The following is a 56370-nucleotide window of genomic DNA, read 5'->3' as shown; positions in this document are numbered from 1 at the left end:
CCTTGAAGCGCGACTCCATGTCGGGAACCTGCTTGATACAGACGAGAATGTTCATAGTTTACCTCCGGTTGAAATCTAACTACGGTTAAGGGTCAAATTCGTGTAACGCAGAGCCGCTGAGAGAGATGAGGTGGAGAGAAACCTTTTTATCTTTGGGCGCCTCAAGACACCAGGCCCGCCAAGTTAATCTCTTAGAATCTCGGCCTTTGTTTGAACCCCCTGGGCTCTTGGGTCGGCTTCTCCTGGTGCTCAATCGTCTTGGTGGCCGCCTTGACCTTTCTCTCTATCTCTCTTTTTCTCTGCGCCTCTCCGTTAAAACTAGTTACGCGACTCTCACCGCCAGCAAAACAACAGCCGGCCAACTGCAAAGAATATATTCAGGCCGCCTTGGCGAGAATTTATATCTTGTTTACGTAAAGGTCAAGTAAAAATATAACATGTTTTTACATGGGCAAAACTAATGCCGAAATAACTGATTTTATGAGCTATTTTATGATTTTCCTATTGACATAGACAGGACAATACTGCTAACAAATTGTCAATCTTACATTGACTGCGTAAAGGGAACACCCCATGGACAATCAAATCTACCCGGTCCAGATCGGCGAACTTGCCAAGAAACTCGGGATCACCACACGTACCATCCGCTACTATGAGGAAATCGGCCTGATGGGCGTTTCGGAACGTCTCGGCGGCGGCACTCGCACTTATCAGAGAGAGGACGTGCTGCGCCTCAAATTCATTCTCAAACTGAAGGAACTCGGCATCACCTTGCGCGAGATGCAGGAACTGGCCGACAACTTCGATACCGGCAACCAGGATTTCGGCAAGATCACCCCGCGCCTGCTCGAAATCCTCGACCGCCACATCGGCAAAGTTGACCAGAAGATCGCCAACCTCTCTTCCCTGCGACAGGAAATCGTTGCCTACCGGCAACGGATTCTCGACATCCTGCAGGGTGTCATTCAACCGGAAACCTGACAATGAGTACACTGCAAACCGAAATCGAAATCCGCTTTTCCGACCTGGATGCCTATGGACATGTCAACAATGCCACCTTCTTCACCTACCTGGAAACCGCCAGGGTCAAACTGTTTCAGGAGCGCTTCGCCGAGCTGATGCAGCGCGGCATCCTTTTCCTGGTCGTCGAAGCAAGTTGCCGCTATCAGCAACCGATCGGCCTCAACGACCGCCTGCTGATCGATGTTCGGACTGAAAAAATCGGTCGCAGCAGCTTCACCCTCGGCTATCGGATGCACAATGGAGCGGACACGACCTTTGCACAGGCGCAGACGGTCATGGTCTGCTTCGACCAGAACCGGCAGAAGCCAACCGAACTCCCGGAAGATTTTCGCCAGAACCTCAATTCCGCAACTGAGTCGTCTCCGGTGCCGGAATGACTGTTTAGACTTCCCGACATGCTCTACTTCGCCTACGGCTCCAACATGGCAACCGCCCGCCTGCGGCAGCGAATCCCTTCGGCACACCGGATTGGGGTCGCCCGACTTGACGGCTACCGGCTGGCCTTCCAGGTCGCCAGCACCAAGGATGGCTCGGGAAAATGCGATGCCTGCCCGGCAACAGCATCTGATCAACTGTTCGGCGTCCTGTTCCGTATCGACCCGGCCGCCAAAACAATCCTTGATCACTACGAAGGCGTCGGTATCGAATACCGCGACACCTGGCTGACGGTCGAACCCGAGCAGGGCAACCAGGTTAAAGCCCTGATCTACCTCGGCATCAATATTGACCGCAATCTCCGCCCCTATCCCTGGTACCGGGAACATGTCCTGCGCGGCGCCATCGAGAACCAGCTGCCGGAAGATTACATCGCCTCTATCCGGGCCGTTCCGACTATGGACGACCCCGACCCGGAACGGGCGACTCGGGAGCTGAGCATCTACCTCAATTGAGCCGAGCGTGACCCGGCAGAGCTACTTTCTCGTCACTATCTTTTTCACCTTCCTTTTGACCCCATCCACTACAAACGGCGCCAGACGCTTCTTCTCCCTGAGGATTTGCTTCATCAGGTCGCGCTTTCTGGCCGGGATAACCGGTTCAGCCGTCGCCACCATGCTCAGCGCCTGGTGCGAACACGCCGAGACACAGGCACCGCAACCAAGGCAGACCGAGCCCGCGATCTCCAGCTTGCGCTGCTTTTCCACTCCCGTGTTGACAATCTTGAGAGCGGCAACATTGCAGGCCCCGACGCAGAGGCCGCAACCGACGCAGCCTTGGGCGTCGACCGTCACCAGCAGACCGGTCTTGCCGATCCCGTCCCGGTAACCGGCCTGCACCCCGGCAAGCAGTTCGCAGCAACAGGAGCAACAGTTGCAGATAAAACTCGGCCGATGGCGGATATTGTCGGTGATGTGGGTCAGGTTGTACTCACGAGCCCTGTCAATCACCCCCAGCAGCTCCTCGACACTCTTCTCCTCGGCGAAACCGCGCCGGACCATGAAACGGGCAGCGTTGCCCAGCGAGATGCAGATACCTTCGACCGGAGCGCCCTTGCTGCAATGCTCGTCCAGGTGCTCTTTCTTGTGCCGGCAGTAGCACATCCCCACCGCCCCATAGCCGGCCTTGCGGATAATCTCACGCGCGCCTTCATAGCTGGTCACGGTTGAGCTGACCGGAACCGTCTCTTCGTAGGCCAGTGAACGGGTCAGGGGCGTCCTGCTGCCAAAGAATTCCCTCGCCTGGCCGTGCTGCGGATCCTCGAAGAGATAGTCACTCATCAGCCGGGCCAGCTCCGCCAGGGGCAGGTCGGCACGCTGTTTCATGAAGCTGAACTCGAAGAAACCGATCAAGCCGGGCAGCAGCAGGTAGTAGATTGTCCCCCGATGGGGCATGTCAAGCACCAGCCCCTTGTCCGCCATCCGGTCAAGAACCTTTTCCAGGTGCTCCGGTGGGCAACCGGTCAGTCTGGCCAGTTCCTCCAGCGTCGCCTCGTGCAGGGGAAAACGCGAGGCGACAAAGGCCTCTTCCTCACTGAAAAGAATGGCCAGAATCCGACGCAGCTTTTCATTATCCACCAGGCCGATCGGATACTTGTTCAGCCGGTCGATAAGGGGAACGATACTGCTTTTACTGGTGGTATGGTGACCCATGCTCACTCCTCGACTGAGACCTGCACCAATGAGCTCACTGATGCAGGTGAGAAAGAATTCATTTCCTGGCAAGGCCCGTCCGCTGTCTCACGAAAGGCACCAAGACCACTATTTAACCACTGAGACTCAGAAAACAGCTGAAAAGACAAGCCCGAGCCTCTCCTCACCTCACTGGGAATTCGGTCTCCCCGGTGTGCTCTGTAACTCCGTGGTCGACCTTTTCGACCAACTGCAAACAGGCCCGGATCAGATTGCGCTTGGAAAAATGATAACCGGTAACCAGACTGACCAACTCTTCACGACCGAGCAGGCGGCGAGAGATTTCCGCTGGGGGAAGGCCCTGACGGTACAGTTCCCGGCTGCTGTCGCAGAGGGATTCCAGATGCTGCAGCTTGGCAGAAATTGCCCGCTTGCCGTCTTTGACCACACCCCGGTGAGCACAAAAGAGGGTCTGAAAGTCGCAAGTGAGGATTTTTCTCAGGCTCTGCAGCAGCTCCCCCAGGCCCTCATCCTGACGCAGAAATCGGGTCCGGTCGCCGACAAACAGATCGCCACTGAACAGCCAGCCGTGTTCTGCTTCAAGATAGCAGACCATATCGTCGGCGTGTCCCGGAGTGCCGATCACCTGCAGGCGGTAGCCCCCCTCCAGTTCGACCAGGTCAGGGACAGGTTCGGCAATCAAGCGTTGCGGTCGGCCAAACAGCAGCTGCTGGTAGGGACGCAGCCGCCAGCCAGTGGCCAGTGGCTGCAGCGCCAGGCCGGAAGCCAGGACCCGGGCACCGGTCATTTGCTGAATGCGCGCGGCGTTGCCGCTATGGTCCTCGTGATGGTGGGTAAGCAGCACCTGTCGCAACAGCTGCTCGCGAACGAAGCTGCGCACTTGGGGCCAGCGGTTGGCGCAGCCGCTGTCGATCAGGGTGCTACCGAGCCGATAACAGGTGGCCGCGGTGTTGACCCCCCGATTGAAGCGTCCGGCTCGCAGACCTTCAACCGCCTGATAGCGGATGCGCTGGACAACTCCCATGACACTAGTCAGACATCCGGTAGCAGTCCTTGAGCTCCAGCACCTGTCGCCAGACCTTGTTGAAGCCCGCCTCGTCTCGCACCGGCCTTTTCAACATCTGACGGAACAGCGCTTCTTGAACTTCGCTGTTGCTATGCTCGGTAACCATCTGCAAGGCATAACCGGCAAAATCACGCACCAGCAAGGCAAAGATGACGTCGAGCAGTTCATCATCCAGCTGGTAGATGGCGGAATTTTCAAGAATCAGCTGGGCATAGGGGATCAGAGTAAACAGTTCCCCGGCGACGAGCATATAACCTGAATCGGCCTGCTGCTCCCGATTCGGAGGAGCATCAAGCAACAACTGGCGCAACAATTCGGCCTGCTCGACAAAAATGCGCACGTTCGGCAGATCGACAGCGGCGAAGGCCTTGCGCCAATCCGGAAAGTGAACCTCTTTGAGTTTGCCGGTCTGTTGCCGGAAAAGGTATCCATCATCTCCAGCCTGGTCTTGGCGTGGAACCTCGGGAAAATCGACCGGAGTGAAAAAATACTTCTGGATGAACTTGAGGATCAGCGCCATATTGACATGGGTGGTCCCTTCAAGCTTCGGCAGCATGCCGATGTCGCGGATGGCCATTTCGAACCAGGTCTGCTGCTCGAACCCCCTGGCGGCGATGACCTCGTGCAACAATCCAACGCAACGCTCCCCCTCGCCGGTGACCTTCATTTTCACAATGGGATTAAAGAGCAGGTAACGGCGATCCTCGATGGAGGCAACCCGCAGGTAGTCCGCGGCCCGCATGGCAAACAACTTCATGGCATGCAGCCGGGCGTACACTTCCACAAACAGCTGTTTGACATGCGGAAAATCGGTCACCGTCATGCCGTAGAGCTGACGGTTTCCGGCGTGATTGATCGCCTCATAGAGACAATGGGTGACGATGCCGATGGAGGCGCAGCCGAGCTCGTATTTGCCAATGTTGATCGTATTGAGCGCCGCATTCCAGGCCGCTTCTCCACGCAGCAGGATATCTTCCTCACGAATCGGATAATCATGCAGGGCGTACTCGGCGACATAAGCCTGGCGTACCCCCGAAGTGTCAATCTTCCGCACACATTCGTAGGCCGGATGGTCGCTTTCAACGACAAAGAAGACATACTCGCCGCTCCCCTCGATCTTGCCGAAGGTCGAAACCAGTGCCGCGCAGTTGCCGTTACCGATATAGTATTTGCGGCCGCGGGCCAGAAAGGTCCCATTGGCCTGCGGCACCAGAGTCATCTCGGAGCTGTAAAGATCGGCGCCGTGCTCCTGCTCCGACAGACCGAAGGCAAAGATCCCCCCATCCCGTAGCAATTTCGCGGCACGCCGCTTGACGGCCTCGTTCTCCCCCATCCAGATTGGCCCCAGGCCGAGAATGCTGACCTGCCAAGTGTACCAGTAGCAGAGTCCATAGAAAGCCAGCACTTCGTTGAAATGGCTGATCCGCCACATATCCCAACGACCATTCTCGCCAGCATACGCTTGCGGAGTAAGCAAATCGGCAAAGATCTCCTCTTCTTTGACGAATTCGAGAAAGTCCTCGTACCAGACCATCGCCTGGTCGTCTTCCTTGATCTTCTTCAAGCCTTTCTTTTCGAAGAAAGCAATGGCCTTCTCGACGATCTGCCGTGAGCGGGCATCGGCATGGTTACGATGGTCGTCGTGCGGATTAAACAGGAGCATTGGCTGTACCTTTCGAAATATAGCCAAAAGCAGCTGGCCACCGAGTGGCGGAGACATGGAAGAAGACTAAACGGAAGGTTTCATCACCCACCGTTGCATAAAAAGGATCTGCAATTATCTTCTGTGTCCCTGGGGCTCGTGACAAAACAGACTTGAATTCAGTAAAAAAGCGGGGGCCGAATCGGCCCCCATAACAAGGAGAGTAACGTACCGGAGACATGGACCTGAATCTATTAGCATTCAGGATGGAGAGAGGTCCGGAACGGTACCTGGGAGAATGGTCTTATCAATCCCGGCCGAGCATCCCGTCCTTCATATCGTCATCGGCCGGGTCTTTGCCGAGATAGATCAGCAGTACGCCGCGGGCAAGTTCGGGAGACATGACACTACCGAGGGGACGGCCGTTGTGACTGACGCTGACCGTACCATCGGCAGCGATGGCCAGATCCACCTGATCCCCTTCGATAAAATCGGCATCAAACCAATTGAGGAAGGCCTTGGCGGCTGCACTGTCCGCCATCTCGGGGCTGTTATTTTCAAACCCTTCGGCAAAGGCGTCGACAATTTTGTGTTTGGCCACCTTGCTGTAAAGAAAATCCATGCGGATCAGCTTGCCGCCCGGAGCCTTGACAGCCTGCTCGGCACTGGCCACCTTCTGCGCCGTATAGAGTGAACCGACGTAGATCTTGAAAAAGAATTTCTTGCGGATGCCATAGCCATTGAGATTGAGGGTTTCACCGGCAACCTGCACCTGCGGGGCGAGCTTGACACCGGCCACTTCAATCGCCTGGGCCATCCCTGCCCAACCCAGAAACAGAACCAGCATTACGACGAGCCTCTTCATCTCCACCTCCTGGCCCCCCTGGAGCCGGCTAGAATGTCGCCTGGCAGCGGATTCCACACGAAGCCAGACATAAATAAAAAGCAGCAAACAACAGGGTCAGTCGACCCTGGTTCGCACCTTGTCCCAGGACTTGATCTGCCAGGTAACCAGCGCGGTAGCGACCAGCCGCCCCTGCCGATCATGCACCTCGGTCGGCAACGTGGTCTGTATTTTATCCACATCCGCCAGTGGTTTAAGAACCCGTGCCTTCAACTCTTCGTCAGTCAAGCTGGTCGTCGCGACGATTGCCCCCTTGGCCTGGAAGTGGTAATCGATCTCCAGCTTGGCCATGATCAGCCGATAACGGTTCGGGTTGAGCCTGGAGAGAAACAGCAGACCCGAGGAGAACTCCGCCACCGTGGCAATACAGCAGGCGTGGATGCCACGCAGATGATTTTGATTACGTTTCCGGTAAGGTGCCGTGGTCTGCACCCGGTTTTCATCGAGAGACAGCACCCGGACACCATGCGGCCGGTTGAAAGGAATCATACGACCGAGCATCAGGTTCAGCAACCAGAGGCGGAATCGCGACCGGCGAGCCCCGGTGAGCAACCCGGGCAGCGATGCAAAGCCCTTCATGCGACCTCCCGCCCGGCCCGGTAACCCTGGTGGACGGCATCAAAAACCATCGCCGGCTTGTTCGCGTCACCGATCACCCGACAGGCAATGCCAAGATCCTCGCAGACCTGCTGCAACGGATTGTCAGCTCGGGTTCCAACCGCCATCACGACCGTATCGGCCGGCAGCAATTCCGGCCCTGTCTCTCCGGTCACCACCACCCCTTCTTCTGTGATCGCCTCGACCTTGGCACCGGTACGGCACTGGACTCCGTAACGTTTCAGGTCCTGCAGCATGGTCCAGCGGGTGGTTTTGCCGAAATTGCGCCCCAGCTTGTCAAGCATTTCAATCAGGGTGACCTGCTTGCTGCCGGAGGTCGCCAACCGATAAAGCTCTTCAGGGTCTTCGGCCCGATGCACCAGCAGGAATTTGAGAGTTTCAGCCGGCAGAGTCCCCTGCTCTGCAAGCAGCAGGGCCGACTCGACACCAACTGAGCCACCACCGATGATGACAACTCTGCCGCCGGTTGACACCTTCCCGCGGAGCAGATCCCAGGCCTGAATCACGTGCGGCAGGTCACAACCAGGAATCGGTGGCGCCTGCGGGCAACCACCGGTGGCAAGAACTACCCGGTCGGGGGCCTCCCGACGCAACAGTTCAGCGTCAACCCTACGACCGAGGACCACCTCAACTCCAGCCTCACCGACCTGCCGCGCCAGATCCCGGGCGAGAAGCGAAAATTCCTCCCGACCGGGAGGTGCCCCGGCCAGATCGAGTTGCCCCCCAAGCCTCGATTCTGCCTCGTAGAGAGTAACCCGGTGACCCTGGCGCGCCGCGGCGATGGCAGCTGTCATACCGCCGGCGCCTCCACCGACCACCAACACCCGCTGCGGCTGCATCGACTGTGGCGAGGCTTCCAGCTCGTGACCGGCGCGTGGATTGCAGAGGCACTCAACATGCTGAAAACGGAACAGGGCATCAAAGCACCCCTGCCCGCAGGCAACACAGTGGATAATCTCTTCCTCCCGCCCCCGCAGCGCCTTGTTCGGCAGCTGTGGATCGGCAATCAACGCCCGCCCCATGGCCACCGCGTCGCACCAACCCTGGTCAAGAAGTTCCCGGGCGTTGCCCGGATCATTAATCCGGTGTCCGGCGATGACCGGCACCGCGACCCGCTCGCGGATGCCGCGAGCCAGGTAGGCAAAAGCTCCGCGCGGAACCTTGGTCACGATCTGCGGCATCTGCGCCTCATGCCAGCCGACATTAATGCTCAGGGCATCGGCCCCGGCCTCAACCAGCGCGGCGGCGAACTGCTGCAGTGTTTCACGACCAATCCCCTGGGGCATGAAGTCGTTGCCGTTGAGGCGTACGATCAGCGGCAGTCCGCTGGCCAGCTTGACCCGCCGGACCACTTCGAGACCGAATCGCATCCGGTTCTCCCGCGTTCCGCCCCAGGCATCCTCGCGACGGTTGGTCAGGGGAGAAAGAAAGGAACTGATGATGTAACCGGTCCCGGCCAGGACTTCGACAGCATCGAACCCCGCTTCGGCCACCCGCCGGGCGGCTTCGGCAAAGGCGTTGATCAATTCTTCGATTTCATCGATACTCAGCTCGCGCGGCGTCTCGCCGGTCATCCTCGACGGTACCGCCGAGGGCGCGACCGGCTGTTTGCCACCGGTCAGCATGGAATGATTATAGCGCCCGGCATGATTGATCTGCAGTGCGGCCCGGGCTCCGCCGGCCTGGATGGTTTCGGCCAGCCGTTTCAGCCCGGGGATAAAAGCGTCGTCATGGGCGCCGATATGCCCTGGATGCGCCGCCAACACATCAACACTGGCATAACCACAACTGATCAGTCCCGCCCCTCCGGCAGCCCGCTCGGCATAAAAGGCCAGCAACTGCTCGGAAACCCGATAATCATCGGCCATGTTCAGATGCATGGCCGGCATGATGATACGGTTCTTCAACTGCAGAGAGCCGATGGTCAACGGTTGGAACAGGGGGTCGGTCATATCGAAATCCTTCAATTCAAATCTTTTGGCCGCCAAGGCGCCAAGGGCGCCAAGAAAACCTTTTTTTAACGGAGAGTCGCAGAGAGGGAGAGGACGCAGAGAAAACCAAAAACGATTTTGGTTTTAAACCCAAAAAATTTCCTCTCCTTCTCTGCTCCTCTCCGCCTCTCCGTTAAATGAGTTTTTGACCTTCTTGGCGCCCTTGGCGTCTTGGCGGCAAAACCAGGTTTTCACCTAACCACCCGCGCAAACGCATCTTCCAGCGGCGCAAACAAGCCAATTCCTTGCAAGGCGGCTTTCAGACGCCCGGGATCGGCCAGGAAATCCTGCATGAACGCCACTTCCGAGGCCTTCAGATAGAGGTGAAACGGGTTGCTCGCCATCTCACCGAACAACCGCTGGACAATTTCTGCCAGATTGCCTTCTCCCAACTGCGGGAGTACACGGGCAGTCCGTTCCAGCAATTTGCCGATGTAGAAGAGAATCACCCCGTCGACACTGGCCACTGTCCTGCGGTGACCGGGACAAATCCGACGACCACGCAACCGGCCGAGATTGGCCAGGGAGCAACAGTAGGCCTGATAGTTGTTGAACCGCTCTCCGGTTTCCAGATCGACATCAAACAACGGCGACTGAAATATTCCCTCCAGCAGCACATCCCCGGTAACCGCCCAGCTATCTGTGGCATAGATCAGGTCGGACTGGGAATGACCCGGGCAGGGAAGAACCTCAAAACCGAGCCGCTCCGGCAAATCAGACTCCTCGACCACCTCCATCCGCCGCGGAAATCGTGGAAAAACTGTTCCGTCCTCCATGATGCTGCGGTAGCTCTCAATGTAGTCACGGGAGAAGCCGCTCTGGTAGAGCAGTTCGCCGATGGCCGGCAACCGTTCGGCGTGGCGCTTGATTTTCAACGCATCCCGATAGGGTACATAAATGGTCGCCCCGTATTCCTCTTCCAGCCAGGCCGCCAGACCGTAATGATCGACATGGCAATGGGTGCAGAAAACCTGGCGCAACCGCGGAAGATCAAGCTGTTCCCTGAGCGCCGCCTTCACCTCCGGAAAGGGCGGGCCGGTATCAAACAGGGTCAACTCTCCGTTCAGTTCGGCACTGTAGCAGTGTACTTCGCCAACCGGGTACGGCGTATCGAAAGTATGCTGGACGATGGCGGTCATGTGATTACTGCAATATCCAATGCAGGCAGCAGGGGAAAGCCGTGAGGCAGCCGATAAGGGGGCAGGTGCCCCCTTATCGGCTGCCGGCTTAAAACAGATACTTCTCGTCTTCGATTGCTGCTGCCGCAAGGGCCCGTTTGGCCTGCAGCAAACCGCTGGCGTCATATTTGCTGAAGCGACGCACGCCGGAAAGGATCATGGTCAGGGTATCCCCTTCCTCGATATAATAAGCACCCCGCTTCGCGGCGCTGCCGGCGATTTCGGCGGCATTAAAACAGAAAACCTTGACTGCGGCCCTGAGCAGCTCACGTTTGCGTTCGGTCACCGCGGGGGAAATTTTCTCGGCACGCAACAGGGCACTTTCAATGGCGAAGATCTGAATCGCCAGGTCGGCCGCCGCCATCAGGATTTCCTGTTCGTCGACCAGTTTATTCATGTATTTCTGCACCCCGGCGCCGGAAAGAATCAGGAACAGGGTCTTGAGATTGGCCAGCAGCTGTTTCTCGGCGGCAAAGGGATCTGACTCGTCCAGCTCCTCGAAGCTCGGCGTCATCAGCGACTCGAAGGCCTTCATCGCCTCGGCCTGCAACGGCAGCTCCCCTTTCATCGCCTTGCGCAGGATCATCCCCGGAATCAGCATCCGATTGACCTCGTTGGTCCCCTCGAAAATCCGGTTGATCCGCTCATCACGGTAGAAGCGTTCGGCGGGGTACTCGGCAACATATCCGTAGCCGCCGTGGATCTGCACCACCTCATCCACGGTCCGGGCCAGCACTTCGGAACAGAAGACCTTGGCGATGGCACACTCGGGAGCGTACTCTTCAATCCCCTTCTGGTATTCCTCGTAATAGTTGTCGATCGACTTGTCGAGGGTGGCCAGCTTGGTGTCAAGCAGGCCGGCCAGGCGGTAAATCAGGGATTCAGAGGCGAAAATATCGGCGGTCAGGTCAGCGATCTTCTCCTGGATGGCGCCGAAGGAACTGATCGGCTGACCGAACTGCTTGCGTTCATTGGCATAGCGGATTGCCTCTACCAGGGCCATCTTGGCGGCTCCGGTCACCCCGGCCCCCAACTTGAAACGCCCGACATTGAGGACGTTAAAGGCAATCTTGTGACCTTTGCCGATCTCGCCAAGGACGTTCTCAACCGGAACCTTGCAATTGTCGAGGATGATCTGGGTAGTCGAGGAGCCCTTGATGCCGAGTTTCTTCTCCTCGGCGCCGACCACCAGACCCTCAAAATCCCGCTCAACCAGGAAGGCGGTGAAATGCTCCTTGTCAATCTTGGCAAAGACCGTGTAGAGCTTGGCGAAACCACCGTTGGTGATAAACTGCTTGGTGCCGTTGAGGATGTAGTGCTTGCCGTCCTCGGAAAGGGTCGCTGTCGCCTGGGCGCCGAGAGCGTCGGAACCGGAACCGGGCTCGGTCAGGCAGTAGGCGGCGCACCATTCTCCGGTAATGATCTTTTCGAGATATTTCTCTTTCTGCTCTGCAGTACCGTAATAGACCAGCGGCAGGGTACCGATACCGGTATGAGCGGCATAGGCAACCGAGAATGATCCCGCAGGGGCAATCTTCTCGCCGACCAGCATGCTGGTTGCCTTGTCAAGCTCCAGGCCGCCGTACTCCTCGGGAGCATCGATCATCAGCAGCCCGAGTTCACCGGCCTTGGCCATACCCTCGACCACCAGGTCAAAATTGCCGCCATCGATTTCCTCGATATGCGGGGCAATCTCATTGGCCACGAACTGCTCGGTGGTCTCGCCGATCTGGCGCTGTTCGTCGGTAAAATCCTCCGGGGTAAAAACATCTTCACACCCGGTCTCGGTAATCAGGTATTCACCGCCCTTGAGTATTTTGCGGTCCATTTTCATCCTCTTTTCTCCTGTTTCTTCGTTGATTTATAAAATCAGAAAATCTTTAGCCGCCCGTTCGCTTCGCTCACTCAAGACGCCAAGGACACCAAGAAAATCTTCAATCTGCTGGGTGTTAACTCCAAATAGTTTCTGGTTTTGCTTTTCCTTGGCGCCTTGGAGCCTTGGTGGCCCAAAAGTTTTTAAAGCTTCTCGAAGATCCCAGCACCGCCCATGCCGCCGCCGATACACATGGAAACCATGCCGTACTTGCCGCCGCGACGGCCGAGTTCATTGAGCAGGGTGGCGGTCAGCTTGGCACCGGTACAGCCGAGAGGATGACCGAGGGCGATGGCACCGCCATTGACGTTGACGATCTCCGGATCGAGCTTCAGTTCCCGCAATACTGCCAGGGACTGGGCCGCAAAGGCCTCGTTCAGTTCCAGCAGATCGATATCACCCTGCTTCAGACCCGCCATCTCCACAGCGGCAGGAATCGCTTCAACCGGACCGATGCCCATCAGTTCCGGCGCCACTCCACGGACGGCAAAGGCAACGAAACGGGCAACCGGATCCTTGCCGAGCTGCTTGAGGAACTTTTCCGAGACCACCAGCGTGGCGGCGGCACCATCGGTCATCTGCGAAGAATTGCCGGCGGTCACAGAACCTCCGAGACGGAAGGCGGGCTTCAGCTTCGCCAACCCTTCGAGACTGGTATCAACCCTGACACCATCATCGATGGCCACCGTCTCAAGCTGTTTCTGCAGCTTGTTGTCAACCATCGCAACATGCTCGACCTCGATCGGCAGAATCTCATCGGTAAAACGTCCCGCCTCAATGGCAGCCGCCGCCTTTTGGTGACTGGCGAGGGCAAACCGGTCCTGGTCCTCGCGGTCGATCCCGTACTTTTCCGCCACCAATTCGGCGGTGATACCCATGCTGGCATAGGATTCCGGCCAGCTACCGACCAGCCCGGGGTTGGCGCTGTACTTGCCTCCCCCCATGGGAATCATGGTCATCGACTCGGCGCCACCGGCGATAATGCAATCGGCGAAACCGGCCATGATCCGCTCAGCCGCCATGGCAATACTCTGCAGACCTGAAGAGCAGAAGCGGTTGATGGTCATACCAGGTACCGAACAGGGCAACCCGGCCCGGCTGGCGGCAACCTTGGCCATATTCATCCCCTGCTCCCCTTCCGGGAAGGCACAGCCGAGGATGACGTCATCAATCGTTCCCGAGTCAACCCCGGTCCGCTCAACCAGACCGCGAATCGCTTCGGCGGCAAGGTCATCGGGGCGCATGTCCTTGAATTTTCCCTTTTTCGCCCGACAACCGGGAGTCCGGTACGCTGCCAGAATGTATGCGGTGTTCATGTTGTCCTCCATAAAGGATAAACTTTTTAGTTCTGTTTTTAACGCAGAGACGCAGAGGACGGAGAGTCTGCAATGAACCTTATCGTGTCCCGTGCTTTGTGATGTTCTCTGCGCCCTCTTTTATCTCTGCGCCTCTCCGTTAAAGGCGCTCTAGTTCCGCAGCGGCTTACCCTTCTTCAGCATGTGCTGAATCCGTTCGGCGGTCTTCTTCTGGCCACAGAGCTTGAGGAACGCCTCGCGCTCGAGCTTGAGCAGGTAATCCTCGCTGATCGGCGTACCGGCCGGAACATCTCCGCCGCAGATAACATCGGCAATAACGCCGCCGAGTTGTTCTTCGTACTCGGTCACGAAACCGCCCAGGCGCATATTCCAGAGCTGGCTCTTGATACTGGCCGCCACCGAACGCCCCGGTGCCGGAATATTCTGGGCCGGACGCGGCGGACGATAATTGGCTGCCAGCGCCAGGGCCTTCTGCTTGGCATCGGCGATCTGCCGGCTCTTGTCCATGGTCACCGAATCACCGCGGCGCAGGTAGTTCATGTCGAACAGTTCCATAGCCCCCATGGCGACCTTGGCCATGCCGATCTGCTGGAAATGCTTGAACAGGAAGGGGGTGACATCAGTGCCGTTGCGGGTCGCCAGTTCGACCGCCCGCAGACACATCTCCTTGGTGCCGCCGCCGGCCGGAATCAGCCCGACCCCGATCTCGACCAGGCCCATGTAGGTCTCGGCATGGGCCACCACCGCGGCGGCGTGCAGAGTGTATTCGGCGCCGCCGCCCAGAGTCATGCCGAAGGGCGCGACCACGGTCGGCACCTTGGCGTATTTCAGGGCCATGGTCGCCTTCTGGAACTGGCGCACCATCAGGTCGATATCCTCGAAGGCGCCTTCGGCCAGAGCCACGGCGAGCAGCATCAGGTTGGCGCCGACCGAGAAATTGGGTCCCTCGTTGCCGACCACCAGGGCCACCCCCTCGCGTTCGGCGCGCTTGACCGCCTTCTGGGTCAGGGAGAGGATGTCGCCGCTGATGCTGTTCATCTTCGAATGAAACTCGAGGCAGAAGACCCCGTCGCCGAGATCGAGCAGGGAAGCACCGGCGTTCTTCTCCACCACGCCGCCGCTGCGGCGGATCACCTCGAGATCGACCTGGCCGGCGGGAATCTCGCGCACCAGGTAGCCGCGGCTGGCGAAATCGAAATATTCCCGCTCGCCGCGCTCGTTGAAGCGGTAGAAACACTCGATCCCTTCCAGGGACTCGGGAACTGCGACCCCGTCCTTCTTCGCCCGCGCGACAAAGGCCGGCACGCCGATGGCATCGAGCATCTCGAAGGGGCCGATCTCCCAGTTGAAGCCCCACTTCATGGCATTGTCGATATTGACCACGTCGTCGGCAATCTCGGGGATACGATTGACAGTGTAAATCAGAGTGTCGCGCAGGGTTCGCCAGGCGTACTCAGCACCCTGGTCCTTGCCATTCACCACCTCGCGCAGCCGCCGGGCCGGATCATCGACCTGCTTGACCGCCTCGACCGAAGGAAACTTCGGCCGCCTGGCCGGCTGGTACTCGCCGGTCCGCCAGTCGTAGGCGAGAATCACCCGCTTACCGTTCTCATCCTTGGTCTTCTTGTAGAAACCGCCCCTGGTCTTGTTGCCGAGCAGGTTCTTCTCGATCATCTGCTGCATGAACTCGGGAACCTTGAACACCTCGCGCTCTTCGTCGTCCGGCAGCAGCTCGTAAGAATTGTTGCCGACATGCACCAGGGTGTCGTTGCCGACCAGGTCGGCGGTCCGGAAGGCGGCCGACTTGGGTCGGGCGGTGGCCGGACCGGCAATCGCATCAACCTCCTCAATCCCCAGGTCCATCTCCATCATGTGCTGGATGCCCTTGTAGATGGCGTAGACCCCGATCCGGTTGGCAATGAAATTGGGGGTGTCCTTGGCATGGACAATCCCCTTGCCGAGCCGGCAGGAAAGAAACTCTGCCATCTCGGAAACAACCTGCGGATCCGCATCCCGACAACCGACAACCTCCAACAGGCGCATGTAACGTGGCGGGTTGAAAAAGTGGGTCACAATGAATCGCCGCCGCAATGTCTCAGGCAGGGCATCAGCCATGGCATTGATGGACAAGCCTGAAGTATTGCTGGAAAGAACCGCACTCTCCTTGATGAAGGGAGTGATCTTTTCCAGCAGCTGCAGTTTGATCGGCAGGTGCTCGATGACCACCTCCACCACCCAGTCACACTCCTTGAGACGATCAAGGTGATCCTCGAAGTTACCGGGCCGGATCTGGGCCGCGTAGTCTTTCAGATAGAAGGGCGCGGGCTTCATTTTCATCAGCCCCTTCAGTCCTGCCGTCGCAATCCGGTTGCGAACCTTTTCATCCGCCAGGGTAAGTCCCGCAGCCTTTTCGTTTTCTTCCAGCTCACGTGGAACGATGTCGAGCAATTCGACTTCCAGACCGGCATTGGCCAGGTGAGCGGCGATGGTCGCCCCCATGACACCGGCGCCAAGTACGGCAACCCGATTAATCTGCCTCATGCTGTTTCTCCTTGGTGGTTCTGATTTGCGGTCGTCCCGTTCTGATCGTAGAGGGATTCGATCCGCTCACGGTACTTTTCATAGATAACTTTGCGCTTCAGCTTCAGGGTCGGAGTGAGCTCGCCCCCTTCCACCGAAAAATCACGCGGCAAAAGCACGAATTTCTTGATCGTCTCGTAGGACGGCAGCTTTCCGTTGAACTGCTCAATGCGTTCGGCAAAAACCGCCCGCACCTTCTCGTTGGCAACCAATTCTTCAATGTCGAAATAATCCAGATTTTTCTCGTGGCCCAGCTCAATCAAACGCTCCAGATTGGGGGTGATCAGTGCCACCAGGTAGGGTTTGCGATCGCCGTAGACATAGGCCTGGGAAATGTACTTGTCGAGCTTCAATTCGTTTTCCAGCGGTTGCGGTGCGATATTCTTGCCGCCGGCGGTGACAATGATCTCCTTCTTGCGATCAACGATATAGACGTAGCCATCCTCGTCGATACGGGCGATATCACCGGTTTTGAACCAACCGTCTTCCATCGCCTCGGAGGTCGCCTTTTCATTACGGTAGTAGCCCCTCATCACCTGCGGCCCCCGAACCAGCAGTTCACCATCCTCGGCCAGCTTCACCTCGGTATGCTCCAACGGCCGACCGACCGAACCGAAGCGGTTCTGCTCAAGACTGCTGAGAGTAATCGCCGGACTGGTCTCGGTCAGGCCATATCCTTCGAAAGCCGGGATACCGATAATCCACAGAAACTCGTTGATGGTTTTGTCGAGCGGTGCCCCACCGCTGATAAAAAATTTCAGCTGACCGCCGAACTTCTGACGAATCTTGGCAAAGATCAGACGATCGTAAAAACGGTATTTGGCGCCGAGCAACCCGGTCGGTTTCCTCTCGATATAACGACGATAGACATACTGACGACCGACCTCGACCGCCTTGTGAAACAGCTTGCGCTTGGGCGGCGACATCAGGTGGACATTTTCGTAAATTCTCGAATAGATTTTTTCAAACAGGCGCGGCACACTGACCATCGCCGTCGGCTGCACCTCGACAATATTCTCCACCACCTTGTCGACACTCTCGGCAAAGGCGATCCGGCTGCCGCTCATCAGGGCGGCGTAATACCCGGCCGTCCGCTCCAGAACATGACTCAGGGGAAGAAAACTGAGAAATGTCTCCCGGCTGTTCCGGCCACCGAGACGATCGAGACCGATCCGGGCATCGATCAGAAAGTTGGCGTGGGTCAGCATGACCCCCTTGGGAACCCCGGTCGTTCCCGAAGTGTAGATCAGGGTCAACAGGTCGTCCGGCCCGATTTCCGCCATTTGCGTCTCGATCTGCTGTTGCTCGGCGACACTGATAGGATGAGAGATTTCGGAAAGCTGGTAGAGATGGAAGACCGGCAAACTTTTGTCGCCGATGAAGCGTTCAAAAGCGATCACCGTTTCCAACTCGGGCAGCTGATCACGGACCGCGAGTAATTTATCGTACTGCAGGCGATTGGAGACAAAGACGATACGCGCTCCGGAATGTTGCAGCACATAAGATACCTGGGCCGCGGTATTGGTAGCATAGATCGGCACGGTCACGGCCCGGGCACAGAGAATACCGAGATCGGCAATGATCCAGCCGGCCCTGTTTTCCGACAGGATTGCAACCTTCTCGCCCGGCTCAACTCCCAGCTTGCCGAGACCACGAGCCGCCATCAGCACCCGCTGGTAAAACTGGCCGTAACTGAGCGATTTCCATTGCCCATCCTTTTTGTAGCTGAGGGCATCACGGTCACGAAAACGCTCACCGCAATCACGCAACATGGCGGGCACGGAAGGAAACGGCAGGTTCAACGGCTCAGTCTTCATCATCGGCTCCATAGCTACTTTCTACCTTACCTTTACGTTCACGTCAAGCACAATTTAAAACACCTTTTGATACATTATCCCGAACACCGGACAAAGCAATCGGAACATGAAAATTTATGCCATTATTCAAAAGATTTAGCCGGTCAGGACGGTCCCCCGCAACACCCCGGCACAGCAACCCTGGACGCCGCTGTCAGAACGATACCAAGACACGGCTCTTCATGTCTCCGGCAGGACCGATCGGCCGCCCAACATTCGGGCGACCGATCGAACACTGGATCAGAACAAGTAAGTCAACTGCACACTGGCAATATCGACAGAACTCTCGTACTCGCCCGACAAAGTCCCCTTGAAGAAATCTTCTCCATTGAGAGGATCGACTCCGGCCTGACGATTGCTCCGGGCATTATCAACAAACAGGTGGGCGTAGCCGACATCAAGCTTGAAACTTGTCCAGGCATAACCGAGACCGGTCGCGACCCAGATACGGTTGTCGCCCGGAATCCTCGGCGTCCGATAGTCATCCGGAATCGGCGTCTCATCGTAAGCCAGGCCGAAGCGCAGGTCGAGTGCCTCGCTCGGGCTGTACGTCAGTCCGGCCGAATAGCGCCAGGAATCATTCCAGTTCTCGGTCGTAACGGCATCGGCGCGGCCATCGGCGAATTTCACCCGCAACTCGTCAAAGCTGCTCCATTCCGTCCAGGTGGCATCGGCCATCACCGCCCACTGATCGTTGAAACGGTGGTAGACACTTGCCGAGGCGGTTGCCGGCAGGTCCAGATCCGCCTTGGCGGCCACATCGCTGAAAGCGGCCTTAATTCCACCGTCAAGCAAAGGGTCACCACTGATCACGTTCGGCACCTCGTAGTCGGCATCACCCTCCGCCGTGTAACTGATCTCAGAACGATAAGCGATCCCGAAGCGGGTATTTTCATCCACCTCGATCAGGGCACCGAGATTGAACCCGTAAGCCCAGTCATCGGCTTCCAGGGTCACCTTGCCGTCCCGATTTTGCGGCAGCCCACTCAAAGCCGAGTTAAAGCCGGACGTGGCATAGGCAATGGACCCGAAATCGATTGCCTGAGACAATTCGGCATCGACATACTGGGCACTGACACCGACACCGACACTGAAATGATCATTGACCTTGTAAGCAACCGAAGGGTTGATATTCACCGTCAACACATCGGAACGCAGGGCGTGATAACGCCCCTGCCAGCCGTCACCCCATTCCGTGACCAGCCCATAGGGAGAGTTGATGCCGAGACCGGCCACCCAACCATTGTCAAAATTAATGCTGTAATACGCATTTGGCACCACGACCGCCTCACCACCGTTACCGCCATCACCTCCGGTCAGAGCGCCGCCGCCAAGCAGAGGCGAAACGGCCGAGGACCCGTCATCCTTGAAATCGCTCTGTGGAAAAATGACATGCATACCGGCTGTCGCCTGCTGACCTTTAAGACGAGTCATTCCCGCGGGATTGTAAAAGATCGTCGTCGGGTCTTCAGCCGACGCCGCAGCACCGGCGAAAGCATTACCGAGGCCCGACACACTCTGCTCAATAACCGCAAACCCGGCACCGAAGGAAGATGCCGCCACCCCGAGCACCAACAGAACTGCCGCTCCAACCACTGACAATTGTTTCATCCTGCCAACTCCTTTGCTATAAATCATCACCAACCGCCGGGCCCCTCCCGACGCGCATATTTCAACTTGTTCATCAGGCTTATATACGACCTTTACGTTCAGGTCAATATAAAATAAAACAGATTTATATTAATATACTTTAGCGCCATTTTTACCAAATTGCACAAACCCCCTCGGACCCCTTCGACAAAACCGATCCCATAGATAAACAATCTTAAAATACATTATTTTTATGCGTTTTGCTGTTTTCTTCGGCAATACACACACTGCTTGATTGAACAATTTTTTACTTGCAAACATTGTTTTTTAAAAATAGAGTTGCAGAAAAATATCAGATCTGGTCCCCTATTAATGATTGACGAGCACGTAAGAATACATCCCTTCCAGAAAATCGAGGAAGAGAGGCCCCCCCACCGGCCAACGTCATTCTTTTCTCCTGCGGCCATCTTCCCTCTGCTCGCCGGGGCACTGCCCGGCCTGACTTGGGCGATCTTGATGACAACCGCGCCGGCCATCGGCCCGGCCCTGATGACCATCTGCGGCACCCTGGCTGTCTTCGGCTGGCAGCGAAGACAGCTCCTCGGGCAATGGCAGCAGACACTCAGGGAAGAACTCGCGCAGCAGCAACAGCACCACCGGCAACAATTGGCCGAACTGCGCAGGCAGCAAATCGACCTCATCCATAGCTTCCACGCCGGCACACACCTCATGGGACAGTCTCTCGACCCTCGCGAAGTCATGCTACTGGCCGCCGAGAACCTGCACAAAGTCTTTGGCTTCGACCGGGTCAACCTGTTGCTGCTTAATGAGTGTGGAACCGAAACCGAACTGGCCGCCAGCCACGGCAGTCCGACCAAGGCCATCAACCGCCCGCTCCCCTTCGACCATCGGGCCGGGATCCTGAAGCAGTGTGCCGACCAACGCCGCGCGTTGCTGGTCGATGATATCGTCGCCCTGCCCGCAGAGCTCCATCTGAGGGCGCCCCTGGCCGAGTTGCCGCAACTGCGTTCGCGCAGTTTTATCGTCTGTCCGATCATTTCCCGGGGACAACCGGTGGCACTGTTCGGAGTTGACAACAAGCAACGACGCATCGCCCTCGACCAGGCAGATCTCGAAACGGTGCAATTATTCGCCAACCAGGTTTCAGCCCTGATCGACCGCCTCACACTGCTCGACCGAAGTGACCAGCTGGCCCGCGCCCTGCGGGACACCTTTTCCGAGCTGGCCCGTTTCCGTGATGAGTACTTGCAACTCAACCAGGCCCTGCATGAGGAAACCGACAACGCCGCCAATACTGCCGGCAAAGTCACGGCAGCAGCCCAGACGACCGGCGAGCGAGTCACCGAAACCTGTTCCGCCACCCAGGAGATATCGACCACCGCCGCCCAGCTCTCGGAAAACATGACCCTGCTTGCCGAGCACATGGAGCGGGTCGCCGGCATTTCTGCCGAAATGTCAGCCGCCTCCGGCGAGATCGATCGCCACGCAGACCAGTCCCGACACCTGAGCGAAACGGTACGACAGGAAGCCAACATCGGTGTTGCCGAAATCGAGAAAACTCTCGCCGGACTTCACAAGATCTCCGGCGCTCTCGATGCCGGTGAAATCACCATCGCACGACTGACGCAACTGGGTGACAAAATCGAACAGATGGTCACCAGCATTCACGACATCAACGATCGCACATCCCTGCTGGCACTGAATGCCGCCATTATTGCCGCGCAGGCGGGCGATCATGGCCGTCCCTTTGCGATCGTCGCCGACGAAATCCGTGCTCTGGCCGGGGAAACCAACATTTCCGCTGCCGGAATCGAAACCCTGGTCGGCCAGATCACCCGGGCAACGCGGGCCATGACCGACGACTTCCGCAAAACCCGTACCCTCGTCAACGAGGAGCTTCGTCTCGGTGAACAGACCAGCGGACGTCTCGACAGCATCCTGAATCAGGCCACCCTGGCCGGCGAGATGGCCGAAAAAATCCGCCATGCCACCTCCGAGCAGGCCGACGGCAGCCTCGCCCTGAACCAGACCATCTCCGAATTGAAGGACCTGAGCAGCCAGTGCCTGCTCGCCATCCGGGAACAGGCCCGCGGAACCCGGCGAATCGTTGTCGCCATGGATGAGGTCGAGTCCCAGACGGCAAACGTCACCATCGCCGCCGAATGCCAGCAACAGGGGACCCGACAGATCAGCCGCATGACCGGGCGGATCAACGCCATGGCCGGCAGGATCTTCGCCGCACTGAGAGACCGGGAGCAGGAAGGCCGGCTGCTGATCGAACAACTGGCGCAGATGCGCCGACAGGACTGACCCTCTCTCTATGCACAGCACCGAAAAACTGCGCCAGCAGAACGAACAGCTGACCAACCATCTCGACCGTTTGCGCGAGCTCTTTCAGCGACTTGAAAACGCGACCGCGCACCAACGCAAGATCCTCTCCAGGCAACCGCGGAAGACCGGCGCACCTGCCGATTGAGTCTGCTTGACAGCCCCGGAGGGCTGTGCTAAGCAGACCCCATCGGCTCACGCCGCACGGCAACAGCCAATCTCAATTCTCAGCCACCGCTCCCCGGAAAGGGTTCGTCATGACACAGCAGACATCATCCGCTCTCTTCAATCGTGCCAAGCAGGTCATCCCCGGCGGCGTCAACAGCCCGGTACGGGCCTTCAAGTCGGTTGATCGCGACCCCCTGTTCATCAGCCGCGCAGCGGGATCACGCATCTATGACGCCGACAGCAATGCCTACATTGACTATGTCGGCTCCTGGGGCCCGATGATCCTCGGGCACTGTCACCCCAAGGTGGTTGAAGCTATCCAGCAGGCCGCTGCTGCCGGCGCTTCTTTCGGCGCGCCGACTGAAAAGGAAATCATCCTTGCCGAAATGGTCCGTGACGCCTACCCGAACATGGAAAAGGTGCGCATGGTTTCTTCCGGCACCGAAGCGACCATGAGCGCGATCCGCCTGGCCCGTGGCTATACCGGCCGGGACAAGATTCTCAAGTTCGACGGCTGCTATCACGGCCATGCCGACTCCCTGCTGGTCAAAGCCGGCTCCGGCGCGGCAACCTTCGGCGTCCCGACCTCACCGGGAGTGCCGGCCGATTTTGCCAAACACACCCTGACCGCCACCTACAACGACCTCGCCGACGTCGAGCAGTTGGCCGCGGCCAACCAAAATCAGATCGCCTGCATCATTCTCGAGGCCGTTGCCGGCAACATGGGCTGTGTTCCGCCCGCACCGGGCTTTCTCGAGGGGTTGCGGAGCCTCTGCGACCGGGAAGGCATCATTCTCATCATTGATGAGGTGATGACCGGTTTCCGGGTCGCCTACGGCGGCGCTCAGGAACGCTTTGGCGTCCGCGGAGACCTGAGCTGTCTCGGCAAAATCATCGGTGGCGGCCTGCCGGTCGGCGCCTTCGGAGGCAAAAAGGAGATCATGGATCACCTTTCCCCAGACGGCGGAGTCTACCAGGCCGGCACCCTGTCGGGGAACCCGCTGGCCATGAGCGCCGGTATCGCCACCCTGAAGCTGTTGCAGCAGGATGGATTTTACGACATGATCGAAGAAAAAAGCGCCTACCTGGAAGCCGGGCTGCGCGCCGCGGCTGAAAAAACCGGGGTGCAAACCTGCTTCCAGCGGGTCGGTGGCATGTTCTGCACCTACTTCCAACCGGGGCCGGTATTTACCTTCGCCGATGCGGCAGAAAGCGACATCAGCCGCTTCAGTGCTTTCTTCAGTACCATGCTTGAAGCCGGGATCAACCTGGCACCATCTCAATTCGAGGCCGGATTCATGAGCGCCGCGCATAGCCGGGAAGACCTGGACACCACCATCGCCGCAGCCGAAAAAGCATTTTCGGCACTTTGATTCTCACCTCTTGAATAAAGGAGCCTGCGACTGCCGGAGACAGCGGTTTCAACACCTGTCGCCAGGGCGCAAAAACGATTGACACCCCTGCGACCCCTATGCTAATAAATACGGGTTTTCCGGCAGATTGTATGCTGTATACAATTTACTATGGGCGAAGACCGACGCCAACTTATTAGATCTCTGGGCTTTTTATCGAGTGTCGGCATTTCCCTGGTTGCTGCCTGCTTGATCGGCCTGGCACTCGGTTACTACCTTGACAAGTGGCTTGACACGACGCCATGGATGACTCTGACATGGCTCGGCATCGGTATCATTGCCGGCTTTCGCAATGTCTACATCCTGACTCAGCGTGAACTGCGCCGACAGAAACAGGAGGACGACCAGGACAACAATGAATCCTGACGAGGATCTGCTGCGCCGCATGGCTCGGCGCAACTGGGTGATTCTCGGGCTACTTGTACTGTTCAGTCTGCCCTGGCTGTCGGCAAAGATCAGTCTCGGTGTAGCGGCAGGAGGCCTGGTTGCCATCTGCGGACACCACTGGCGACACCGTACCCTGCGGCGCATGCTGGACTGGCCGGAGCAGGCTTCGGTTGGCGGCTTCCAGGTCGGATACATGATACGCCTGGCAACCCTCGGCGCCGCCGTCTACCTGTTGCTGGTACGTTTTGAACTGCATCCCCTGGCACTTGCGGTCGGCCTTTTGACCGTGCTGATAAATATTTTGATCACAACCCTGCAACGTTTGAGATAACCGGAGGAGCCCTCGGTACCATGACTCATCCCTTTCTTATTTTCGGCTGGCTTAAAGAAGAGCTTCACCTGCATGTAGGTGAACACGTCCTCTATACCTGGCTGGTCATGTTGATCCTGATCATCCTCGCCCTGCTGGCTTCCCGATCCATCAAGCAGGTCCCGAGTGGTCTGCAGAACCTGATGGAAGTTGTCGTCGAGGGCATTTCCAACCTTGCGGAAGAAACCATGGGCTCCAAGGGCAAGGCTTACTTCCCCCTGGTAGCCACCCTTGCCCTGTTCATCCTGGTCAGCAATCTGATCGCGCTGATTCCCGGCTTTGCCCCGCCGACCGCCAATCTCAACACCAACGCCGCCCTGGCGCTGACGGTCTTTGCCATGACCCATCTGGTCGGGCTCAAAGAACACGGGATCAAGTACCTGAAACATTTCATGGGGCCGATCTGGTGGCTTGCCCCGCTGATCTTCGTTATCGAAATTGTCGGCCACCTGGCACGTCCGTTGAGCCTCTCGCTGCGTCTTTTCGGCAACATGTACGGACATGAAATCGTGCTGATGATCTTCCTCAGCCTGGTTCCCTTCCTGCTGCCGGTACCGATGATGCTGATGGGAGTCCTGGTCGCCTTCATTCAGACCTTCGTCTTCACCCTGCTGGCGATGATCTACATCGCCGGGGCGCTTGAGGAAGCACACTGATATTAAATTCACCCGGCCCTAATCAGATCTAGGGACAATCAAACCTTTCACTAGAAGGAGTAAGACAATGGAATTTTTCGCATGGTGCATGTTGGCCGCCGGTATCGGCATGGGTCTCGGTTCTTTCGGTACCGGTATCGGTCAGGGACTCGCTATCAAGAGTGCCGTTGAGGGCGTTGCCCGCAATCCCGGCGCTTCCGGTAAAATCCTGACCACCATGATGATCGGCCTGGCAATGATCGAATCCCTGGCTATCTACGTTTTCGTCGTCGCCATGATCATTCTCTTCGCCAACCCGTTCACCGAGCAGGTCCTGCAGCTGGTCGGCGCCGCTCACTAAACCGGGAAAGACACAAAATGAGAAAGAGGGATGTGGCGACACATCCCTCTTTTTTTGCGCCGTCCCGCCTCTCGGCCCAGATGCCGGAAAGCACAACCGCGCGCAATTTCCTGACATCAGCCCGGACAGCTCGGCAATCATTTTTTTATTGCATCAAACCCCAGAATCAGGTAACTTTTGTGCGCTCTGACAATTGTATACTGTATCCAATAAAGCAGACTCCCAGAGAATCCTCTCTTGCTTTATAGATTCCACCCAACAAAGGATTGATACCATGGCCAGCCTGAAAAATCTTTTTGCCTGGTGCAAACGTCACTACCTGCTTGTCACATTCCTGGGTGTGCTGTTCATCGCCGCCTTCGGATTCGTCAACATCCAGATACTGCATATGACCTCTGAGCCCGAGTTCTGCCACATGTGTCATCCGGCGCAGGGTTTCGGCCCGCTGGCCGAAGTTGATTCCTGGGAGCATTCCGCACATGGCGAAGCCGGCGTTTCCTGCCTCGATTGCCATGGTCGACCCGGCGTCGTCGGGTACATCAAGGCAAAACTGGGTGGACTTAAGGACACCTACATGCAGCTGACCATCTCCAAGGAAGAAAAGCTCGAAATCCTTGAGAACCCGAAAAAAGATCTGGTCCCCGATCAGCAGTGCCTTTTCTGCCATTCGGACAAGGGCAACCAGGATTATCGGAAACGGGTCAAGTTGATGAAAATCGTTCGCATGCGCCTGCTGGACGACGTTAAAAATCCCGAGTTCAGAAAGCACAAGGGCCTCCCTGACATCCTCACCGATACCTTTGTCGGCGGAACCCATTTTGATCACTCCATGCATCTTGAAGCCTTTGACTTCAAATGCCGCGACTGCCACTTCGGCCTGGTCCACAATCCGTCCACCAAAACCGACCGCATGAATATGTGCGTTACCTGCCACAAGGAAAATGAAGGCAGCGGCGCGCCGCTGGTGACCGAATGCCAACGTTGCCATGAGGCCCAGTTCGACATGAACAAGGGTGTCGGCGCCAAGGACGTGGCAGGAGAACCGGGACTGATGTGGGGCAACGGGGTGGTTTGCCAGGACTGCCACACCGGCGTTTCCAAAGGTATCTACCGACCGACCAGCGAGACCTGCAACAACTGCCACGATGACAGCTACGGTGAAATTTTCAACGAATGGTCTTCCGAGACCAAGGCCGAGATTGCCGACCTGCGCGAAATGCGGATCAATGTTGAAGACGCGCTGAAAGAAGCCGACAAAAAGAAACGCGACACCAAGGCCTATTGGACTCTCTACGAAAAAGCCCTTTACAACTTCCGCCTGGTTCGCAATGACGGTACCAATGGCGTTCACAACCGGGACTATGCCCAGGCGATCCTGGCTTCGGTTAAAAAGGACTTCCAGACCGTGCTGAACGACCTCGATCAGACCTGGTAGCCGGAACCGCGGTTCCATCCATATCAGACAAAAAAGGCGTCGCAGAAATGCGACGCCTTTTTTGTCTCCGCCGGGAGACCTCTCACAACAACCATAAAATCTTCAACCGGCCGAAGCTTACTGAAGATCCCGCTGTCTCCCCTCGTCTATCAATCCCGGCACCAGGTCCCTGCGGGCTCCGTCCGCCTGAAAAAGGATTGAAGCAGAATTCAAACTTTCACCTCTTCCCCTTTTTCGGCAGTTTTTTCTCTCTCTCCGGCAAAAGCGTCGAGCTTCTGCCATCGGGCCAGAACAACCGACTCAACCGACGCGACAATACCGAAGGAGAGAACACTCAAAAGGAGAGGAATCCCCTTGGTGCTGAAAAGATCGATCATAAAAACCTTGAACGCCGCCACCAGGGTGACGAGAATCGCCACATTCTTCAACTCCCGACTGTTACGTTTCCAGGCCAGGACCATCAACACCGCGATCGCGCTGTTGATAAGAACTGACTGCAAACAGACGAAGGCTCCGAACTGGTTGCCGGACATCTGGTGCAGGCCCCAGTAAAGCAAACTCCTGGCTTGAAAGAATCCGGCCGACAAGCCGGAAAGCAACACCAGGGCGGCACTCCGGTCGCAGGTGTCAAAATGTCCGAAGACCCGGCCGATCTGTAACGGCGGATACCGACGAGACCAGACGTAATGATATATGCCACCGATCGCCGTCAAACCGGTTCCGGCCAGGGTAATGAGCAGATTCTGCCCATCCGGATGATTTCTCAGGGCAACCACCAGGCCGAACCCGGCAGCGATCTGCAGCAGATAGGAAACCCAGCGAACTCCGGAATTCCGCCATTTTTCACTCATCCAGGCCAACCAGACGGCCACCCCGGAATAAACAGCCGCCGCGACAACCAGATTATGCGTTGCCAAGGGCAGACAAAGAACCAGCAACAAACTGCCGGCCATGCTCAGAGTGGTCCCGCCCGGGGTGTGATCAATTTTACGCTGCGCCAACATATGGATGAGGAAATAGCAGAGCAGAGCCGCCAGAATACCGGCAACCCCGAGACCGAAAAAGCTTGAACCGCCCCGCTGTAACACATAATGGGATGACCAGACCACCCAGACCACGGTCAGGGTCGGAGCAACGTTGTCAAACAGGGCGATCGGGCCGTCTCCGGTACGCCAGACACCGAAAAAGGAGCTGAAGATGAAACCGATGCCGTAAATCGCGACCAGGGGAAAGAACCAGTTCTCGGCCAGGGGCTCGGGGGGAATCTGGTCAGCAAACAGGTACATGCCGAGGCGCATCGCCCAAACCTGAGCGATCAATACCGTCATGCCAAAAACAAACCAGCGCAGCCAAGAGGTGTTTTTCAAACGCGACGCATTAAATGCCAGCACATTGGCCAGCAACAGCAATGGAGCCAGATAGGAGAAAAGCGGGGTGGGATAATCAATGGCAGCACCCGCCAGACACATCCCCAGAGTGCCGATAATCACCGGACCGGGTTTCTGAAAGCGTTGACTCTGCGCCCCCAGAGTCGCTCCGAGCATCATCAGAATGAAATACGCCGGTACCGGCGTCAGGGTTTTGAAATGAGCCTGGGTTTCGACCACCATGGAACAGAGCAGGAAGGCTCCGGCTCCGGTAAAAACCGGGGCGTTATCCCCCTCGCGGTGATAAAGAAACCAGCCCACAAGCACCAGAATCGCGGCGTAACTCATGCCGAGAATGGTCCCGACCTGCTGGTTGATCAAATGGTTGTCGGTTGCCGTACGCAATGCCAGGGCCAGCACCATGATGAAGCAAACGGTGGCCACCCGGGGAAGCAGCGCGGCCTTGCCGGCCCAGGATGACAGCCCACCGCCCCCGGACAAAACCGCAGCCTTGCCCGAGTCTTCATCCTGAACATCCACGGACACGCCGTCGAGACCCGTTTCCAGAAGGGAAAGTCTTTTCTGCAACCCTTCCAGTTGATGTTCAAGATGCGCAACGCGCGCTTCAAGATCCTGCTCAACCATCATCCCTTCCTCCCTCAGAAAGCGCCCGGGCCGACCTTGGCCGCGCACGGTGTCAACCGTTGATCATGATTTCGACCAGGCGGGATTGCAACCAACCATCCATCGGGTAATCTTTACAGAAATAGAACCATGGACTCGATATCGAAAAGTCGTTCCGGCATCTATAACGCCTTTTTATTCTATCAACATACCCTCCCCCGTGCGTTAGCCATGTTTCATATTAAAGAGCTTGAACATAACACCATTATACAGCAATCACCTTAGATAACAAATTGTTTTCACGATTTTAAAGTTGACAGCCAAAATTGACGGTGCTAAAGGTAACAATGTTTTATTATCAACTCTAGACAGGGGGTAGTGACGTGAAAGGACATGTTTGGCGACCACTCTACGTGGTCATCGGTATTGTGGTCTTGCTCTTGCTGTTCAGGTTTTTCTATGTGCCTGATGATTTTGGCATCCAGAAACAAGGGTACACCTTCGGCTTCCATCGCCTCTCCAATGAACAGGAATGGAAGGACTTTCCGGCCAAGTACAAGGGCACGGAATACTGCAACGAGTGCCATGACGACAAGGTCGCCAGCATTTCGGCGTCCCAGCATGAAATGATCCCCTGCGAAGACTGTCACGGCCCCGCACGGAACCATCCGGAAGACCCGGAAAAACTGGTCGTCAACCGTAGCCGCGAACTGTGCATTCGCTGCCACAGCAAACTGTACATGCCCTCCAGCGGCCGCAGCGACATTCCCGGCATCGACCCCGGCACTCACAACACCGGCATGGAATGCGCCGAATGTCACAACCCGCACAACCCGAGCCTGGAGGATATGTAACCATGAAGAGACGCGATTTTCTCAAGAGCACGGCGGTTTTCGTCGCCGGGGCCTCAGTCTCCCTCTCGGCCCTGGAACTGGTTGACCCCAAAGAGGTCCTCGCTTCGCGACCCGAGTTGCGCTGGGGCTTCCTGGTCGACACCCATAAATGTGTCGGCTGCGGCATGTGTGTCAAAGCATGCAAACTTGAAAACGATATCCCCTACGATGCCAACGTCACCCGTACCTGGGTCGAACGCTACGCGATGATGAAAAACGGGGAGGTCATCAAAGACAGCCCCAAGGGCGCCCGCGACGGCTTCACCAGCAAGCTGGTCGATCAGGGCGAAGCGGGCACCAGGCTGTTGCGCGACAAGGATATCGCCCAGGCCTTTTTCGTTCCCAAGCTCTGCAATCACTGCACCCTGCCGGCCTGCGTCCAGGTCTGCCCGGTCGGTGCCACCTACAAGACCGCCGACGGCGTGGTGCTGGTCGACCGCAAGTGGTGCATCGGCTGCGGCTACTGCATCATGGGCTGCCCTTACGGCGTCCGCTTCTTCCATCCCGTTGTTCATACCGCCGACAAGTGCACCTTCTGCTACCACCGCATCAGCAAGGGCGGCAACACCGCCTGCGCCCAGGCCTGCCCATTCGGCGCCCGGACAATCGGCAACCTCCGCGACCCCAACGATCCGGTGGCCAAGGCGGTCCTCAATGAACGGGTCGGTATTCTGCGCGCTGAATACGGCACCAAACCGAATGTCTATTACATTGGTTTGAACAAGGAGGTGCATTAGCCATGGTTGAACAAGTTGCCCACATGATGGTCCACGGCGAAGCCTGGACGGTCAAAGAACTTTTCGTCCTGCCCAACGAATATGTCTACTGGTCGATCCAGATCGTCCTCTATCCGTACATGACCGGTCTGGTCGCCGGCGCCTTTGTCCTGTCCTCACTCTACCATGTCTTCGGAGTGGAGAAACTGAAGGAGATCGCGCGCTTCGCCCTGGTTTTCTCCTTCGCCCTGCTGCCGGTGGCGATGATGCCTTTGCTACTGCACCTACAGCAACCATTTCGCGGCATCCACGTCATGATGACACCACACTTCACATCGGCAATATCGGCTTTCGGTATTGTTTTCATGACCTACGCCTGTATCGTCGGTTCGGAAATCTGGTTCGTTTACCGCCAGTTCATTGTTGAAAGTATCAACCGGCTGGAAAAAAAGGAGCGCAGAGGGATTGAAAACATGCTGCTGCCGATCTACAAGGTCGTCTCTCTCGGCGCCCGAGATCTGAGTCCCGAAGCTCTGAAAGCCGACCACAAGGCGGTCAAGTTCCTCGCCGGGCTTGGTATCCCGGTCGCCTGTTTCCTGCATGGCTATGCCGGCTTTATCTTCGGCTCAGTCAAGGCCAACGCCCTGTGGATGACACCGTTGATGCCGGTTATTTTCATCATGTCAGCGGTGGTCTCCGGAATCGCCCTCTGTATCCTCTGTTACGCTATCTTCATGGGGCTGAGACGCTGGGCGCTGCCGCGGGGCAAAACCCATTTCCTCCCCGACCACTGGGCCGGTGCCACTGAATTGACCCCCGAAGGGCTGCACAGCATGCAGGACTACGAGACCAAGATGACCTCCAAGTACCTGCTGATCTTCATGACCCTGGCGATTACCCTGGAACTGCTGGATATCATTTTCCGCGGCTATACCGCGGTCAGATCCTGGGATATCGTGCGTGAAGTCATCTACCAACGCGATTTCTTCAAAATTTTTGTTCTGCAGTACGGCTTCGGCAACGCCCTGCCGTTTATCATGCTGCTGCTTCCGGGCCTGACCACCCGTCGTGCCTGCGTCGCCTGCGTCCTGGTCCTGTTCGGCGTGCTGATGATGCGCTGGAATGTTGTTATCGGCGGACAGGCCTTCTCGCTGACCTTTGACGGCTTCATGGAATATCACCTGCCGATCATTCCTTACGACATGGAAACCTTCAAAGAGGGATTGGGGGGAGCCCTGCTGGTGGCGGTGACACCATTCGTCATCTTCTACTTTATCAACATGATCTTCCCGGCCTTCATCACCGACGACAAAGCCCACTGACGCCGGGGGATACCATACCGTCAAGCAAAAGGGCCGTCCTTCCGGACGGCCCTTTTGCTTGCGGCAGAAAAAAAGAACTGCGAAACCTTCAGCCGGGAGGCAGACGGTCCAGGGCCGCGAGTGAACTCTGCAGATTCTCTCCAAGATCCATGCGCTTGGTCAACACCCCGGTCAACCGGACAGTGGGCAGGTCCTTGAGCTTCATCTCTATGGTCATCTGGTTCCCCAGAATGACTCCCGCGAAGACCAGCATTCCTTCGGTCGCGTAACCGAGAATTCCGATCGGGTCGCCACTGTAGTGCTGAAAGTGGAACTCGCCCTGCAGTTCATGCCCTTTTTTCTGGTAAGAACCGACATAGAAATATCCGGTATCGCCGCCATGAACAACACCATCGGCGAACAGAAAGGTGCCGGCACCGTGATTCTCGATATTCGTAATATTGGAACGCCATTCGCCAGTCCAAAGGCCTTCGGTCATGGGATTTCCTCATCCTTTCTTTATCCCTGAATCAGTGAATCCCTTGTCGGCGGACAGTACCAAGTCATTGACCTGCCTGAGCTTCCCAAAAATAACCAGCGAACCCATGAGTGCGCCTCAGCTTTTTGGAAATCCCATCCAGGCCAAGCACTTGCACTCTCCATCCAACAGGAACTCACTGATTCAGGTTATCCTCAGCACTGAACCGGACCCCATCCAGGGTTACGGTTATTTGGATTTTAACAGGTTCCCCTGCAACAGCCAGCAACTTGACCTCTTTCAGCTTCAGGCTATGCTGGAAAAACCATGAACCGGATTGAACTGGACATCACGATCGATCACGCAGAAATCGAACGACTCAAACAGGCGATCACAACCTTTGCCGATCGCATGGGCCTGAAAAGTGACACCCGTTTCGAACTGACCATGGCGCTGGAAGAAGCGGTCGTCAACATTATTGAACATGGAGAGCTGACGCCTGCCACAGGCCACATTCACCTGGTTCTGCACTGCCGGAAGAGGATCATCCATATTGAACTGCGCGACAACGGCCGACGCTTCGACCCTCTGCAGGAAAGATCTCCGGATTTCGAAATACCTTTCGACGAACGGAAGGTCGGAGGGCTGGGAATTTTCTATCTGCGACAGATGATGGACAACCTTGCCTATCGTTATGCCGATGGAGAAAATATCCTCACCATGCAGAAACGAATTTCCTGATATACTGAGGGAATTACACGGAGGACAACACTGATGAGCCTGACATTTGAAACTCGGGAAGAACTTACCGGAATCTTCATCATCAAACTGAACGGTTCTCTCGACACCAATACCGCCGGATCATTGGAAACCGAAACCAATCGCCTGCTGGGAACCACTCCAACAACGATAATTTTCGACTTTGAGAACCTCGACTATATCAGCAGTGCCGGCGTCAGGGTGGTGCTGAAGACCAAGAAGGGACTGAAGGAGGTCTCCGGCAATCTTATGATGATGAACCTGCAGCCGCAGATCAAGAAGGTCTTCGAGATCATCAATGCCCTGCCCTCGCAGCAGGTTTTTTCCAGCATCAGCGAACTTGACCGCTATCTCGACAAGATGCAGAGAAAGATTACCGGCTGATTCCGGTCCGTTTAACCAACCGCGCCGCGAGACTGAAGGCCTCGTCCTGCTCACCAGTTTTGAGGACCATTTCATCTCCGGCCAGAGTCCCGACCAGGCTGATCTGTCCCTCGTCCACCGGTCCGAGAAGCCCGCTCGGGGGCCCACTGTAATGAGAAATCAGCAGCGTGGCTCTCACCTGTTCGCCGGCAAGGTGATATTCACCGAAGAAATAATAACGGGCACTGCCGCCGTAAATGCGCCCATCCCGAAAGATGAATACTCCGGCCCCTTCCCCGGCCTGGCCGAGGACTGTCGAGTCCCATTCCCCCGTCCAAAGTCCTTCGATCATAACTTGACTCCTTTGCACCGCCAGTCCGGTCTGACCTGACATCAGGCCCTCGACCACTGACATCCTCTCGTCGGGTCAAAACGGTTTGCGTTCCTGCGATTTTTTCTGGAAAGATACTGCAGTATCTGCCGTCCGGTCAGCTTGACACTGGCCGGGCCACTGCGAATATAGAAATCTTCCTCCTTGCCCTGACGCAAAAAAGCCGGCTCCGAGGAGCGGTCAACCTGAACCACCGCCACCTGCCTGCCGTCATGCTCGACCAGATCGAAATGCAGACAGCGCGAAAATTCCAGGCCGATATGCTGGGCCACCAGGTTTTTGAAATGAAGTCGGCACTTGTCCTCGTTTTGAAAGCCGTCGGCTTCCAGGCCGACGATATCACCATCATCGTTAACACCGATCAACAGGATTCCGCCGGCCGTATTGAGAAAACCTACCACCCCTTTCAGCCAGGCGATTTCAATCTCCTTGCCGGCCCGCCCCGACTTAAGGTTCATGCGCATGGTCGACTTGAATTCGACCCGGACTGATCACCGCCTGCAGCCAGGCGGCATCCGGGCGGGTGACCGCCGGGACAAAATGCCTCCGGAAACGCCTGAGAACGAACAGCAGGGCGAGGATGCCGATCAGCAGAATAACAGCGGCAACCGCAAGAAACTGACGACGGACACCGCTTAAACCGGGATTGATTTCACTTTCAGGAACCAGGATACCAATCCTGACCCGGGCGTTATCCAGCGACACCTGCTCCTCCCCGGCATACCAGGTGGTCCCAAGGAGGCTAAAGGAGGTCACCGAATCTTCGGGACGACGCACCTTCCGATAGGCGGCAAGCAACTGCCGATTTTCACTGCTGGCGGGTCCCGAGGCAAGATCATTGAGAAGGCCGTCCCTGGAAACGGAAAAGACGACCCCTGATTCCCCCAGTTCCGGAACCCGCAGGGCCTTGACCAGATCATCAATCAACAGATCGATGGCGGCAACCTGGAAGCCCCGCTTTCCTTGCCAGGCGATAGAGGCACTCACTCCGAAACGCTTGAGAGTATGAAACCGGTAGAGGCCGCTCCAGACAACTGTGCCCGGCTGTTTGCGGGCCGGCTGATACCAGATACGCTGCCGCGGATCAAAACTTTCCGCGGCATCCCACTGCCGCTGCAATGTCCCGCCTTTCCAGAACTGCCAATGCTGTGGAGCGCCCGACCCTCGTGAATGGCGAACCAGCCAACCGCCCTGGTTCCTGGCAAGAAAAAAATCCCGTCCTTCATCATCCGCCAGGGAGAGCCCGGCTATCGCCGGAAAATTTTCCACCAGCGGCAGCAGTTTCCGGCGCAGGCCGTCGACGTCCTGAGCAACCAGCAACCCCTCACGCCCCCAGCCGCTGAGCGTTTCCAACAGTCGATGGCTGCCTTCGATCTGCCGCTGAAAGCGACGCGATGCCACGCTGGCGGCCTGACGCACCATACTGACGGTCATTTCGCTGCGGGCTCTCTGACCGAGAAAGCTGAAGACCCCGAGTAGCCCACCGACCAGCACCACCAACAGCAGACAGAGCCAGACAACCAGGCGGAATTCGACCTTCCCCCCACTCGAACTTGAAATCCCCCGACTAATAATCATCGGCCACTGTCTGCACCGGCGATGCGTCTGTCGACGGGTTGTTATCCGCCGGGACAGCGCGACCGCCGGTCAGAAGTATGAAATAACCGAACAGACCGGAAATCAACGATCCACTCAGGATTCCGAGACGATGACTGAGCATATAGGTTTCGGCGTCCCCACCGACATGCTCGAACGCCAGTCCCCCGATAAACAAACTCATGGTGAAACCGATTCCACAGAGAGCCGCGACCCCGAACAGGTGGCGATTGGTGGCACCTTCAGGCATCGCCGCCAACCCGGTCTTGACCGCCAGAATCGAACAGCCGTAGACCCCGGCCAGCTTGCCGACCACCAGGCCGACCATGATTCCAAGCGGAACCGAATGAAAGAGGTCGCCCAATCCCATACCGGAAAGGGGAATACCGGCATTGGCAAAGGCGAATATCGGCAGAATCAGAAAGCTGACCCAGGGGTGCAGATCATGCTCCAGCTTTCCGGCCGGAGAGAAACTTTCGTCCCGGTTGCTTTTCAGCGGGATGGCGAAGGCCAGGGCAACCCCGGCGAGAGTCGCGTGAACTCCCGACTTGAGCACGAAGATCCACAGGAAGACGCCGACGGTGATATAGGCCGCCATCCGTTCCACCTTGAAGATATTCAGCAGGAACAGGACCACCAGGCAGATAGCCGCCATCCACAACATACTGATGGACAGATCCCCGGAATAAAAGAGCGCGATGATGATGATCGCCCCGAGGTCATCCATGATCGCCAGGGCCAGCAGAAAGATTTTCAGCGAAGAAGGAACCCGCTTGCCGAGCAGCGCCAGGACTCCAAGAGCAAAGGCAATATCGGTGGCGGCGGGAATCGCCCAGCCATTGAGAGCGGCGGAGTCACCGGCATTGATCAGCACGTAGCAGAGGGCCGGGGCGACCATGCCGCCGAGGGCGGCGATACCCGGCAGAATGATCTGCGCGCGGCTGGAAAGCTGGCCGACCATCACCTCCCGCTTGACCTCCAGCCCGACCAGCAGAAAAAACACCGCCATCAGGCCGTCATTGACCAACAGCAGCAGCGGCTTGGCAATATGAATATACCGCCCGAGGCGAACCTCAAAGGGGGTGTTGAGAATGTACTCGTAAACCGACTGCAGCGAACTGTTGGCGCAGACCATCGCCAGCACCATTGCCACCATCAGCAGAATGCCGACGGACGACTCCTTATGCAGGAATTCCTCAAGTTTGGACGACATTAAAAACTCCTCGAAAAGGGCAAGCCGAATACAGACAGGCGCCGAGAACTATCAGGGGGTTGAAAAAGACATGTTCCCGGTCTGAGCAAAAATGTCCAGATGCAAGGTGTCCGCACACCCGCGGAATAAGGCGTACCGGGAGGTACGTCGTTGACGCGGGGGAAGGATAACGCAGCAGATGGGCGTTTTTCATCAGCCTGCTATTGACGAACCCGGGTCGTGCCTCGGGCATCCTTGATCACCCGCACCCGGTCGCCGACCCGGTAAGCGGCATCGGCCTCCTGAACAACCACGATCAGTTCGCCGCTGTCAAGTTCAACCTCAAGCTCCACCCCCTGTACGGTGGTGACATTTTTTTCGATCGTCGAACCGGCTGCCGCCCCGCCCAGGGCTCCGGCCACGGTGGCAAGATTGCGGCCCTTGCCACCCCCGACCGCATGGCCGAGGACACCGCCCAGGGCACCTCCGGCAATCGCCCCGACGGCCGAGGACTTGCCCTCGATGGTCACCGGGTCGGCCCGCAGAATGGTGCCGTAGTAGACGGAATGGCTGGTACGAGCCTGGTCGCGGGTATAGACATTCCCCGAAGTACTCGGCGCGCAACCGGCCAGCAGAACAAAACAGCTCAATGAAAGAAAGAGACTGCTCCGGACAACTATTGTTTTCATTGTCAGCTCCTGACGGTTAAATGAAAGCTCCCCAAAGTCAAAGGGTACCAGTCCTTTACCGTTAGGCAAGACCGAACAGATCAGAAGTCCCCGGAATCCTGAGCCAGCAGTCGACCGGCATGGCGGGCGAAACCGCTGCCGGCTTCGGCATAGAGATCAAAGGTCACGACACCGAGATTTTCCAGTTCATCGATCTGATCGGCGAAATGGGCGATGCTTGCCAACCGTCCCCGGTAACCCCTTCCCCGTATGGTCGCTGCCACGGAGAGGTTGGCCACGTGCTTCGGCATCGCCAGCAGGCAGAGCTTGATCCGGTTGTCATGCGGCGTCCGGGCCCAGAAATCAGGATCGGTCGGATCGCCGTAGATGACATGACGCCCCTCCCGACAATGCCGGGCAACCTTCTCCTTGTTGTAATCGACCCCAACCACTTTGTCGGCATATCGCTTATGGAAATAATCATAAACCGCGGTCCCGATACGCCCCATGCCGAATACCGCGATGGAAACCTCTCCCGGCTCAAGCGGCTGGTCACTCGGGTGCCGGGTTCTGGTTTCAAACCGCTTCAGAGTGTCCTGCCAACGCGCATAAAGAGTGGCAGCGGCACTGTTCAAGGGGGCGGCAAGGACAAAACTGAGCGACAGGGCGATGGCCACGGCGACCAGCCACTGACTGTCGAGCCAACCGGATGAAACCGCGATGGCCCCGACGATCAATCCGAATTCACTGTAGTTCGCCAAACTGAAAGAGGCCAGCAGAGCGGACCGGGCGCGCAGCCGAAACCGGGTCAACAGCAGGAAATAAAGGCCGGTCTTAAACGGCAGCAGAAAGACCAGCAGCAGGGCGGTGACCAGCGTGGCGCCGTCGGGAACGCCGGAAAGGCCGATACTGAGAAAAAACCCGACAAGCAGCAGATCCTTGAAACCGAGCAGCGACTTGGACAGTTCCGAAGCGCGCGGATGCCCGGACAACAGCACACCCATGATCAGCGCTCCCAAATCACCCTTGAGACCGACCAGCACAAAGCCGGAATAACCGGCCACCAGGGCAAGAAAAAATCCGCACAGCACCAGCAATTCACCATGACCACAGCGATTGAGCAGGCGATACAGCAGGGGACGCAGCAGCCAGAGCAGGAGAGGAATGGCCAGGGCCCAGGGGGAAGGAACCTTGCCGGCGGAAATGGTCAGAAAGAGAACCGCGAAGACATCCTGCATGATCAGAATGCCGATCGCCACCCGGCCGTGCATGGCCGCCATCTCCCCCTTTTGCTCCAACACCTTGACCGCGAAAACTGTGCTGGAAAAACTGAGGGCAAAGGCAACCAGCAACGCAACCTGGAAATCAAGTCCGGCGAACAGACCGACTCCCAAAGCTCCGCATGCAAGAATGAACAGCCCTGTCAACAGCATGCTGAGCAACAGGTGCAGGCTGCTCCCGGCCCAGATTTCCGCCCGCAACAGGCTGCGGAGATCGAGCTTGAGGCCGATGCTGAAAAGCAGCAGGGTGACACCGAGATCGGCCATGGTCTGCAGCAGATCCCCCCCCTGGATTCCAAGTCCGTTGAGGACGAAACCGGCGATCAGAAACCCGACCATCGGCGGCAATCCGACCTGGCGCAGCAGATAGCCGCAGCCGAAAGCAATGGTCAACCAGAGAGGGTCCATCATCAGTCTCCAGAATCCCGTTCAATGGAATTCAATCAGGTAAAAGAGATCGATACCGCTGTTGATGCCGAGTACCGACTCGACCTCCCAGCGCTTGGCCAGGCGATGGCGCAGCCGCAACCCGCCCTCCCCGGAAAAAAGTCCCTGAAGATCAATATTGGTCAGGCCGATCTTGGAGAAGAGGGATTCGCCGGGAGCCATCAGGGCTCCGGTTCCGAGCATCAGCATCCCTTCATCACCACCGCTTGAAGTCGCCCGGCGACCTGTGACAATCGCCAGCAGGATATCTTTTTCCGGCATCGCCGGACGTGAATGGAGGGTGATGCGCGGCCTCCTGGCCGTGCCGCCGATCTGCACGCCGGCCTGAAGCTGCCCCAGGTCGCGCATCGCCAGAATATCCAGGGACGGGTTATTCAGCGCCGCGGACCGATAGCGAAGTCGCCCGTGACGGATCTTCAGACGCACCCCGTAGGCCGCGAAATCACCTTCGACGATATGAATCTCGCCATCGGCACGGGGTACTCCGCCAGCCGCGAGTCTGATATCGACAGTCCCGCCAAGACGGGCGTTCACGCCCCCCGCCGCCACCGTCACCCGGTCACCGAGAACCACCTTCAACAGCACTTCCGGCTGCCATGCTGTCGCGTCGGCAGCGACCGGTGATTTCGTTTGCAGGACCACCACGTCAGGACTGGGAGGAACCTCGGGCGCCGCCCGGACCCCACGCAACTCAAGGCGCGGCACCAGCACCCGGCCCGTGACCTGCAGCCGCTCAGCGTCACCCGTAAATTCAATCTCGGGGGAAAGCTCGACGACCAGCTCAGGCAAATCGGCGGCCAGGAAATTATCCCCCTGAAGCTCCAACCGGTAGCGAAAGCCTCCCTCTCCCCCAATCTTCAACCAGCCTCGCCCCTGCAGGGCACTGGCCCCGGACACGATGCGCAACGTCTCGATTTCGGCCCGATCTCCACTCAGCCGCATGTCCAGTTCGATCGGCCGCAGGCTGATACCAAGCTGCGGCAGGTAGGCACCGGCCTGCCGCAAACCGACCCGACCCTGCAGCGCGGGACGGTGCAGGGTGCCGCCCAGGCCCAAGTCAAGGACCAGCCGGCCGCTCAACTCCTCGATCGGCATCGGTAACAGGGCTTCGAGCATGCCGGTTTCAGCCAGCTCCCCACTGACGGCACCCGTCAACGGGGCATCTCGATCGATAACGGGCGGCCAGGCGGCGGACAAGGGCAAAACCAGCTCACCATTCAATCCTCCCCCATCGTTCAGGACCAGTCGACACCCCAGTCGCAGGGTCCTCTCCTGCCACTGCCACTCCAGGCCGGCTTCCTTCAGCCGTGAATGAAGCACACCCCGACCGTCACGCCAGGACAACTCGGCGCCGCTGCCAGTTGCTGTTCCGTTCAAGCGGAAACGTCCGCCGCCAAGCCAACGCCCTTCTCCTTCAAGGGCGACATGACCCCGCACCGACAGCTCCGCCGGCAGCCGGCGGCGCAGGGCGGCAAGCCGCAACCCGGCCGCGGAAAAATGAAACTGGCCCTCCTCGGGGAAATCCAGGCCGAGTGGCTGCCGGGCGTCACCGGAAAATTCCAGATTACCGCCCTTGCTGCCGACGGCCCGGACACTGAAGATCAGCTGGCGCTGATGCCAATCGAGGTTGAGATGCAATTCCTGCAGCGCTTCGTCCCAGGATTGATGCCGCAACTCCCCGGCGGCATCGATCTTCAATGCGAGCTGGACAGGGCGACCGGCCTGCAGTTGCAGGCTGAAGGAACCGGAACTTTCCCCCCGCAGGATCTGTTCCGGCAGCAGCGACGCCAGGCGCTCCAGTCGCAGCTTGCGCCAGGAACCGGAAATATCGCCGGCACGCCGTTCAACCTGGTAGTGTCCAGCCAGCCGCAGACTCTCACCGGCAGCCCCGGTCACCAGCAGCGGGGCAACCGCCCAGCGCCGCGCACTCCAGCGTACGGCAGCCGGATGCTGGAGCATCAGCGCCGCGCCATCAAGCAGCCTGGAGGTGAAATGCTCCACGGTGCCGCGCCATTCCTCTCCGTCCCAACTGCCGACCGCCGTCAAAGCCAGGGATCCTTCCGGCCCCTCCAGTCGCAAGTCAAGCCGATGATCCTCCGTGAGACCGGCAACAACCGCGTTCAGGGTTGAGATCTGAAGCCCTCCCTGATCAATATCCGCAGCACTGATGTTGATATTCAGCGCGTCCTCCGCCCCGGGATGGGCGGCGTTCACCTGCAGATCGCCGATCCGCAGCCCACGCCACTGCAACTGCTGTCCCGACACCTTGCCGGTACCGGCCCATCCGCCGTCGTCAAACCGCAGCCAACCGCCCCCGGCGATCTCCCCGGCAGCGCCTTCGAGCCAACGGGAAAGATCGTCCACCTTGAGTTGGAAATCGAAACGCTCGGCCAGATCACCCGCGGCCCTCAGCACCAGCCCCTCGGAACGCAACTGCAGATCCTGAAAGGAAAGCTCATCCCCGACCAGGCGGATTCGGCCACGACCGGTGAGCGGATATCCCTGCAGCTGTCCGTGCAGGTTGTCGACGGCCGCCGCGATCACCAGCGGAGCGGTATCCGGAACCTGGAGACTGCCGCTGCCGGAAAAGGAAAGATCGCCGGCCCTGCCAAGGACGGTTTCGGCCGGGTTGAGGTGCCCGACCGTCACCCTCCAGTCCATGCGGAAATCCCGACGCCAGTCAAGATCGAGCCGTCCCTGTTCCAATTGCCCCTGCAGCCAGTTGCCCTGAAGGTTCCGCAACCAGACCCCGTCGAGATTGCCGAACACCTCCCCCGCCAGGCTGGTCGGACCGTTCCGCAACTGCAGGGTGCCGCGATAGACCCGCCAGTCACCCTGAACCTGAAGCCTCCCGGTCGCGGTCGCCGGCAACCCGACGCTCCCCAGAGATTCCCCGGACACCAGCTCTTCCGGCAGGACCACCTCGGCCCGGTAGTCAAGACGCATGGTCCGCAGATCCCAGCGCAGGTCACCGGAAAGCTCAACGTAGGGAGACATGTAAATAGCGGGAGAGATCTGCAGCAGCCGGTCACGCAACTGCAGTCGACCTTCGATACGGTCGGCAATCACCGTCACCCCGTCGACGGAATGATAATTGAAGCGGCTCAGCCGCAGCTGCCTGATCTCGCCATGCAGCCAGGCGGGCAGCGGCCAGGGAGCGGGCAGCTCAAGCCGGGCGGCCGTCAACGGCAGTAGTGTCGTCAGTGGTTCGGAATCCGTCGCGGTCGTATCGACCCACAGATCAAGATCCGTCACCCGCAGCTGCCCAATATCCACCCCGCCACCGAACAACGCCCACGGGTTCCAGCCGAACTGCAACTCCGAGAACGCCAGCCGGCCACCATCCCAGGCAACCTGCACCCCCTGCAGGTCAAGACCCGTCGCCAATTGCCCCTGCAGCGAACCGACCTCGATCCGGACACCGCCGAGGCCATCAATCCGCTGCAGCAGCCAGCAGGCCCCGGAAGAGCTGTAAAGCAACCAGCCGCCGGCAACGAGCACCAGCAGCAACAGCGTCAGGGCCGCGAACAGGCCTTTTAGCCGCCGCGTCACAGGTCAAACCCGACACTGAAGTGAATGCGCCAGCCCGGGTTTGGCTCATGAAGCTGGCGTGCCAGGTCGATCTTGATCGGACCGACCGGGGTATAGACTCGGGCACCGACACCGGCCCCCTGGATAAAACGCACCTGCTGAAAAGCCATGAAAGAACTTCCGACGTCATAGAAGAGGGCGGCCCCATAGCGTTTGCTGAAGGCATATTCCACCTCCAGGCTTCCTCCGGCCAGACCGTCACCACCGATCACCCGCCCGGTTTCATCGGTCGCCCCGCGGGACTTGTAGGCGTAGCCGCGCACACCATTGTCGCCACCGACGAAAAACCGCATCGAAACCGGCACATCATTGAAATCACCATCATGGGCCAGCAGTCCGAAATAACTGCGCAGCAACAGGGTCCAGTCCTCCCCCAACGGCTGCATCAGCGCCCCGCCCCCGGTAAAGCGCAACAGCGTGCTGTCGGAAAGCAACGCGTCGTGACTGCCGGTCAGCTCCAGGCGATACTGAAAACCCCGGTTCGGATTGACCGGGTCATCATAATGTCGGCGTTGATAACGGATTCCCGGCAGCAGCAAGGTCGAGATATCGGAACGCCGGCCGATGGTGTAATCCTCACGTTGCTGGCGAAGGGAAAACGAGATGACGGCATCACTGCCGAGACCGTAAACCCGCTCGCCTTCAAGATGAATAATCTCGGTTTCATAGACATCGATATCTTCCTTGGAGAGTCCGGCGTTGATCCCCCAGGAATTTTCCTTATGGCCCGGCAGGGGGATGGTATAGCGGATGATGAGCGCCTGGGTTTTCTGTGCCAGGCTGAAATCGGCCTCGAAACGGTGAGCGCGCTGCCAGAGATTCAGCTCCTGGTAATTGAGGGTCAGGCGCGCACCGGTATTGGTACCGTAACCGACCCCGGCCCGCAGCCGGCGCCGGGCGCCTTCCTTGAGGCGGATACGGATCGGCACCAGCTGCCGCCTGGCAAGCTCGATTTCAGGAATCAGCTGGATATCATCAAACCGGTCGGCCTTGAGGAAATTGATCCGGGTACGGCTCAATTGTTTATTGGAGAAGATATCACCGGCGGAGAATTCAAGATAGCGCCGTAAAAAATCGGGAGGGAACGAATCGCCCTCCTCAATACTGATCTCACCGAAATAAAATAATGGACCGGTCTCCAGCTCCAGATCAACTTCGGCGCGATAAGCTTCGACGTCAACCTCGACCCGGCTGCGCCGATATTTCGCCTTGAGATAACCAAGATCAACCGCGGCCACCCGCAGGGCCAGCTTGGCATCCTCGTAAGCCTTGTGATTGAGCTGATCCCCACTTTTCAGCGGAAAACCGACAACCATCCGTCGCAACGGCAACCGTTCGGCACCCGGGCCGGTCACCGCCACCCGCACCCGACCCAGGCGAACCGGCTCACCGGGGTCGACCTGCACCCGCAACTCCTCCCGCTCCCGCACCCTGACCCGTTCCGCTTTGACTTGAACATGATAATAGCCGAGCGGTTCCAGGGCCTTGCGGGCATCCGCCGGGGCCTTCTGCAGCAGGCGCTCCAGCCAGCGACGATTGGTCCGGCCGTCGTGGACCAGCCCGCTCGGCAACTGCAACGCCGCCTCAACATTCTTGCGCAACGCCCCCTTGACCCCGCTGACAACCAGTCGAACATCGGCCGCGACCGCGAATCCGGAAAAAAGAGCCGTCCACAAAAGAACCGGAACGAAAATGCGCCCCCAAAAGAACTTCAAAATCGAACCTTCTGCCTGTCAAGCTCAGGGACAGGTATCCTGAAACACTGACCCGTTTCAAATGAACTCGTTGATTCAATCTATCTTATTGAAAAAATAAAAGAAAAGCTGTCCTGGCATGTTTGACATTCTAGCCGGTTCCGGCATATTTTCAATGGAACGCCCCGCTTATTCCGCCGCAGCGGCCTCACACATCCTCTCTAAGAAGCAGGTCATGTCGCCGGCCAAAAGGCAACCGGCCCGAGTTGTTAGTCAACTCGGGCCGGTCTTTCACATGGAACAGGAATACGAAAGGATTTTCAGAACTGGTAGGCGGCCATGATGCCGACAATCAGCTGCGAATCGGAACCCTGCTGATCAACCAGCGGGCTGTCGGAGGCATCACCGAGCAGGGATTTGAAGCCGGCGCCACCGACCAGTTTCCAGTGCTGCCGGGGATGATAGTCGACCAGCAGCGCGGCGGTCACATCCTTGAGGCCGGAAGAGGCCTTGAAATTGGGCAGGGTGGACGTGCCGCGGTTACCGGCATTGACGCCGAAATAGGTCTGCATGTAATCACTGTCGGCATAGGTGGTCGACAGGGTCGGCATCAGGGTCAGGTCCCGGCTGGGCACGTAACGATAACCCCCGCTGAGAGTCACCAGGCTGCCGTCATGGGCATCGGAGACATCGACGACGTACTGAATACTGGCGATCCAGTTGTTCAGGGCGAACCCGCCGAAAACACCGGCCTCGATGGCGGTATCGACTTCCTTCATCCGGCTCACCTGATCGTCATCGACATCATTATCCCGCTTGGCCCGGTACTGCAGCACAGGGCCGAGATAATACTGCGCGTTCGGCAGCAGGTTGACCCGCAACCGATTGGCGAAAAGATCAACGAAACGACCGCTCTTGTAATGGGACTGAAAGAGCAGCAGCGGCGCCGCGGTGTAATCGTCCGATCCCTCGTAATCGGGAACCATGACGAGACCGGCGCCGGCGGACATCTGAGTCGCCCCCCGCACCCCTCCTTCACCGGTTTCACTGTCAACGAAGGCCAGTGCCGACCCGGCAACACTGACCAGAAAAACCATCGCCGCCAGGGCAATCAACATCTGTTTCATTTTTTTCTCCATCCGCATGACATACTCTTTTCAAAATGAACGTCCCCATTTCCTCACGAACACGAAGAAGCCTGAAATGTCCTGGTTAATGAATAACATCAAATGAATGGCAACTAAACTTATCCTTCAGTCAAGCTGACGGCTCGAAAAACATGCGAACCCGGGCATCCATCTCAATCCGACAGCTTCTTTTTCAACAGCTCGGCGGCCACGTCCCGACTGAACTGTCCGAGCAGTTCACTCTCAGCCTTCACCAGCGATTCATAACCAGGGCCATCCAACGGCAGCCGGTAGCGTTTTCCGAGAACCTTCTCCACCTTGCCCGCGGCCGTATCGAAAACCGTCCAGCGAACCTTCAGGACCGCCTCGACACCAGGGGTTCCATCGAAACGCTGAATATCATAAACCACCCGGTAGTCGGGCCTGGCCAGACGATCCCAGGGATAGGTCACCACCCTCTCACTGCCGAGCAGATCCGTAAGATTATCGACCATGACCGCGGCAATATCCTTTTCCAGCAGACCGGCCCAGCGGTGGAACTCTGCGATCTGCAGTCTGCTGTCACTCTCACGGGTTACGATCTGCGGTCTTTTGAGATAGTCGGGAATAGTAATCGGCCCGACGCCGACGCTGAAGTCATAATGCGGCACAGCCCCATCCAATTCACCCAGTTCAGCCAACGGAACCAACTTGTAAAATGAGGTTTTCGGTGAATGCCCGGCACAGCCGGCGAGACCGATAACCAGTCCAAACAAAAGGCACCCTGATATCTTGTTCATAAAAAACTTGATCATTTCTGCTCCCCTTTCTTGCCGAAAATCAGGGCTTCAGGATTGCGCTCCAGGTACTCGGTCAGGGCCCGGATCGAGCGCACCGCGCTGCCGAGTTCATCGAGGGCGGTACGGGCATTGTAATTCAGGGGCGAATCACTGCCGAGGGTCGCCTTGATGTCGGACAGGGTTTCATCCAGCTGTCGCAGAGTTGCGTTCAGATCGGGAACCGTCTGCTGATCGACCTTCTGCAGCACCGCGTTCACCCGCGGAACGGTGGTCCGATCGATCTTCCGCAGCGCACTGCGGGCCGCTGCCAGGGTCTGGTCGAGATTGTGGCCGATACTGTCAAAGGGAATTTTTTCAACCTTGGCCAGGATCCGCTCGAACTTGTCGGTGAGCTGCTCCAGCGAACCGGGGACAGTCGGAAAAACCGGGTAGAGACCATCGTAATAGATCTCGGCCGGTTTCGCCTCCGGATGAATGTCCAGGTCGACATAGAGCGCTCCGGTCAGCAGGCTGCCGGTCTTCAACTGTGCCCGCAGCCCCCGCCGGATCATCTCCTTCTGCTTGGCCTTGCTGATGGCATCCCGGCCTTTAAGCTGAGCGTAAGTAGGCTCGGCCGGCTCATTGTCGTGGCGGTATTCCATCCGCTCCGGCTCGATCATCACCAACACCGGGATTTTCGCTTTCAGCTCCTCGGCATTGATCACCAGACGGACATCAACCACCTCGCCGACCTTGATACCGCGGAATTCAACCGGCGCACCCGGCCTGAGACCACGCACCGACTGATCGAAGTACATCAGGTAGTAGTTCTTGATGGTGTATTCCCGTTCCTGAATGCTCTGCCGGTCGGGGTAAAGAACAAAGCGGGAGCCTTCCGGAGCCGGCTCTTTTGCCACCAGGCGTTTCGGTGTGGCAAAGGCAATTCCCCCCTGAAGAATGGAAACCAGTGACTGGGTGTTGATCCTTATTCCCTCGGCATTCAACGTCATGTCAACACCGCTGGCATTCCAGAAACGGGTCGCCCGGGTGACTCGCCGGTCATGCGGAGCATTGATGAAAACCTCGATATTGACCGCGTCGCCGACATCATTGAAAGCATAGTCGATGACTTGGCCGACCTTGATCTGGCGGAAGTAGACCGGCGAACCGATATCCAGAGAACCAAGATTTTCCGAACGAAGCATGAACTTGCGCCCGGGACGGTCGGTGGTGATCACCGGCGGCTTTTCAAGCCCCTCGAAAACCTTCGTCAGCTTCCCCTCCTTAGCCGGATCGACACCGATATAGGCCCCGGACAGGAGGGTGCCGAGGGCCGAGATCTCACCGGCGGCGATCCGCGCCCGGATCACGAAGAAACGGGTCTTGTCGGTCAGGTACGGTTTGGCACTGGGATTCATCCGCGCCTTGACCGCCACCCCGTCAAGTCCAGGTTCAAGGTCGATCTCCTCAACCTTGCCGACCTCGACATCCTTGTACCTGACCTTGGTCTTCCCGGCCTCCAGCCCTTCAGCGGTCTTGAAGTGTATGGTGATCAGCGGTCCCTGCTCCGAAACCGCCTTGAAAACCAGCCAGCCGCCGATCGCCAGGGCGACCAGCGGTACCAGCCAGACAATCGAGAACCCTTTGCGGGTACGCACCTCGGCCGTCCGGACAACCGGCTGCTCCTTTTTTTCCTCACTCATTCGTCATCCTCCATCACATCCCAGATCAGGCGCGGATCAAAACTCTCTGCGGCGAACATGGTAATGATCACCACGCCGGCAAAGTAGGGTGTCGCCGGTCCGGCATCGACCCGGGCAACGGCACCCAGTTTGACCAGGGCGACCAGAATGGTGACCACGTAGACATCGACCATCGACCATCGACCGACCAGTTCGGTCAGGCGATAGAGGCGGGTTCGGTCGACCAGCCTCCGGCGCGAACGGCGCTGCACCGAAATCAGCAGGTAAATCAGGATCAGCAGCTTCATCAACGGCACAAAGACACTGGCGATAAAAATCACCAGCGCGATCGGCACCATGCCACTGTGCAGAAAGTAGATAACGCCGCTGATGATGGTATCGGTCTGGGTGACGCCTATCGCACTGGTGATGGTAATCGGCAGCAGGTTGGCCGGCAGATAGAGGATCACGGCAGCGAAGACCAGCGCCCAGGTCCGCATCAGGCTGTTCGGCTTGCGACTGTGGAGCGTCGATCCGCAACGGGGGCAACAGGCAACCTGTTTCTCGACGGGAACAGGCGCATCGCACAACAGATGGCAGTTGTGGCAGCTGACCAGGTTCTGCCGGCGCGCGGTCATGCCGGCGGCCTTCATCGCAATGCCTCCAGCCGTTCCCAGACCTGGTGGGGGTCGAGTACCGCGGCCTGGGCGGCAAGAACGAAGATCAGCACAGCGAAGGCCCACAGGGAGATCCCCGGGATCACTTCCGCCAGGTGCCCCAGTTTGACCAGCGAGACGAGAATGCCGAGCATGAAGACCTCCATCATGCTCCAGGGCTGCAGGTGGCTGACCAGGCGGAAGACCACTTCCGCCCGCGGCAGTCGACGACCGAAGTGAAGCGGCAACAACACGTAGAGCAGACCGAGAATACCGGCGAGGGGAAAGAGGACGCAGGTCAGCAGCACCACCATGGCGAGCAGCACCATCTTCTGCTCCAGCAGCAGCCAGACCCCGGTCAGCAGGTTGCTGTGCTGTTCGAAACCACCCGCCTTCATGGCCAGAAAGGGAAAGCTGACCGCCGCGATGAAGAGAACCAGACCGGCAAAAGACAGCGCCAGGGTTTTTTCGATACTGTTCGGCCGATCACGCTGCAGCAGACAACCGCAACGCGGGCAATGGGCACACCCCCCCGGCGGCAGTTCGGGCAGCCGGGTCAGCAGATCGCATTCATGACAGGCAATCAACTCGGACAAGGACATTCCCCGTCAATCAAATTCAAAAGGGACAACCTTAAACCGCTGATAGCTGAACCTTTCGGCCCGAAGCAACAGACGGTCGCCGGGAGAGAGATTGGTATCCCCGAGATTCAGCAAAGAAACGCCGACAAAAATCGCCCGGCTCGCTCCAGAATAACAAATTATTCGCTACTTGCAGTAACCGGGGAATGTTGGCGGCCACCACCGCGCCGCCTGACTGCCGGGAGAAATAAGGTCGCCGACCTCAATAAACCGGTCGTGAAGCGTGAAAGGAAAGGGCTGTGGCCCCCGAAGGAAAGGATCGTATGAAAGGAAGGGCCGACCGGGAACCTGCGGGCGCTCAGCAACAGACAAAGCATCCCCGCCGGCCGACGCATCGAGCTATCGCCGTTGCGGCGGAAAGGATGAGAGCAGGGTCCGCACGACACCTGGGATCTTGCGCCGGGCCTCGCTTTCATCGGCAATCGGCTCGCGGCCGGTCGCAGACCAGACCGGTTGCCTGGTCTGCGGGTCGAGCAGGAAGATGGTCAGCACCCCTTCGCGCGAGGAGCGACGGAACCAGTTGCCGCTGTCGTTCTGTTCCCAGGCCACCTGCGAAGTAAAACCGGTCGCCTTCGGATTGGCGTAGACCGCCTTGAAAACGTTGCCCCGGTAACTGACCAGCAGGTCGGGGTTTTCCATCACCAGCCTGAGCCCCCGGGATTCCAGCTCGTGAGTCACGGCCTTGCGCACCAGGCGCTGCATCGGATCCTGGCCGAGGAGATTGTCGGCCAGCACCGATTTCTCGTCCGCCCAGTTCCAGGTTTTGAAACGGGAAAAATCGGTGGTTAAACTGAAATTCTGCGAATATTCCGGCTTCGGAGCACAGCCACCGAACAGCAACAGCACAAGAACCAGCGTCAGGCAGAAAAAGAACGGACGGAACATCATCACAACTCCTTGTATAAACCCACAGACCTGAATCAATCCGGCAATTCAGGAATCACTCATGAAAATTATCAGGTTGCCTTGACGATCACAAGAGTAATGTCGTCCTCCTGCGCCTCCCTGCCGAGAAAATCATGCACCGCGCCGATAATGATCCGGTAAATCTCCTCGGCTGGAGCAGAGACGTTATCCTGCAGCAGTTCCAGGAACCGATCCTCACCGAACTGCTCCCCAGCCGCATTGCGCGCTTCCCAGATACCGTCGGTGCCGATTGCCAGCACATCCCCCGGACGCAGGGGCTCGCGACAGCTTTCGGGATAGTCGGCATCGTTCATGATGCCGAGCGGCACGCCGACCACCGAAAGTTCCTCGATGCTCCGACAATCGGCACGGTAGTAATAAACCGGACCGTGGCCCGCCGAAATCCAGCAGAGAGACTGTCGGGCGAGATCGAAACGGGCATAGAAGAGGGTCATGAAACGAGTATCACCGACATCCTCGGAAAGAAAGCGATTGAGCCAGCCAAACAGCTCTTCGAGATTGTCGCTGCCGGAGGCAACTGAAGAACGCAACGCTCCACTGACCGAGGCCATCAGCAGGGCGGCGCCGACCCCGTGCCCGACCACATCGCCGACCACGACTCCGAGGTAATTTTCACCCGAATGGATAAAGTCATAGTAGTCGCCGCCGATTTCATCACAGTAGCTGATGCCGCCGGCAATCTGCAGCCCGGGGAAATCGGGAACCTTATCCGGCAGCAGCAGCTGCTGAATCTCCCGCGCCACCAGCAGCGACTGTTTCATCTGCTGTCGTTCCTGCAACTGTGGACCGACCCGGTTGAAGGCCGCGCCGAGTTCTTCGAATTCATCCCCGGTGCGGATTTCGACCCGCGCGTTGAAATCCCCCTCGGCCAGCTTCCCGGCGGCAGCGGCCAGGCTGGCCACCGGGCGGGTCACGGCCCGCGCCCGCAGAACTGCGGTTACCACCACCCAGGCAGCAACGCCCAGCAGCAGAATCCCGGCAACCCGCAATCCCCGCACCACCTGCTGCAGGACATAGCTCCCGGCCTTTTCCGCCTGAGCCGTGACCAGCTCATAGGGAACCACGACCAGTGCCACCGGCTCCCCCGGAGCCGCTGTCGCGTAGGCCCAGTAAGCCTGTTCTCCACGATAACTGAGTTTGCGCACCCCGCCCTGCCCGTTGGCCAGGTCATCACAGAGGGCTGCCATCTTCTCCCGGTCGGCGGAAACGAGATAGTTTTTCGGCTCGGCCCGCCGCCAGAGGTAGCGACGCATATCCTCCCTGCCGTGGAGCATGATCTCCAGTTTTTTGTCCGGGGCCGCGTCCGGGTGAAAACTGAGGACCATGGTATCGACCGCCTGGGCCCATGCGTCGGGTAGCCGCCAGTCACTGAGAGGTCGATCGGAAGCGATGTCGATCCCGGTTACACCGGCAAAACTGCCGTCCGGGTTGTGGACCGGAGCCGCCAGCACCAGCATCAGCCGATGGGTGGTCGCGTCCCCGAGCATCAACCGCACCGGCGCGTCGGTCTCCTTGGCCTGACGATACCAGGGACGGGTGCGGGGGTCGAAGTCGGCCGGGATGCCGCCATGACCGGGATAGCTGGTATGCAGGCCGCTCTGCAGAGACGTATACTGCCACTGAAACAGGTCGGGACGCAGCCGACGGAAAAAATTGTAGACCTCCGGCATGTCCCCCAGGCGTGCCAGGCCGGCAGCGGATGATGACCCGCCCGGCGCGACATGGTAGGACTGCGCGCTGAAACTGACCGGCATCGGCGTCAGCTCGCCGTCCCGCCCGAAATGGAGGTGTCGTTCAGAGGGGGCCAGATCGGCCGGACCCCGGCCGGCGTCAAAATCGGCGACACTGACACTGGCCTGAAGAGCCGGCATCGACGGCTCCTTCGCCGCCAGCCGCCGCTCCACCTCCCGGACCTGGGAGTTCAGGGCGGCGGTCAGGAAGGTCCGGTCCCGCTGCAGCAGCAGGTTGTAGTTGTCAACCATGCTCTGCAGATGTTCCAGGGCGCTGCGCTCCAGGTAGGTACGGGTTTCGGCGGCCAGCTGACGACCCAGCTGCCGCATCGACAAACCATGCAGCACCGAACTGAGAATCAGCGGGGCCAGGGCGATGACCAGCAGCAGAGTGAGCAGCTTGCCTCGGAACTTGAGGGCCATGGGAGAAAACCTCAGGCCGCTGCGACCGGCGCCAGGGGGAAGCTCACCGGCTGGTCGGGAATCAGGGTCAGGGCCTGCTGTTCATGGCGGATATCAAGCCCCTGTCCGTCACGCAGCAGATAGGTCACTTGTTGCTGGTTCATCTCGATATCCAGCAACTGCCCACGGATCGTCAGCGAGAAACGCAGCCTGCGGATCGCCGGCGACAGGTGCGGCCGAAAGCTGATCTCGCCGTTATCATCGCGCATGCCGGCAAAACCGTAGACCACCACCATCCAGGTGCCGCCCATCGAAGCGATATGGCAACCGTCACGGACGTTGCCGCCGACATCGGCCAGATCCATCAGCACCGCGTACCGCGCGTAGCGCAGGGCTTTTTCCATATCACCAATTTCGGCGGCGACAATGCTCTGGATACAGGCCGAGAGAGAGGAATCCCCCGTAGTCAGGGGATCGTAGTAATCAAAATTACGTTTCTTTTCCCCGGCGGAAAATTCGCTGCCGAGCAGAAACATGGCCAGCACGATATCCGCCTGCTTGATCACCTGGTGGCGATAGATGACCAGTGGATGGTAATAGAGCAGCAACGGAAATTTATCCCTCGGTGTCTTGGTCAGGTCCCAGATCTCCCGGTCGAGGAAATTATCATCCTGCGGATGGATGCCGATTTCCTCATCATAGGGAACATACATGCGCGCCGCCGCCTTGCCCCAGTCACAGACCTCCGATTCCCGCAGCCCGGTACGATGCCTCAGAGTGGCGTAGTAATCGGGAGCTTCCTGCCGCATGCGGGTCACGGTTTCGGCGGCGAACAGCAGGTTCATGCGTGCCATCAGGTTGGTGTAGGTGTTGTTGTTGACCACCGTTGTGTACTCGTCGGGCCCGGTGACGCCATGGATGCAGAACTGCCCCTGCTCGCGTGGATTGAAAAAGCCGAGATCGTACCAGAGGCGGGCGGTTTCCACCAGAATCTCGGCCCCCTCATTGTAGAGCAGGGAGATATCATCGCTCGCCTCGACATACTTCTTCAGCGCATAGACGATATCGGCATTGATATGGTACTGCGCGGTGCCGGCGGCATAATAAGCCGACGCTTCTTCACCGTTGATGGTCCTCCAGGGGAACAGTGCTCCCTCCTGGTTCACTTCCCGAGCCCTTTTGCGAGCCCGATCGAGCATTGAATGCCTGAATTTCAACAGGTTGCGCGCCACTCGCGGAGCGGTATAGGTCAGAAACGGCATCACGTAAATTTCGGTATCCCAGAAATAATGACCCTCGTAGGTCTGCCCGGTCAGGCCCTTGGCCGGAATACCCGCGCCCTCGGCACGCGCCGAGGCCTGCAGAATCTGAAACAGGTTCCATCGCAGGGCCTGCTGCATCTCTCCCGCGGGGCGCTTGTGCAGCGCGGGGTCACCCTCGATTTCGACATCGCTGCGCGCCCAGAAATCATCCAGGTAAGCCCGCTGACTCTTGACCAGGCTGTCGAACCCGCCGGCGAGAACACGGTCCAGAGTCCGGTCGGCCCGTTCACAGAGCTCGGCGGTCGGCGCGCTGCGTGAACTGTGGTAGCTGATGAACTTGTACAGCTGAATCGGCTGCCCCGGCCGAGCGGTGACCGAAAAAACCACCTTGCCGCCCTGCTCAAACCACTCCGAGTCGACCTGGTACCGGCAATCGGTCTGCAGCACGTGGTCAACCCCGCAGGCGAGCGTCATGCCGCTGTTGGCCGCCCGGTGGGCCAGCATCAGGCGCTGATCCCTGCAGGACCGTTCCTGCGGGACCAGAACCTGGGAACCGACCCCCCTGGCCTGACGCGGGTCATCCGCCCCGGCCTGATTCGCCTGGCCGTCGAGAACCTTGGAGGAAAGCACCACCGGCGCCTCGGCATTGAGGACCGTCACCTGGTAGGAGATTGCCGCCACGTGGCGGTGTTCGAAAGAAACAAGCCGCCGACTCTCGATCAGCACCTGCTTGCCCGAAGCGGTTTCCCACAACACCTCGCGGTCAAGCGTCCCGGCCCGCATGTCGAGAACCCGCTCGTAGAGCTGCAGGCTGGCGGTCGGCAGGTAAAAGGGTTCGTCATCGACGTAGAGCTTGATCTGCTTGGCATCGGTGACGTTGAGCATGGTCTGTCCGGTTTCGGCGAAACCGTAGGCTTTCTCACCGTAAACGATCGGCCAGGTCTCGTGAAAACCGTTGATGAAGGTGCCGTTTTGAAAACTGGGGCGTCCCTCGACATGATTGCCTCGCATCCCGAGGTAGCCGTTGCCGATGGCGAAAATCGTCTCGGTCTGGGCCAGAAAGGGCTCATAGTAGGCGGTCTCGATGATCTTCCACTCGTTGATCGGATAGAGATGCGGTGGAGGATTGAGTGTTTCGTGGCGGATCATCGTTCAAAACTCCTGCGGATTCGCTGTTTCCGGGACCAGCTCTCCAAGGTCCTTGACCACGATATCGGCACCATGGTCGGCCAGTCGCTCGGCATCACCATGTCGGTCGACACCGATCACCAGGCCGAACCCCCCGGCCCGACCGGCCTGCACTCCGGAGATGGCATCTTCAACCACCACCGCTTTTTCCGGGGTGATACCGAGAATCTCGGCGGCCTTGAGATAGGTGTCGGGAGCCGGCTTGCCCGGAAGACAGAGGGCTTCGGCAACATGGCCGTCGATCCGCTGTTCGAACATTTCGGCGATCCCCGCCGCCTGCAGCACCGCCGGACAGTTCTTGCTCGCCGATACCACCGCGGTACGGATTCCCTGCTGCAGCAGCCAGCGCACCAGACGGATGGACCCCTCGAACACGTCGACCTGCTCGGCGGCGAGAATCTCACCGACCATGGCATCCTTGCGATTGCCGAGACCGCAGACCGTCTCCCGTTCCGGCGGGTCGTCCGCCGCCCCTTCCGGCAGTTCGATACCGCGCGAAGCGAGAAAAAAACGGACCCCGTCGTAACGCAACCGGCCATCGACGTAGGCCTTGTAATCCTGATCGACATCGAAGGGCTCAAAGGATTCATTGCGTTCAGCGGCGCGACGTTTGAGAAAGGCATCGAACATCCGCTTCCAGCAGATGGAATGGATTTTCGCGGTCGCGGTGAGGACTCCATCCAGATCAAACAACACCGCCTCATAACAGCTCCAGTCAATCTCGCTTTTCAGGTCATCCATGGGTTTCCTTCCTTTTCCCGGCTCGGTGATGAACTCGACCGGCTCAGCTTAACAGTTTAGCGGATAATGTCGAACCCGCATCCGTAATCCCGGGATCAATCCTCCCCGGCATCCCCCTGCGCGATCTGCATGCCCACCAGTCGGGCGACCAGCACCGTCAGGTAGAGCTGACCGATGATCGCCTCAAGAATCGCCGAAGATCGCGCCACCTGCGCAACCGGGGAGATGTCTCCGTAACCGAGGGTGGTCAGGGTGACGAAGCTGAAATAGGAAAAGGCGAAAGAGGAGGAACTCGGATTGGCATGACTGAAGGAACCGGGATGCATGACCTCGATCAGGCCATAGATGAAGGTCCAGCAGAGTCCGATCAGCAGATAGACGACAACCGCCGCATGAATCAGTTCCAGGGTGACCCGCCGGGACTGAAAAATGAACTTCAGGATACTGACCACCAGCAGCAGCAGAAACAGGATTCCACACGAACGGCCGATCAGCGTGAGCCAGTACAGGTGAATGAAATGAACGGACCAGGTATAGACCAGCATCGGCAGGGCCAGGACAACGCCTGTCAGGAGAATGGCACGCTGCCGGCTGACCGCCCAGAGGCCACCGAGAAAAACCAGGGTCAGAAAAACATCCGAGAGCATCCCCAGCAGCTTCATGTTGTCGAACAGGGGCGAAAGGGCAATGGCCACCAGAAGGACAACCAACAGGAACAGGAAGCGCTGATGACGATACCAGGATACAGCGGCACGGGTCCGGGAGAACTCTGTTGTCAACCGTCTACCCTCCATTCGCGGGTTCCAGCAGCATGTCTCCACCGAATGATCTGCCGGAGTGACGGCTCACCGAAACATACTTTTTTCGTTCGAACTGACCGGCCACACAGTTTAACCAAATTTCATCGGGAACTCATCCTCCCGCCGGAGATTCCACTTAATTATCTCAACTTTCGCACCATTCTAAATGGCGCAACAGGCTGAATGTAAATTGGTTTTCAAAAACATAGAGGCCGGAAGTAGCATTGGCCGTCGTAATAAGCCCGGTATCTGAGC

The 56370-nt window shown here is 58.2% G+C and carries 48 protein-coding genes; 16 read left to right on the top strand and 32 right to left on the bottom strand.

Annotated features, from left to right (window positions below):
• Positions 1–573 precede the first annotated feature (573 nt).
• Genes C2E25_RS11795 through C2E25_RS11785 form a run of 3 tightly spaced genes read left to right on the top strand, consistent with a single transcriptional unit; the run spans position 574 to position 1913 of the window.
• Positions 574–981 (top strand): MerR family transcriptional regulator, encoded by a 408-nt coding sequence (locus C2E25_RS11795; RefSeq protein ID WP_103115937.1) that lies wholly within the window; start codon positions 574–576, stop codon positions 979–981.
• A 2-nt stretch (positions 982–983) separates the two neighbouring features.
• Positions 984–1400, top strand: a complete 417-nt coding sequence (locus C2E25_RS11790; RefSeq protein WP_103115936.1) for an acyl-CoA thioesterase — start codon at positions 984–986, stop codon at positions 1398–1400.
• Positions 1401–1418: 18 nt separating this feature from the next.
• Positions 1419–1913, top strand: coding sequence for a gamma-glutamylcyclotransferase family protein (locus tag C2E25_RS11785; RefSeq protein ID WP_103115935.1), 495 nt, complete (start codon positions 1419–1421; stop codon positions 1911–1913).
• 21 nt (positions 1914–1934) lie between these two features.
• On the opposite strand, the gene C2E25_RS11780 is transcribed toward C2E25_RS11785, so the two are convergent.
• The 12 genes from C2E25_RS11780 to C2E25_RS11725 all read right to left on the bottom strand — a co-directional run bounded on the left by C2E25_RS11780 (position 1935) and on the right by C2E25_RS11725 (position 19745).
• The gene (locus tag C2E25_RS11780; RefSeq protein ID WP_103115934.1) at positions 1935–3110 is read right to left on the bottom strand and encodes a 4Fe-4S dicluster domain-containing protein; all 1176 of its coding nucleotides are present in this window, start codon (positions 3108–3110) and stop codon (positions 1935–1937) included.
• A gap of 163 nt (positions 3111–3273) precedes the next feature.
• A complete protein-coding gene (locus tag C2E25_RS11775) occupies positions 3274–4134 on the bottom strand; it encodes an MBL fold metallo-hydrolase (RefSeq protein WP_103115933.1) in 861 nt (286 codons plus the stop codon).
• Positions 4135–4138: 4 nt separating this feature from the next.
• Positions 4139–5839: an acyl-CoA dehydrogenase gene (locus tag C2E25_RS11770; RefSeq protein ID WP_103115932.1), complete on the bottom strand. Its 1701-nt coding sequence runs from the start codon at positions 5837–5839 to the stop codon at positions 4139–4141.
• A 286-nt stretch (positions 5840–6125) separates the two neighbouring features.
• Positions 6126–6683, bottom strand: a complete 558-nt coding sequence (locus tag C2E25_RS11765) for a chalcone isomerase family protein (protein WP_103115931.1) — start codon at positions 6681–6683, stop codon at positions 6126–6128.
• Between the two features lie 96 nt (positions 6684–6779).
• Positions 6780–7301, bottom strand: a complete 522-nt coding sequence (locus tag C2E25_RS11760) for a DUF4442 domain-containing protein (protein WP_103115930.1) — start codon at positions 7299–7301, stop codon at positions 6780–6782.
• On the bottom strand, positions 7298–9292 hold the full coding sequence (locus C2E25_RS11755; RefSeq protein ID WP_103115929.1) for an FAD-dependent oxidoreductase: 1995 nt from the start codon (positions 9290–9292) through the stop codon (positions 7298–7300). Before C2E25_RS11755 ends, C2E25_RS11760 begins: the two co-directional genes overlap by 4 nt.
• Positions 9293–9522: 230 nt before the next feature.
• Positions 9523–10470 (bottom strand): MBL fold metallo-hydrolase, encoded by a 948-nt coding sequence (locus C2E25_RS11750; RefSeq protein WP_103115928.1) that lies wholly within the window; start codon positions 10468–10470, stop codon positions 9523–9525.
• Between the two features lie 88 nt (positions 10471–10558).
• Positions 10559–12337, bottom strand: a complete 1779-nt coding sequence (locus tag C2E25_RS11745) for an acyl-CoA dehydrogenase family protein (protein ID WP_103115939.1) — start codon at positions 12335–12337, stop codon at positions 10559–10561.
• 188 nt (positions 12338–12525) lie between these two features.
• Positions 12526–13698 (bottom strand): thiolase family protein, encoded by a 1173-nt coding sequence (locus tag C2E25_RS11740; RefSeq protein ID WP_103115927.1) that lies wholly within the window; start codon positions 13696–13698, stop codon positions 12526–12528.
• Positions 13699–13848: 150 nt separating this feature from the next.
• A complete protein-coding gene (locus C2E25_RS11735; RefSeq protein WP_103115926.1) occupies positions 13849–16239 on the bottom strand; it encodes a 3-hydroxyacyl-CoA dehydrogenase/enoyl-CoA hydratase family protein in 2391 nt (796 codons plus the stop codon).
• Positions 16236–18095, bottom strand: coding sequence for an AMP-dependent synthetase/ligase (locus C2E25_RS11730; protein ID WP_103115925.1), 1860 nt, complete (start codon positions 18093–18095; stop codon positions 16236–16238). The genes C2E25_RS11735 and C2E25_RS11730 overlap by 4 nt, the downstream gene beginning before the upstream one ends.
• Positions 18096–18374: 279 nt before the next feature.
• Positions 18375–19745, bottom strand: coding sequence for an OmpP1/FadL family transporter (locus C2E25_RS11725; protein WP_158247237.1), 1371 nt, complete (start codon positions 19743–19745; stop codon positions 18375–18377).
• A 495-nt stretch (positions 19746–20240) separates the two neighbouring features.
• On the opposite strand from C2E25_RS11725, the gene C2E25_RS11720 reads away from it, so the two are divergent.
• The 8 genes from C2E25_RS11720 to C2E25_RS11690 all read left to right on the top strand — a co-directional run bounded on the left by C2E25_RS11720 (position 20241) and on the right by C2E25_RS11690 (position 26841).
• On the top strand, positions 20241–22055 hold the full coding sequence (locus C2E25_RS11720; protein WP_158247236.1) for a methyl-accepting chemotaxis protein: 1815 nt from the start codon (positions 20241–20243) through the stop codon (positions 22053–22055).
• A 10-nt stretch (positions 22056–22065) separates the two neighbouring features.
• A complete protein-coding gene (locus C2E25_RS17510; protein ID WP_158247235.1) occupies positions 22066–22221 on the top strand; it encodes a hypothetical protein in 156 nt (51 codons plus the stop codon).
• Positions 22222–22330: 109 nt separating this feature from the next.
• Positions 22331–23614 carry a glutamate-1-semialdehyde 2,1-aminomutase gene (gene hemL / locus C2E25_RS11715; protein ID WP_103115922.1) on the top strand — a complete coding sequence of 428 codons (1284 nt, stop codon included), beginning with the start codon at positions 22331–22333 and terminating at the stop codon, positions 23612–23614.
• A gap of 150 nt (positions 23615–23764) precedes the next feature.
• Complete coding sequence (locus tag C2E25_RS11710) at positions 23765–24019, top strand: AtpZ/AtpI family protein (RefSeq protein ID WP_103115921.1); 255 nt, start codon at positions 23765–23767, stop codon at positions 24017–24019.
• On the top strand, positions 24009–24371 hold the full coding sequence (locus C2E25_RS11705; protein WP_103115920.1) for an ATP synthase subunit I: 363 nt from the start codon (positions 24009–24011) through the stop codon (positions 24369–24371). The genes C2E25_RS11710 and C2E25_RS11705 overlap by 11 nt, the downstream gene beginning before the upstream one ends.
• Positions 24372–24391: 20 nt before the next feature.
• The gene (atpB, locus tag C2E25_RS11700) at positions 24392–25066 is read left to right on the top strand and encodes a F0F1 ATP synthase subunit A (protein WP_103115919.1); all 675 of its coding nucleotides are present in this window, start codon (positions 24392–24394) and stop codon (positions 25064–25066) included.
• 67 nt (positions 25067–25133) lie between these two features.
• Complete coding sequence (atpE, locus tag C2E25_RS11695) at positions 25134–25406, top strand: ATP synthase F0 subunit C (protein ID WP_103115918.1); 273 nt, start codon at positions 25134–25136, stop codon at positions 25404–25406.
• A gap of 274 nt (positions 25407–25680) precedes the next feature.
• Positions 25681–26841: a NapC/NirT family cytochrome c gene (locus C2E25_RS11690; protein ID WP_103115917.1), complete on the top strand. Its 1161-nt coding sequence runs from the start codon at positions 25681–25683 to the stop codon at positions 26839–26841.
• Positions 26842–27050: 209 nt separating this feature from the next.
• Here the strand turns inward: C2E25_RS11690 and C2E25_RS11685 are convergent, their stop codons facing one another.
• The gene (locus C2E25_RS11685) at positions 27051–28856 is read right to left on the bottom strand and encodes a DUF2339 domain-containing protein (protein ID WP_103115916.1); all 1806 of its coding nucleotides are present in this window, start codon (positions 28854–28856) and stop codon (positions 27051–27053) included.
• A 359-nt stretch (positions 28857–29215) separates the two neighbouring features.
• On the opposite strand from C2E25_RS11685, the gene C2E25_RS11680 reads away from it, so the two are divergent.
• The 3 genes from C2E25_RS11680 to nrfD are packed head-to-tail and all read left to right on the top strand — an operon-like array spanning position 29216 to position 31763.
• Positions 29216–29686: a cytochrome c3 family protein gene (locus C2E25_RS11680; protein ID WP_103115915.1), complete on the top strand. Its 471-nt coding sequence runs from the start codon at positions 29216–29218 to the stop codon at positions 29684–29686.
• Positions 29687–29688: 2 nt separating this feature from the next.
• On the top strand, positions 29689–30462 hold the full coding sequence (locus tag C2E25_RS11675; protein ID WP_103115914.1) for a 4Fe-4S dicluster domain-containing protein: 774 nt from the start codon (positions 29689–29691) through the stop codon (positions 30460–30462).
• Positions 30463–30488: 26 nt separating this feature from the next.
• On the top strand, positions 30489–31763 hold the full coding sequence (nrfD, locus tag C2E25_RS11670; RefSeq protein WP_103115938.1) for an NrfD/PsrC family molybdoenzyme membrane anchor subunit: 1275 nt from the start codon (positions 30489–30491) through the stop codon (positions 31761–31763).
• A gap of 88 nt (positions 31764–31851) precedes the next feature.
• Here the strand turns inward: nrfD and C2E25_RS11665 are convergent, their stop codons facing one another.
• Entirely contained in the window at positions 31852–32241 is a 390-nt protein-coding gene (locus C2E25_RS11665) for a GrlR family regulatory protein (protein ID WP_103115913.1), read from the bottom strand.
• 306 nt (positions 32242–32547) lie between these two features.
• Here C2E25_RS11665 and C2E25_RS11655 point away from each other — a divergent pair, with 306 nt between their 5' ends.
• Together C2E25_RS11655 and C2E25_RS11650 are read left to right on the top strand one after the other, a co-directional pair.
• Positions 32548–32961 (top strand): ATP-binding protein, encoded by a 414-nt coding sequence (locus tag C2E25_RS11655; RefSeq protein WP_103115911.1) that lies wholly within the window; start codon positions 32548–32550, stop codon positions 32959–32961.
• Positions 32962–32994: 33 nt separating this feature from the next.
• A complete protein-coding gene (locus C2E25_RS11650; protein WP_103115910.1) occupies positions 32995–33363 on the top strand; it encodes an STAS domain-containing protein in 369 nt (122 codons plus the stop codon).
• Here C2E25_RS11650 and C2E25_RS11645 read toward each other — a convergent pair.
• The 18 genes from C2E25_RS11645 to C2E25_RS11560 all read right to left on the bottom strand — a co-directional run bounded on the left by C2E25_RS11645 (position 33353) and on the right by C2E25_RS11560 (position 56094).
• The gene (locus C2E25_RS11645; protein ID WP_158247234.1) at positions 33353–33694 is read right to left on the bottom strand and encodes a GrlR family regulatory protein; all 342 of its coding nucleotides are present in this window, start codon (positions 33692–33694) and stop codon (positions 33353–33355) included. The genes C2E25_RS11650 and C2E25_RS11645 overlap by 11 nt on opposite strands.
• 41 nt (positions 33695–33735) lie before the next feature.
• Positions 33736–34197, bottom strand: a complete 462-nt coding sequence (locus C2E25_RS11640) for a helix-turn-helix domain-containing protein (RefSeq protein ID WP_103115908.1) — start codon at positions 34195–34197, stop codon at positions 33736–33738.
• On the bottom strand, positions 34181–35311 hold the full coding sequence (locus tag C2E25_RS11635; RefSeq protein ID WP_103115907.1) for a cache domain-containing protein: 1131 nt from the start codon (positions 35309–35311) through the stop codon (positions 34181–34183). Before C2E25_RS11635 ends, C2E25_RS11640 begins: the two co-directional genes overlap by 17 nt.
• A complete protein-coding gene (gene nhaA, locus C2E25_RS11630) occupies positions 35301–36542 on the bottom strand; it encodes a Na+/H+ antiporter NhaA (RefSeq protein WP_103115906.1) in 1242 nt (413 codons plus the stop codon). Before nhaA ends, C2E25_RS11635 begins: the two co-directional genes overlap by 11 nt.
• A gap of 200 nt (positions 36543–36742) precedes the next feature.
• A complete protein-coding gene (locus C2E25_RS11625; RefSeq protein ID WP_103115905.1) occupies positions 36743–37210 on the bottom strand; it encodes a glycine zipper 2TM domain-containing protein in 468 nt (155 codons plus the stop codon).
• An 80-nt stretch (positions 37211–37290) separates the two neighbouring features.
• Positions 37291–38877, bottom strand: a complete 1587-nt coding sequence (locus C2E25_RS11620; protein ID WP_103115904.1) for a cation:proton antiporter family protein — start codon at positions 38875–38877, stop codon at positions 37291–37293.
• A 21-nt stretch (positions 38878–38898) separates the two neighbouring features.
• Positions 38899–42468 (bottom strand): translocation/assembly module TamB domain-containing protein, encoded by a 3570-nt coding sequence (locus tag C2E25_RS11615; RefSeq protein ID WP_103115903.1) that lies wholly within the window; start codon positions 42466–42468, stop codon positions 38899–38901.
• Positions 42465–44222 carry an autotransporter assembly complex protein TamA gene (locus C2E25_RS11610; RefSeq protein WP_103115902.1) on the bottom strand — a complete coding sequence of 586 codons (1758 nt, stop codon included), beginning with the start codon at positions 44220–44222 and terminating at the stop codon, positions 42465–42467. Before C2E25_RS11610 ends, C2E25_RS11615 begins: the two co-directional genes overlap by 4 nt.
• Positions 44223–44521: 299 nt before the next feature.
• The gene (locus C2E25_RS11605; protein ID WP_158247233.1) at positions 44522–45328 is read right to left on the bottom strand and encodes a MipA/OmpV family protein; all 807 of its coding nucleotides are present in this window, start codon (positions 45326–45328) and stop codon (positions 44522–44524) included.
• 173 nt (positions 45329–45501) lie between these two features.
• The gene (locus tag C2E25_RS11600; RefSeq protein WP_103115900.1) at positions 45502–46122 is read right to left on the bottom strand and encodes a PqiC family protein; all 621 of its coding nucleotides are present in this window, start codon (positions 46120–46122) and stop codon (positions 45502–45504) included.
• On the bottom strand, positions 46119–47789 hold the full coding sequence (locus tag C2E25_RS11595; RefSeq protein ID WP_103115899.1) for an intermembrane transport protein PqiB: 1671 nt from the start codon (positions 47787–47789) through the stop codon (positions 46119–46121). Before C2E25_RS11595 ends, C2E25_RS11600 begins: the two co-directional genes overlap by 4 nt.
• Positions 47786–48421 (bottom strand): paraquat-inducible protein A, encoded by a 636-nt coding sequence (locus C2E25_RS11590; protein WP_103115898.1) that lies wholly within the window; start codon positions 48419–48421, stop codon positions 47786–47788. Before C2E25_RS11590 ends, C2E25_RS11595 begins: the two co-directional genes overlap by 4 nt.
• Positions 48418–49020, bottom strand: coding sequence for a paraquat-inducible protein A (locus tag C2E25_RS11585; protein ID WP_199177424.1), 603 nt, complete (start codon positions 49018–49020; stop codon positions 48418–48420). Before C2E25_RS11585 ends, C2E25_RS11590 begins: the two co-directional genes overlap by 4 nt.
• Positions 49021–49404: 384 nt before the next feature.
• Positions 49405–49953 (bottom strand): DUF4136 domain-containing protein, encoded by a 549-nt coding sequence (locus C2E25_RS11580; RefSeq protein ID WP_103115896.1) that lies wholly within the window; start codon positions 49951–49953, stop codon positions 49405–49407.
• Between the two features lie 68 nt (positions 49954–50021).
• Positions 50022–52145, bottom strand: a complete 2124-nt coding sequence (locus C2E25_RS11575) for a SpoIIE family protein phosphatase (protein ID WP_103115895.1) — start codon at positions 52143–52145, stop codon at positions 50022–50024.
• Positions 52146–52156: 11 nt separating this feature from the next.
• A complete protein-coding gene (locus tag C2E25_RS11570) occupies positions 52157–54535 on the bottom strand; it encodes a glycoside hydrolase family 65 protein (RefSeq protein ID WP_103115894.1) in 2379 nt (792 codons plus the stop codon).
• Positions 54536–54538: 3 nt separating this feature from the next.
• Positions 54539–55315, bottom strand: coding sequence for an HAD family hydrolase (locus C2E25_RS11565; protein WP_103115893.1), 777 nt, complete (start codon positions 55313–55315; stop codon positions 54539–54541).
• Positions 55316–55410: 95 nt separating this feature from the next.
• Entirely contained in the window at positions 55411–56094 is a 684-nt protein-coding gene (locus C2E25_RS11560) for an ion channel (RefSeq protein ID WP_158247232.1), read from the bottom strand.
• Positions 56095–56370 lie beyond the last annotated feature (276 nt).

Source organism: Geothermobacter hydrogeniphilus (genome assembly GCF_002898515.1).
Lineage (GTDB): Bacteria > Desulfobacterota > Desulfuromonadia > Desulfuromonadales > Geothermobacteraceae > Geothermobacter_A.
This window is presented reverse-complemented; position numbering and strand designations above follow the sequence as displayed.

Excerpts from the sequence above, each read along its gene's own strand:
- C2E25_RS11795 (WP_103115937.1), top strand. The coding sequence starts at position 574 with ATGGACAATCAAATCTACCCGGTCCAGATCGGCGAACTTGCCAAGAAA.
- C2E25_RS11790 (WP_103115936.1), top strand. The coding sequence starts at position 984 with ATGAGTACACTGCAAACCGAAATCGAAATCCGCTTTTCCGACCTGGAT.
- C2E25_RS11785 (WP_103115935.1), top strand. The coding sequence starts at position 1,419 with ATGCTCTACTTCGCCTACGGCTCCAACATGGCAACCGCCCGCCTGCGG.
- C2E25_RS11780 (WP_103115934.1), bottom strand. The coding sequence starts at position 3,110 with ATGGGTCACCATACCACCAGTAAAAGCAGTATCGTTCCCCTTATCGAC.
- C2E25_RS11775 (WP_103115933.1), bottom strand. The coding sequence starts at position 4,134 with ATGGGAGTTGTCCAGCGCATCCGCTATCAGGCGGTTGAAGGTCTGCGA.
- C2E25_RS11770 (WP_103115932.1), bottom strand. The coding sequence starts at position 5,839 with ATGCTCCTGTTTAATCCGCACGACGACCATCGTAACCATGCCGATGCC.
- C2E25_RS11765 (WP_103115931.1), bottom strand. The coding sequence starts at position 6,683 with ATGAAGAGGCTCGTCGTAATGCTGGTTCTGTTTCTGGGTTGGGCAGGG.
- C2E25_RS11760 (WP_103115930.1), bottom strand. The coding sequence starts at position 7,301 with ATGAAGGGCTTTGCATCGCTGCCCGGGTTGCTCACCGGGGCTCGCCGG.
- C2E25_RS11755 (WP_103115929.1), bottom strand. The coding sequence starts at position 9,292 with ATGACCGACCCCCTGTTCCAACCGTTGACCATCGGCTCTCTGCAGTTG.
- C2E25_RS11750 (WP_103115928.1), bottom strand. The coding sequence starts at position 10,470 with ATGACCGCCATCGTCCAGCATACTTTCGATACGCCGTACCCGGTTGGC.
- C2E25_RS11745 (WP_103115939.1), bottom strand. The coding sequence starts at position 12,337 with ATGGACCGCAAAATACTCAAGGGCGGTGAATACCTGATTACCGAGACC.
- C2E25_RS11740 (WP_103115927.1), bottom strand. The coding sequence starts at position 13,698 with ATGAACACCGCATACATTCTGGCAGCGTACCGGACTCCCGGTTGTCGG.
- C2E25_RS11735 (WP_103115926.1), bottom strand. The coding sequence starts at position 16,239 with ATGAGGCAGATTAATCGGGTTGCCGTACTTGGCGCCGGTGTCATGGGG.
- C2E25_RS11730 (WP_103115925.1), bottom strand. The coding sequence starts at position 18,095 with ATGAAGACTGAGCCGTTGAACCTGCCGTTTCCTTCCGTGCCCGCCATG.
- C2E25_RS11725 (WP_158247237.1), bottom strand. The coding sequence starts at position 19,745 with ATGAAACAATTGTCAGTGGTTGGAGCGGCAGTTCTGTTGGTGCTCGGG.
- C2E25_RS11720 (WP_158247236.1), top strand. The coding sequence starts at position 20,241 with ATGACAACCGCGCCGGCCATCGGCCCGGCCCTGATGACCATCTGCGGC.
- C2E25_RS17510 (WP_158247235.1), top strand. The coding sequence starts at position 22,066 with ATGCACAGCACCGAAAAACTGCGCCAGCAGAACGAACAGCTGACCAAC.
- hemL (WP_103115922.1), top strand. The coding sequence starts at position 22,331 with ATGACACAGCAGACATCATCCGCTCTCTTCAATCGTGCCAAGCAGGTC.
- C2E25_RS11710 (WP_103115921.1), top strand. The coding sequence starts at position 23,765 with ATGGGCGAAGACCGACGCCAACTTATTAGATCTCTGGGCTTTTTATCG.
- C2E25_RS11705 (WP_103115920.1), top strand. The coding sequence starts at position 24,009 with ATGAATCCTGACGAGGATCTGCTGCGCCGCATGGCTCGGCGCAACTGG.
- atpB (WP_103115919.1), top strand. The coding sequence starts at position 24,392 with ATGACTCATCCCTTTCTTATTTTCGGCTGGCTTAAAGAAGAGCTTCAC.
- atpE (WP_103115918.1), top strand. The coding sequence starts at position 25,134 with ATGGAATTTTTCGCATGGTGCATGTTGGCCGCCGGTATCGGCATGGGT.
- C2E25_RS11690 (WP_103115917.1), top strand. The coding sequence starts at position 25,681 with ATGGCCAGCCTGAAAAATCTTTTTGCCTGGTGCAAACGTCACTACCTG.
- C2E25_RS11685 (WP_103115916.1), bottom strand. The coding sequence starts at position 28,856 with ATGATGGTTGAGCAGGATCTTGAAGCGCGCGTTGCGCATCTTGAACAT.
- C2E25_RS11675 (WP_103115914.1), top strand. The coding sequence starts at position 29,689 with ATGAAGAGACGCGATTTTCTCAAGAGCACGGCGGTTTTCGTCGCCGGG.
- nrfD (WP_103115938.1), top strand. The coding sequence starts at position 30,489 with ATGGTCCACGGCGAAGCCTGGACGGTCAAAGAACTTTTCGTCCTGCCC.
- C2E25_RS11665 (WP_103115913.1), bottom strand. The coding sequence starts at position 32,241 with ATGACCGAAGGCCTTTGGACTGGCGAATGGCGTTCCAATATTACGAAT.
- C2E25_RS11655 (WP_103115911.1), top strand. The coding sequence starts at position 32,548 with ATGAACCGGATTGAACTGGACATCACGATCGATCACGCAGAAATCGAA.
- C2E25_RS11650 (WP_103115910.1), top strand. The coding sequence starts at position 32,995 with ATGAGCCTGACATTTGAAACTCGGGAAGAACTTACCGGAATCTTCATC.
- C2E25_RS11645 (WP_158247234.1), bottom strand. The coding sequence starts at position 33,694 with ATGATCGAAGGACTTTGGACGGGGGAATGGGACTCGACAGTCCTCGGC.
- C2E25_RS11640 (WP_103115908.1), bottom strand. The coding sequence starts at position 34,197 with ATGCGCATGAACCTTAAGTCGGGGCGGGCCGGCAAGGAGATTGAAATC.
- C2E25_RS11635 (WP_103115907.1), bottom strand. The coding sequence starts at position 35,311 with ATGATTATTAGTCGGGGGATTTCAAGTTCGAGTGGGGGGAAGGTCGAA.
- nhaA (WP_103115906.1), bottom strand. The coding sequence starts at position 36,542 with ATGTCGTCCAAACTTGAGGAATTCCTGCATAAGGAGTCGTCCGTCGGC.
- C2E25_RS11625 (WP_103115905.1), bottom strand. The coding sequence starts at position 37,210 with ATGAAAACAATAGTTGTCCGGAGCAGTCTCTTTCTTTCATTGAGCTGT.
- C2E25_RS11620 (WP_103115904.1), bottom strand. The coding sequence starts at position 38,877 with ATGGACCCTCTCTGGTTGACCATTGCTTTCGGCTGCGGCTATCTGCTG.
- C2E25_RS11605 (WP_158247233.1), bottom strand. The coding sequence starts at position 45,328 with ATGAAACAGATGTTGATTGCCCTGGCGGCGATGGTTTTTCTGGTCAGT.
- C2E25_RS11600 (WP_103115900.1), bottom strand. The coding sequence starts at position 46,122 with ATGATCAAGTTTTTTATGAACAAGATATCAGGGTGCCTTTTGTTTGGA.
- C2E25_RS11595 (WP_103115899.1), bottom strand. The coding sequence starts at position 47,789 with ATGAGTGAGGAAAAAAAGGAGCAGCCGGTTGTCCGGACGGCCGAGGTG.
- C2E25_RS11590 (WP_103115898.1), bottom strand. The coding sequence starts at position 48,421 with ATGAAGGCCGCCGGCATGACCGCGCGCCGGCAGAACCTGGTCAGCTGC.
- C2E25_RS11580 (WP_103115896.1), bottom strand. The coding sequence starts at position 49,953 with ATGATGTTCCGTCCGTTCTTTTTCTGCCTGACGCTGGTTCTTGTGCTG.
- C2E25_RS11575 (WP_103115895.1), bottom strand. The coding sequence starts at position 52,145 with ATGGCCCTCAAGTTCCGAGGCAAGCTGCTCACTCTGCTGCTGGTCATC.
- C2E25_RS11570 (WP_103115894.1), bottom strand. The coding sequence starts at position 54,535 with ATGATCCGCCACGAAACACTCAATCCTCCACCGCATCTCTATCCGATC.
- C2E25_RS11565 (WP_103115893.1), bottom strand. The coding sequence starts at position 55,315 with ATGGATGACCTGAAAAGCGAGATTGACTGGAGCTGTTATGAGGCGGTG.